49 protein-coding genes and 2 tRNA genes (2 of these 51 running past the window's edge) are annotated in these 57,671 nt (G+C 53.5%); 26 read left to right on the top strand and 25 right to left on the bottom strand.

What is annotated here, in order from left to right; all coding sequences use genetic code 11:
* The 5 genes from OHL19_RS11710 to OHL19_RS11690 all read right to left on the bottom strand — a co-directional run.
* On the bottom strand, positions 1-515 hold the 5' portion of the coding sequence (locus OHL19_RS11710; RefSeq protein ID WP_263357879.1) for a cupin domain-containing protein. It extends 70 nt beyond the left edge of the window; the window shows 515 of its 585 coding nt (coding positions 1-515); it begins with the start codon at positions 513-515; its stop codon lies off the left edge, out of view.
* Positions 516-629: 114 nt separating this feature from the next.
* The gene (locus OHL19_RS11705; protein ID WP_263357878.1) at positions 630-1,502 is read right to left on the bottom strand and encodes an alpha/beta fold hydrolase; all 873 of its coding nucleotides are present in this window, start codon (positions 1,500-1,502) and stop codon (positions 630-632) included.
* A 131-nt stretch (positions 1,503-1,633) separates the two neighbouring features.
* The gene (locus OHL19_RS11700; protein WP_263357877.1) at positions 1,634-2,710 is read right to left on the bottom strand and encodes an alpha/beta hydrolase; all 1,077 of its coding nucleotides are present in this window, start codon (positions 2,708-2,710) and stop codon (positions 1,634-1,636) included.
* 66 nt (positions 2,711-2,776) lie between these two features.
* Positions 2,777-3,577, bottom strand: a complete 801-nt coding sequence (locus tag OHL19_RS11695) for a helix-turn-helix domain-containing protein (RefSeq protein WP_263357876.1) — start codon at positions 3,575-3,577, stop codon at positions 2,777-2,779.
* Positions 3,578-3,754: 177 nt separating this feature from the next.
* Entirely contained in the window at positions 3,755-4,627 is an 873-nt protein-coding gene (locus OHL19_RS11690; protein WP_263357875.1) for a helix-turn-helix transcriptional regulator, read from the bottom strand.
* Positions 4,628-4,959: 332 nt separating this feature from the next.
* Between OHL19_RS11690 and OHL19_RS11685 the strand changes: the two genes are divergently transcribed.
* From OHL19_RS11685 to OHL19_RS23060, 5 genes are all read left to right on the top strand, one after another.
* Positions 4,960-5,559 (top strand): hypothetical protein, encoded by a 600-nt coding sequence (locus OHL19_RS11685; protein ID WP_263357874.1) that lies wholly within the window; start codon positions 4,960-4,962, stop codon positions 5,557-5,559.
* Complete coding sequence (locus OHL19_RS11680; protein WP_396126757.1) at positions 5,465-6,229, top strand: RHS repeat-associated core domain-containing protein; 765 nt, start codon at positions 5,465-5,467, stop codon at positions 6,227-6,229. The genes OHL19_RS11685 and OHL19_RS11680 overlap by 95 nt, the downstream gene beginning before the upstream one ends.
* Before the next feature lie 11 nt (positions 6,230-6,240).
* On the top strand, positions 6,241-6,729 hold the full coding sequence (locus tag OHL19_RS11675; RefSeq protein ID WP_263357872.1) for a hypothetical protein: 489 nt from the start codon (positions 6,241-6,243) through the stop codon (positions 6,727-6,729).
* A 368-nt stretch (positions 6,730-7,097) separates the two neighbouring features.
* Complete coding sequence (locus tag OHL19_RS11670; RefSeq protein WP_263357871.1) at positions 7,098-7,310, top strand: plasmid mobilization protein; 213 nt, start codon at positions 7,098-7,100, stop codon at positions 7,308-7,310.
* A gap of 137 nt (positions 7,311-7,447) precedes the next feature.
* Positions 7,448-7,714 carry an energy transducer TonB gene (locus tag OHL19_RS23060; RefSeq protein ID WP_396126756.1) on the top strand — a complete coding sequence of 89 codons (267 nt, stop codon included), beginning with the start codon at positions 7,448-7,450 and terminating at the stop codon, positions 7,712-7,714.
* Between the two features lie 203 nt (positions 7,715-7,917).
* Here OHL19_RS23060 and OHL19_RS11665 read toward each other — a convergent pair.
* Positions 7,918-8,009, bottom strand: a tRNA-Ser gene (locus tag OHL19_RS11665).
* 85 nt (positions 8,010-8,094) lie between these two features.
* Positions 8,095-9,612 carry a sialate O-acetylesterase gene (locus OHL19_RS11660; protein ID WP_263357870.1) on the bottom strand — a complete coding sequence of 506 codons (1,518 nt, stop codon included), beginning with the start codon at positions 9,610-9,612 and terminating at the stop codon, positions 8,095-8,097.
* A 500-nt stretch (positions 9,613-10,112) separates the two neighbouring features.
* On the opposite strand from OHL19_RS11660, the gene OHL19_RS11655 reads away from it, so the two are divergent.
* A complete protein-coding gene (locus OHL19_RS11655) occupies positions 10,113-11,123 on the top strand; it encodes a hypothetical protein (protein ID WP_263357869.1) in 1,011 nt (336 codons plus the stop codon).
* A gap of 47 nt (positions 11,124-11,170) precedes the next feature.
* Positions 11,171-11,617, top strand: coding sequence for a DUF6526 family protein (locus tag OHL19_RS11650; protein ID WP_263357868.1), 447 nt, complete (start codon positions 11,171-11,173; stop codon positions 11,615-11,617).
* An 83-nt stretch (positions 11,618-11,700) separates the two neighbouring features.
* Here the strand turns inward: OHL19_RS11650 and OHL19_RS11645 are convergent, their stop codons facing one another.
* On the bottom strand, positions 11,701-13,293 hold the full coding sequence (locus OHL19_RS11645) for an ABC-F family ATP-binding cassette domain-containing protein (RefSeq protein ID WP_263358371.1): 1,593 nt from the start codon (positions 13,291-13,293) through the stop codon (positions 11,701-11,703).
* A 170-nt stretch (positions 13,294-13,463) separates the two neighbouring features.
* Here OHL19_RS11645 and OHL19_RS11640 point away from each other — a divergent pair, with 170 nt between their 5' ends.
* Together OHL19_RS11640 and OHL19_RS11635 are read left to right on the top strand one after the other, a co-directional pair.
* Positions 13,464-13,802 carry a hypothetical protein gene (locus tag OHL19_RS11640; RefSeq protein ID WP_263357867.1) on the top strand — a complete coding sequence of 113 codons (339 nt, stop codon included), beginning with the start codon at positions 13,464-13,466 and terminating at the stop codon, positions 13,800-13,802.
* Positions 13,803-13,990: 188 nt separating this feature from the next.
* Positions 13,991-15,232, top strand: a complete 1,242-nt coding sequence (locus tag OHL19_RS11635; protein ID WP_263357866.1) for a hypothetical protein — start codon at positions 13,991-13,993, stop codon at positions 15,230-15,232.
* Positions 15,233-15,359: 127 nt separating this feature from the next.
* On the opposite strand, the gene OHL19_RS11630 is transcribed toward OHL19_RS11635, so the two are convergent.
* From OHL19_RS11630 to OHL19_RS11615, 4 genes are all read right to left on the bottom strand, one after another.
* On the bottom strand, positions 15,360-15,839 hold the full coding sequence (locus tag OHL19_RS11630) for a ferritin-like domain-containing protein (protein ID WP_263357865.1): 480 nt from the start codon (positions 15,837-15,839) through the stop codon (positions 15,360-15,362).
* Positions 15,840-15,993: 154 nt separating this feature from the next.
* Positions 15,994-16,872 carry an SGNH/GDSL hydrolase family protein gene (locus tag OHL19_RS11625; RefSeq protein ID WP_263357864.1) on the bottom strand — a complete coding sequence of 293 codons (879 nt, stop codon included), beginning with the start codon at positions 16,870-16,872 and terminating at the stop codon, positions 15,994-15,996.
* 205 nt (positions 16,873-17,077) lie between these two features.
* On the bottom strand, positions 17,078-18,985 hold the full coding sequence (feoB, locus tag OHL19_RS11620; protein WP_263357863.1) for a ferrous iron transport protein B: 1,908 nt from the start codon (positions 18,983-18,985) through the stop codon (positions 17,078-17,080).
* Positions 18,985-19,290: a FeoA family protein gene (locus OHL19_RS11615; protein WP_263357862.1), complete on the bottom strand. Its 306-nt coding sequence runs from the start codon at positions 19,288-19,290 to the stop codon at positions 18,985-18,987. Before OHL19_RS11615 ends, feoB begins: the two co-directional genes overlap by 1 nt.
* A gap of 459 nt (positions 19,291-19,749) precedes the next feature.
* Here OHL19_RS11615 and OHL19_RS11610 point away from each other — a divergent pair, with 459 nt between their 5' ends.
* Positions 19,750-20,049, top strand: a complete 300-nt coding sequence (locus OHL19_RS11610) for a hypothetical protein (RefSeq protein WP_263357861.1) — start codon at positions 19,750-19,752, stop codon at positions 20,047-20,049.
* A 52-nt stretch (positions 20,050-20,101) separates the two neighbouring features.
* Here the strand turns inward: OHL19_RS11610 and OHL19_RS11605 are convergent, their stop codons facing one another.
* Genes OHL19_RS11605 through OHL19_RS11570 form a run of 8 tightly spaced genes read right to left on the bottom strand, consistent with a single transcriptional unit; the run spans position 20,102 to position 28,067 of the window.
* On the bottom strand, positions 20,102-20,620 hold the full coding sequence (locus OHL19_RS11605; RefSeq protein ID WP_263357860.1) for a GNAT family N-acetyltransferase: 519 nt from the start codon (positions 20,618-20,620) through the stop codon (positions 20,102-20,104).
* Positions 20,607-22,025: an argininosuccinate lyase gene (gene argH / locus OHL19_RS11600; protein WP_263358370.1), complete on the bottom strand. Its 1,419-nt coding sequence runs from the start codon at positions 22,023-22,025 to the stop codon at positions 20,607-20,609. The genes OHL19_RS11605 and argH overlap by 14 nt, the downstream gene beginning before the upstream one ends.
* A 26-nt stretch (positions 22,026-22,051) precedes the next feature.
* Positions 22,052-23,413, bottom strand: coding sequence for an argininosuccinate synthase (gene argG / locus OHL19_RS11595; protein ID WP_263357859.1), 1,362 nt, complete (start codon positions 23,411-23,413; stop codon positions 22,052-22,054).
* A gap of 43 nt (positions 23,414-23,456) precedes the next feature.
* Positions 23,457-24,470, bottom strand: coding sequence for an ornithine carbamoyltransferase (argF, locus tag OHL19_RS11590; protein WP_263357858.1), 1,014 nt, complete (start codon positions 24,468-24,470; stop codon positions 23,457-23,459).
* Positions 24,463-25,722, bottom strand: a complete 1,260-nt coding sequence (locus OHL19_RS11585; protein WP_263357857.1) for an aspartate aminotransferase family protein — start codon at positions 25,720-25,722, stop codon at positions 24,463-24,465. Before OHL19_RS11585 ends, argF begins: the two co-directional genes overlap by 8 nt.
* A gap of 13 nt (positions 25,723-25,735) precedes the next feature.
* The gene (gene argB / locus OHL19_RS11580) at positions 25,736-26,518 is read right to left on the bottom strand and encodes an acetylglutamate kinase (RefSeq protein ID WP_263357856.1); all 783 of its coding nucleotides are present in this window, start codon (positions 26,516-26,518) and stop codon (positions 25,736-25,738) included.
* The gene (gene argC / locus OHL19_RS11575) at positions 26,515-27,594 is read right to left on the bottom strand and encodes an N-acetyl-gamma-glutamyl-phosphate reductase (RefSeq protein WP_263357855.1); all 1,080 of its coding nucleotides are present in this window, start codon (positions 27,592-27,594) and stop codon (positions 26,515-26,517) included. The genes argB and argC overlap by 4 nt, the downstream gene beginning before the upstream one ends.
* Positions 27,591-28,067 (bottom strand): arginine repressor, encoded by a 477-nt coding sequence (locus tag OHL19_RS11570; protein WP_263357854.1) that lies wholly within the window; start codon positions 28,065-28,067, stop codon positions 27,591-27,593. The genes argC and OHL19_RS11570 overlap by 4 nt, the downstream gene beginning before the upstream one ends.
* Positions 28,068-28,310: 243 nt before the next feature.
* On the opposite strand from OHL19_RS11570, the gene gltB reads away from it, so the two are divergent.
* Positions 28,311-32,801 carry a glutamate synthase large subunit gene (gene gltB, locus OHL19_RS11565; RefSeq protein ID WP_263357853.1) on the top strand — a complete coding sequence of 1,497 codons (4,491 nt, stop codon included), beginning with the start codon at positions 28,311-28,313 and terminating at the stop codon, positions 32,799-32,801.
* A gap of 354 nt (positions 32,802-33,155) precedes the next feature.
* Here gltB and OHL19_RS11560 read toward each other — a convergent pair whose 3' ends face one another.
* The 3 genes from OHL19_RS11560 to OHL19_RS11550 all read right to left on the bottom strand — a co-directional run bounded on the left by OHL19_RS11560 (position 33,156) and on the right by OHL19_RS11550 (position 35,830).
* Complete coding sequence (locus OHL19_RS11560) at positions 33,156-33,623, bottom strand: YdeI/OmpD-associated family protein (RefSeq protein WP_263357852.1); 468 nt, start codon at positions 33,621-33,623, stop codon at positions 33,156-33,158.
* Positions 33,624-33,722: 99 nt separating this feature from the next.
* Positions 33,723-34,232: a peptide-methionine (R)-S-oxide reductase MsrB gene (gene msrB / locus OHL19_RS11555; RefSeq protein WP_263358369.1), complete on the bottom strand. Its 510-nt coding sequence runs from the start codon at positions 34,230-34,232 to the stop codon at positions 33,723-33,725.
* Between the two features lie 323 nt (positions 34,233-34,555).
* Complete coding sequence (locus tag OHL19_RS11550; protein WP_263357851.1) at positions 34,556-35,830, bottom strand: MFS transporter; 1,275 nt, start codon at positions 35,828-35,830, stop codon at positions 34,556-34,558.
* Between the two features lie 120 nt (positions 35,831-35,950).
* Here OHL19_RS11550 and OHL19_RS11545 point away from each other — a divergent pair, with 120 nt between their 5' ends.
* Both OHL19_RS11545 and OHL19_RS11540 read left to right on the top strand, forming a co-directional pair.
* Complete coding sequence (locus OHL19_RS11545) at positions 35,951-36,370, top strand: MerC domain-containing protein (RefSeq protein WP_263357850.1); 420 nt, start codon at positions 35,951-35,953, stop codon at positions 36,368-36,370.
* A 163-nt stretch (positions 36,371-36,533) separates the two neighbouring features.
* Positions 36,534-38,435, top strand: a complete 1,902-nt coding sequence (locus OHL19_RS11540) for an AMP-dependent synthetase/ligase (protein WP_263357849.1) — start codon at positions 36,534-36,536, stop codon at positions 38,433-38,435.
* Here OHL19_RS11540 and OHL19_RS11535 read toward each other — a convergent pair.
* Together OHL19_RS11535 and OHL19_RS11530 are read right to left on the bottom strand one after the other, a co-directional pair.
* On the bottom strand, positions 38,371-39,021 hold the full coding sequence (locus tag OHL19_RS11535; protein WP_263357848.1) for a hypothetical protein: 651 nt from the start codon (positions 39,019-39,021) through the stop codon (positions 38,371-38,373). The genes OHL19_RS11540 and OHL19_RS11535 overlap by 65 nt on opposite strands.
* A gap of 137 nt (positions 39,022-39,158) precedes the next feature.
* A complete protein-coding gene (locus OHL19_RS11530) occupies positions 39,159-40,241 on the bottom strand; it encodes a hypothetical protein (protein ID WP_263357847.1) in 1,083 nt (360 codons plus the stop codon).
* A gap of 169 nt (positions 40,242-40,410) precedes the next feature.
* On the opposite strand from OHL19_RS11530, the gene OHL19_RS11525 reads away from it, so the two are divergent.
* From OHL19_RS11525 to metX, 13 genes are all read left to right on the top strand, one after another.
* Positions 40,411-41,553: a glycoside hydrolase family 172 protein gene (locus OHL19_RS11525; protein ID WP_263357846.1), complete on the top strand. Its 1,143-nt coding sequence runs from the start codon at positions 40,411-40,413 to the stop codon at positions 41,551-41,553.
* A gap of 297 nt (positions 41,554-41,850) precedes the next feature.
* Complete coding sequence (locus OHL19_RS11520) at positions 41,851-42,855, top strand: LacI family DNA-binding transcriptional regulator (protein WP_263357845.1); 1,005 nt, start codon at positions 41,851-41,853, stop codon at positions 42,853-42,855.
* A gap of 172 nt (positions 42,856-43,027) precedes the next feature.
* Positions 43,028-46,651, top strand: a complete 3,624-nt coding sequence (locus OHL19_RS11515; protein WP_263357844.1) for a TonB-dependent receptor — start codon at positions 43,028-43,030, stop codon at positions 46,649-46,651.
* A 104-nt stretch (positions 46,652-46,755) separates the two neighbouring features.
* The gene (locus OHL19_RS11510; protein ID WP_263357843.1) at positions 46,756-48,399 is read left to right on the top strand and encodes an alpha-L-arabinofuranosidase C-terminal domain-containing protein; all 1,644 of its coding nucleotides are present in this window, start codon (positions 46,756-46,758) and stop codon (positions 48,397-48,399) included.
* A 338-nt stretch (positions 48,400-48,737) separates the two neighbouring features.
* Positions 48,738-49,283, top strand: a complete 546-nt coding sequence (locus tag OHL19_RS11505; protein WP_263357842.1) for an RNA polymerase sigma factor — start codon at positions 48,738-48,740, stop codon at positions 49,281-49,283.
* Complete coding sequence (locus OHL19_RS11500) at positions 49,280-51,919, top strand: FecR domain-containing protein (RefSeq protein WP_263357841.1); 2,640 nt, start codon at positions 49,280-49,282, stop codon at positions 51,917-51,919. Before OHL19_RS11505 ends, OHL19_RS11500 begins: the two co-directional genes overlap by 4 nt.
* Position 51,920: 1 nt before the next feature.
* The gene (locus tag OHL19_RS11495; protein WP_263357840.1) at positions 51,921-52,862 is read left to right on the top strand and encodes an ABC transporter ATP-binding protein; all 942 of its coding nucleotides are present in this window, start codon (positions 51,921-51,923) and stop codon (positions 52,860-52,862) included.
* Positions 52,849-53,724: a hypothetical protein gene (locus OHL19_RS11490; protein ID WP_263357839.1), complete on the top strand. Its 876-nt coding sequence runs from the start codon at positions 52,849-52,851 to the stop codon at positions 53,722-53,724. The genes OHL19_RS11495 and OHL19_RS11490 overlap by 14 nt, the downstream gene beginning before the upstream one ends.
* Before the next feature lie 5 nt (positions 53,725-53,729).
* Entirely contained in the window at positions 53,730-54,671 is a 942-nt protein-coding gene (locus tag OHL19_RS11485; protein WP_263357838.1) for an ABC transporter ATP-binding protein, read from the top strand.
* Positions 54,668-55,534 (top strand): ABC transporter permease, encoded by an 867-nt coding sequence (locus OHL19_RS11480; RefSeq protein ID WP_263357837.1) that lies wholly within the window; start codon positions 54,668-54,670, stop codon positions 55,532-55,534. The genes OHL19_RS11485 and OHL19_RS11480 overlap by 4 nt, the downstream gene beginning before the upstream one ends.
* 134 nt (positions 55,535-55,668) lie before the next feature.
* Positions 55,669-55,756, top strand: a tRNA-Ser gene (locus tag OHL19_RS11475).
* A gap of 550 nt (positions 55,757-56,306) precedes the next feature.
* Entirely contained in the window at positions 56,307-57,638 is a 1,332-nt protein-coding gene (locus OHL19_RS11470) for a homocysteine synthase (RefSeq protein WP_263357836.1), read from the top strand.
* A gap of 5 nt (positions 57,639-57,643) precedes the next feature.
* Positions 57,644-57,671, top strand: the 5' portion of a protein-coding gene (gene metX / locus OHL19_RS11465; protein WP_263357835.1) for a homoserine O-acetyltransferase MetX. 1,148 nt of this gene lie beyond the right edge of the window; 28 of the gene's 1,176 nt are visible here — the first part of the coding sequence; its start codon is at positions 57,644-57,646; its stop codon lies beyond the right edge, outside the window.

The following is a 57,671-nucleotide window of genomic DNA, read 5'->3' as shown; positions in this document are numbered from 1 at the left end:
TCCTCTGGCGTCAGGATGGTCATGCCAAACTCCGCGCCTATACGGATCGCTCGCGAGGGATCATCCATCGCATAGGTAGTGGCCGCGCTCGGTAGCTCCAAACTCGTCGCGGGAGTACCCATCGTTTCAAAATAGCTATCGAGACCACCGGGCTGCGTGAGGATAAGCATCCGCAATTCATCCGTCAGCACATACCATGCGTGAGCCTGACCACGAGGGATGAAGAGACACTGGCCTGCACCTACATAAGATTTTTGTCCGGGGGCATACACTTCCACCTCGCCTTCGAGGATGTAGAGCAACTCTTCCTGCTCAAGGTGGATGTGTGGAGGCGGCTCATGACCAGGTTGGGAGCGATACTCAAGCAGGCAAAGTCTACCGCCGCTTTCTTTTGAGGAGACGAGTACGGACATCAGGCTCCCCATGTAGAACAGGGTGTTCTCCAGTTGAGCACCTCTTGCGAATGGAGCGGTAGCCCTTGTAACTTCATCTTCTATTCGATCGTCGTTATACATTTCAGTTTTGCTTGTCGAACTTTCCTGCTCTGAGAGCGGTTGAGGCCGGCATGAGCGGTCTGACTGTTCATGCCGGCTGTTCGTTGCCACGTGCAACATCGCATAACGATGCGCTTAGCTTCGTGCCGCCTTGAAGAAGTCGCGTAAAGCACCAGCAGTGAAGGCGGGGTTCTCATCGCTGATCCAGTGGCCTGCCTTTGGAATGATTGCGCTCGTGAGATTGCTCGCGACATCTTTCCAGGCAGCTTGCGTGAAGGATGCGAGAGATGCTTCGCCTCCCAAGGCGAGAGTCGGCATCTCAAGCGGCTTCTCGTGAAAGACTGCGTTGTCCTTCGAATCCTTCCACACCGTTGCGTAGTGCTCAATGCAGGCGCGTAAGCCGCCGGGCTTGGATAGAGTCTGCGCATAGGCTTCGAAGTGCTCAGGACTCATGTAGCTGTTGCCGGAGTATGCGATGTGATGAAACCACCACGAGAGCATCTGGCGTTCGCGGCCCGAGAAGAGAAACTCCGCGACGGTAGGGATAGTGAATAATCCCAAATGCCAATTCGAATCGATCGTCCATTCGGGATTTGGATTCATGTGCTGTTCGTACCCGAAGCCAGGGAGAGCGTACTCGATGAAAGACAGGCGTTCCACCATCTCGCGGTTGTCGCGGGCGAACGAGGCAACGGTCTGAGCACCTAGATCGAAGCCGACTACGTGGGCACGCTTGATCCCGAGGTGATCCAGAAGAGCCTTCAGATCATTTCCTCGCGTGGTCCCATCGTAGGCCGACGCAGTAATCGTCGACATGCCCATGCCTCGTTGGTCATAAGCGATAACATCGAAGTCTTTTGCCAAGGCTGGTGCGATGTGATGCCACATAAGCGAATGCATGGGACATCCATGCACGAGGACTAGAGGATGGCCGCTACCGGCCCTGCGGTAGAAGAGGCTGACCTCACCCGCGGGAATTCGCCCGCAATCCCAATCTTCGAAACGCATCTTGAATCTCCTTTTCGCCGCTTTATTCAGGCCGACGTTGTTGTGTATCTTTCTCTGTTGTCGCGCTGCGCATCGCGAAGATTACGACACGCAGCGCTTCATCCATAGGATTGCCAAGCTAAGAAACTCTGTTACTGCGCCAGGTGCTCACGAATTCCATCGCTGGCTTGCTGAATTGCAGCCTTTACTTCAGGCACATTCCTGATTCCATTCAGGAGAACGAAGTCATGGATGACACCGTTGTAACGAACAGCAGTAACTTCAACGCCGGCCTCTTTGAGCTTCCGTGCATAGGCCTCTCCTTCATCGCGCAAAGGATCGTTCTCTGCGGTGATCACGAGAGCTGGAGGGAGACCGCTCAGTTGGTCAGTGCTGGCACGGAGCGGTGAAACATAGGGGTTGTCACGCGTCTTCTCGTCAGGAACATAGAGATCCCATCCATACTTCATGAAGTCGCGAGCCAGAAAACGCCCCTGACCAAACTCATGATAGGAATCGGTGTCGACACTGGCATCTGTCGCAGGAATGAGAAGCACTTGATATGCGATCTTCGGTCCCTGGCGATCTTTCGCCATGAGCGTGAGTGCCGCGGACATGTTTCCTCCAACCGAATTCCCAACAACGGCAATACGTCGTCCGTCTGCTCCAAACTCTGAGGCATGGATCGAAGACCACTTCAATGCGGCATACGATTCGTTTAACTGAGTCGGGAATTTAGCTTGGGGAAGCGGAGTGTATTCCACGAAGACTCCGACTTGGCCCGATCCAACGACCAGATCTCGGAGTAGACGCTTGTGGTTGTCAAAATTGCCGACGATCCATACTCCCCCATGAACGAAGAACAGTACACCCGGCTTGGCTACTGTACGCTTCGGAGTCATGATGTAGAGCTTTACGCTTTGACCATCCTGGGTGATGGTCTTCTGGGTTATCGTCACCCCAGACATGTCGACTGGAAACTTATTCTGAAGGGCTGTGATTATGTCTTGCGGTTGCGGCTGAGGCAGAGTCCAGATCGGGGTTGAGTCCTTATTGATCTCTTTGAGAAAGGATCGAACCTGTGGGTCAATGTGGGGATCAATCGAAGGATCTGTGACCTGCGAAGAAGCCGCGGAAGACTGAGCTGCCTGGGAGAAAGCTGGGTTACTCATACAACCGGAGGCGCTGACGATGAAAATAAGTGCGAGAACGATATATTTGCGTGCCATAAACCGAGGCTATCGCCAGCACCGCCCGATGCGCTTTCACAAAGCTCGCGCGCTTACAGGAAACTCTCACATCTTGTTTCTATATTCACTCGGCGCAATGCCATATCGCTGACGAAAGACATGCGAGAGGTGCGCGTGGCTTGCGAACCCACTCTCCTGAGCGATCTCCGCGAGAGATATATTACGTTTCCGCATTAGAGACTTTGCGCGCTCCAGGCGTAACCGCATGATGTATTGATGAGGCGTGTGACCGGTGGCTCCGCGGAACGCGCGGAAGAAATGACTTTGGCTATGTCCAGCCTCTGCAGCCAAAGTTGCGACGTCGAAGTCCGTTGCTGGATTTACTTCAATAGATTCGAGCACCCGTCGTATTGCTTTGGTGTCATATGTTCCACTGCTATCTTTCTTGTCAGAAACAGGCGCTCCACTCAGTAAGGAGAGGCGTACAGCGAGGGCATGGACAAGATGTTCAGAATAGAGTCTGCCGGACAATCCACCCGACCGAGCTTCAGTCTGTAGAAGACCTAACAGTTGACTTAGAGAGGGGTCGAAGAATTCAGGCTGATTGCGCGTGAGAAGCCTGTCCACAATCATAGGACGCCCAGGATATTCGTCTCGAATTTCCTCTTCAATTTGTGAAAGAAACCCACGATTGAGAGCGCAGAGCAAGAAGATGGACTTGCTCAACGGACGAACCTTTGGGACGACTCCGGGTCGGTATAGCGTCAGTGTCCCTGGTTTCTTCCGATAACTCACGAATCTTCTTTGGGGATTTAGATACTCCCCATGCGCGGGTGAGTTACCTTGCCATAACATCAAGACAAACGAATCAATCTCAATTTCAGGTAATTCCCCTGGGTTTGCCACGTGCTTCTCCAGAGCCATGCCAGGTACTATAAAACGCGGACTCGCGAATCTCGTTGCGGAGCTACCGCGTAGAAATCGCTGTATAGTCGATTCCTGCCTATCATTTGACAAACTGTTTCTCCACTCTTCTCGCCACCTAACATAGCCTTATCCAGTGCGGTTTTAGAACCTAAACACTCAGTTGCCAGCGCGAGAATCGTTATGCTTCTGGCCGCGGATATCCGATGGCAGATATCCGAATCGAGATCGGAAGCGCGCGGCGAAACGAGAGGCCGAGTCATATCCCACAGCAGACGCTATCGAGAGCACGGGATTATCCGTGTTCTGCAAGAGGTTCAGAGCGTAGGTCATCCTTATGTCGTGCAGTAACTCCCGAAATGTAAGACCTTCCGCTGCAAGACGTCTGCGTAGAGTTGCTGAACTGGTTCCGACCTGCTTCGCTATCTCCTCTATCGTCCATTCCTGTCCAGGATTGCTTAGCATCTTCATGCGTAGCCGACTGCCGATGGTATCTGTAGTCGGAGAGGAAAAGAACACCCCCAGCTCCTGAAGCCACACGAGTACCTCGCGAAAGCGATGATCTGCTACAGAAGACGGTATTTTTTCTGCATCAAGAAGAGTCTCGAATGCGGCACTGCAGCTGAGTATGAATTCAGGCGACAGACGGGGCAGATATGTGACGCTGGATGGAGGAGAGAGAACGCCCGCTTCCTTCGCGAATGCATTCACAATCTCCGCGCTCCATGAGATCCAGCGTGCAGCGTACTCTCCGCTCGGGCCTGGCATATTTGTTATTTCTACTGTCTGCCCGCAGTTCATCGCGATTGCGTCTCCAGCCCTTGCGATGCAGGAACCATCTTTCCATCTGAGGTGTTTCTGACCTTGGTCGACAAGGACAAGTGCAGGCAGATCAACCGTAACGCGATGCGCAGGGAGCTGCGCTCGCTGGATCACGCCCCCTGCTGCACCTACGCCCTCACGCATGAAGATGGCTCTTACATCCGGTTGCTCACGAAGGTAGTTCGCAGCCACATCGCCTAGTGCTTTCATAGAATCACCTTTGTCGAATGTTCCCTAAAGTAAGAATCTATCTATTAATCAGCGCTTGTCGCGCCCAAATCTGTCAATCTTTGTGCTGAATAGCTCATAGAACCACAAACGCGACCTTGAGTACATCAGTCACAGTTGGCAATACACCGAAGCCGCAAAGTGAGAACGCAGCTGTTACGAAACCCTCAGCGCCCCAGCTACAGAACCTTCGAACGGGTCAGCATTTCCTATAATTGGGCAGAATATAAACTCCACAACCAGCTATAAGCAACGGCTCAGGCGCTAGGAAAGGATCCTCAATACGGCATATCAGGGATGAAACCAGTGACGGCGTGAATAACTATCTATACGATGCAGAAGGACGCATCTGTGCGGTGTCGAGTGCACCGGTGGTTGGTCTGACAACCTATACTGGGTATGTCTACAATGCCGAGGGACAGCGGGTGGGCAAAGGCAGCATTTCGAGCATGAGTTGCGATGTGAGCATGAACGGTTTCCGGCCAATTAGCGACTACGTGATCGGTCCGAGTGGGGAGCAGTTGACAGAACTGGACACCACCAGCGGCAGCATGGCCTGGGCACACACCAATGTCTTCGCGGCAGGCCAGTTGATTGCCACCTATGATCCCGATGAAGTTCACTTCCATCTTTCTGATCCCCTGGGTACACGTCGTGTTCAGACTGACTATGCAGGCGTACTGGAACAAACCTGCTCCAGCCTGCCCTTCGGCGATGGCCTGTCCTGCACTGGCTCTATCCAGGCCCCCACCGAACATCACTTCACCGGCAAAGAACGCGACTCCGAATCAGGTAACGACTACTTCGGTGCCAGGTACGATGGGACGGTTCCTCAGCCCGGACAAATTCTTCTTTCAGAAAGAAATGTTGGAGGACCCGCAGCGGTTCAATCTGTATGCCTATGTCCGCAATAACCCCCTGGCGATGGTTGATCCTAGCGGAGAGGCTATTCAGCTTTCAAATGATGCAGATGAAAGGGCTGCTCAAATGAAAGCGTTGTGCGGTGTTGTCGGGAGCCAGGGGTGTTCATATCTCTACGCGAACGGTGTCACGACTACAGACAAGTCCGGAAACCAGCAAACCAACTATTACGTCGGGATTTTATCGGGTGGTCCATCGGGAAACGGTCCCGCATTCTCCGATCTCAATGGGCCAGCTTCGGCGGTTGCTGGTATCGTGGGCGACTCTAGGGTTGCACAATTGAGCCTCGTTGCTCCTGGAACTGTCGTAGGTAATCCCGGAGATCAAGCCACGATTGGACGAGCTCCTTCCAATACGCCGGGAGCAACGTTCCAGTCTTCCGATGGGCAATGGCACATAGATTTGCTCGACCCAAGGCAATCAAGCCCCGGTGTGATGCCTGGAGCATATATGTCGGATGGGCTGGCGCACTACTTAACAATGGGAGAGGTCACGGGTCACGAGCTTGGACATCTTCAATTTGAATGGTCGGGAAAAATGTCTCAAGCCTTCCAAAACTTGATGAATCTGCAGCAAGGCGGCAGCAATGCTAGTGCGTTGAAGCTAGAGAATCAAGTGCGGCAGTTGAAAGACCCATCTGCTCCCACTCGAACACAGCACTGAGGCAGTCGATCATGAGACCACTAATTACCATGCTCTTTAGTCTCGTACTTCTGATGCTGTCGGGGATGGTCGGCTGCCGTACTCCGGCCACGCCCCGGGAGAAGTTCGACTATTTGTTCGCAGATTACAAACTGCTCCGATCAGGGGCGATTCCGAGCAACACGGACTGGAGAATTAGGGCGGCGAACGGAGATTTTTCTGATATATCAGGTCTCTCGCCCAGTTCGCTGGCGCAGTTTTCCGGGGGTACTGTATATGTTTTTGAAAAACAGTCCTCGTCAAATGAGCAAACGGAAGGTCTGAAAAAGCTACCCTCCCGGCTAAAAACGGTAGGTGCTTCGCTTGGAAAGCACCCAACATCAGACAGGGACCTGCTGTGGACATACTTAGGTGGGCCACTGTTTTCGATAGAGTTCAAACTCGATGGGCACGATGGCGTTATGTTCAACTTCATCCACGCTGATCCCAAAGAGGAGGGTCTAGTAGTCGTCTATCGATAGTAACTAATGGGCGTTGTGCTCTAACCGCAGGCCGACCCTCTGGGGCGGCCTTGCTGCGTCTGTAGGCTTCCTCGCCTTCATGCCGCTAAGAGCAAAAGAGCGCGCTGCCTGCGGCATCGGGATGAGGATGACACACCACCCCGGAACGGTGCTGTAGAGGAACCGAAAGTTACCGAAGGGGAACTTGCTGAAAACAGGCAACTAATGGAAAAACTGGGCTGAAAGCGTTACCCTAGAGTCGAGCGCACGTTGCTGATGGGGAACCCGTTGAGTCTCAATCCCTTAGCCCGCGTCCGGCCCCCTGCTGTCCTTCCCGGCGACGCATGGGCATCGCGCGTCCTCTTCCTAAAATCCCTATCCGGCGGTGCTTGCTGAAGCCGCCCTTACGCACAAAATCAGTCGGCACCAAAGTCAGCGAGGCGGAGTTCGCGCTGCTGGAGGAGCGTGCGCGTGGGGCCGGGTTGCGCCTGGCCGAGTGGGTTCGTGAGGCGTTGCTGTCCGCGCCTGTGGAACCTGGCATGGGTTCGGGCGTGGACCGGAAAACTCCGGGGTCGCTTTGGACAGGTAGCGTATCGAGATAAAGATCAAAAGAAATTCTGGTCTTCGCTGATAATCTATTGTCTCTTTGGTACCGGATTTATCCTGTTCTACCTGTACAAAATCCACGCGTTTTCAAAGTGAGCTGCGCCTGCGCTGCGGTTGTCAGATTGCAGCTGGTGTGGCGACAGCATTGCTAAAGACGAAAATCGATCCCACTTATCCTGTCAACGCGCTGGAGCACAATGTCTCTGGTTCGGTGACTCTCCGCGCGAATATTGGTAAAGATGGTCATATAGCGGCACTCGAGATCATTAGTGGACCTGCCGAACTACATCAAGCCGCACTAAATGCTGTCAGACAATGGACGTATCAGCCCTATCAGTTGAACGGCAGTCCGGTTGAAGTCGAGACCACTATTAGTGTCCCCTTCGAAGTACATCGATAGAGATTCGCTTGAAGCTGTTCCTCACCGTTAACTACGACATAATCGGCGCGAATCCGCCCATTGCGGCTGTACACAACAGGACAGTACCGGGGACCGGAATTGGTTTGGATGAGCTTAGTAAAGCTGACTTTCATAGGGAAAGTCTAGCAAAGTGGTATTTGTCTTGGTATTACGTGTCTCTAAGTTGTTGATTATAAAGGTCGTGGCGGAGAGGGAGGGATTCGAACCCCCGGTACCCTTTCGAGTACGGCTGATTTCGAGTCAGCTGCATTCAACCGGGCTCTGCCACCTCTCCGTCCTGTTGCAAGGCAGATGACTCTATTGAGTTTAACACCGGGACTGCATCCCGGCCAACTCTCTCGAAACCAGCCGCAAATCTACTACTTTTCTGATGAAAATGGCGATGCGGGAAGCCCCTCACGGTTAAACAGATGGCACTCCGGATTGTTCTCCCAGCCATACCGAGCCGCTACAGGTGTTGCTACCGAAGGATTGGTCAATACCACTGTACTGCCCTCAATACGCGCCTCTGCTGCTGCAAAGACTCCATCCGCACCGGCTACCTCAAACCCGGTCAGCGTTCCGCCTTCGGCCTTCAAACCCTCAGCATGATCAAACCATACCCTCAGGTTTTCATTCTCCTGGGTAACTTGGCGAAACGCCGGACCTGAATACTCCAGTGCCGTTTCTCCATAAGTAATTGCCCGCGCAGTCAGGGCCAGGCGATGCCCAACTGTCACCTTATCTGTGGGATGTACATCCGTAGGATTACCCACATCGATCGTTACCGCCATACCTGTGTTGCGCAATTCCAGCGTCCTTCGCTGCGCTTCGCGAATCGGCGCCCACACCTCAAGAGGAGTCGACTTAAAGTTCGCTATCTGCACGTACAGAAAAGGGAAGTCGCCGATCTGCCATTGATTGCGCCAATCTTCAATCAGCGTACGAAACAGCCGCTCATAGAGCGGAGCACGTTCCAGAGCGCTATTGCTTTCTCCCTGGTACCAGATCACTCCGCGGATCGGGAACGCCGTCAGCGGCGCAATCATTCCGTTGTACAGCATGGCTGGTCCCCACATATTAAACAGGGGATGCCATGGAAACTGGGGAGCCGCCTTGCCTGCGGCCTTGGCTGCATCAACCAGTTGCTGGCGATATTTCTCACGCAACAGCGCGGTCGGCTCACGCTCTGCCATGTGGCCTCGTGCCGTAAATACAGGAGCCAATCCAGGGTCCGCGCCCAACGCGGTCAGACTCGTCCATGCATCCGCTACCGTGCCACCCCAGGTTGAATCGATAACGCCCACCGGTACATGTTCGCGTGCCTCGATCTCTCGTGCGAAATACCATGCAACAGCAGAAAAGTTCTTCGCTGTATCAGGAGTAGAAGCAGCCCACGTTCTCCCGTTGCCGGCAGGATCTTCATTCACATCTGTCTGGGGATATTCCGCCGCATTCCTGCTAACAATCATCAGCCTGATCTGCGAATTCTCGGCCTTCGGCAAATCGGTCGCCGCAGTAGCCGCTTTTCGCATCTCAAACTCCATATTCGATTGCCCGCTGGCTACCCAGACGTCGCCCACCAGCACGTCGGATAGTGTTACGGTGTTCGTGCCCTTGACCATCAGTTCAAATGGACCGCCCGCCGCTCCAGGCGAAAGGTAAATGCTCCACTGGCCTAGTTCGTCGGCCTTCGTCGCCCGGGAATCACCCCGAAAACTCACCGAAACAGTTTCACCCGGCTCTGCCCAGCCCCATACATGCACGGGTAGATCACGCTGCACAACCATGTGACTTGCAAGAATTTTTGGAAGCCTGACCTCTGCCTTCATCAGGGAACCGGATACCATCAACGCCAGCACAGAAAGCCTCAGCAGGCCAGAAATTCGTGAAGTCACATCCACCTCATTTGTCTAAGTTGGTTCAATTCATTCGCAAGCATTTACAGTAAAGTAGAAGCTTCGTTTCATCCTGAGAAGTAAAACTAGCACGTCCCCATGTGCAATCGCCAGAGGCGATAGTCACCAGGTTCAAGACTGGGACCAAGGCTTTCTTTAACTGCCGGATCTATGCACTCCTGACGCGCGTTTTTAATTTGGAGTCTCAGACTCATGAAAACTTTTCTTACCGGCGAGTGTTTTTATTCCCAGCAGTTAGTGGGGCGGAGCCGTTCGTAAGGCCTGCACCTGCATCTCAGAGCAACCTATGCCGCCGCAATTTGCATCGGTTTAAGTAGACCCATTGCAAGCCTGGTATTGCGAACCTGGTATTTGCGAGCTTAATACTACGGGACTGTTTCCGCGCCTTTTTTTGAAACGTACCTATAGCTTCGGAGAGAGAATTGCAGCTTTTGTCGCACAAACGATTAACCTTGTTCGGAATTATTGCAGCATGCATATTGCTGGCACCAGGTCGCCTTTTTTCGCAGGCAGCGATTCTCATTGAAGAACCTTACGGAGTCTTCGGGGAGTTGAATCCGACAGGTCATGCTGCCTTCTATTTCGAACATATCTGTGCCGAGACGCCCACCCATCTTCGCCATTGTCTGCCCGGCGAACCAGGCATCGTGCTCAGCAGGTACAAAGGCATTGCCGGATATGATTGGATCGCTATCCCGCTTGTTCCCTATCTGTATGCGGTTGAAGATCCCGCCCTTGTTCCCACTCACGTCGATCAGGATACCGTCGATCGTTTGCGCGATCACTACCGCGAACTTCGTCTCGCCGACCTGGGCGATAATCTGCCCAAGGGTAATTTCATCAATGGCGGTTGGACCGAAATGGTAGGTGTCTCCTACGATCGCCGCATGTACGCCTTTCGTTTTGACACAACGATTGTGCAGGATAATGCACTCATCGCTTATCTAAATGCCTCGCCCAACCACTCGCACTTCAACATTCTCTTTAATAATTGCGCTGACTTTGATCGATTGATTCTCAACTTCTACTTCCCACATAAATTCGGACGCACACTCCTGCCCGATGCGGGCATTACTACGCCCAAACATCTCGCATACAGCCTGCAAAAATATGCTGCCAAACATCCCGAAACGGATCTCGCTGTCTTCGCCATTCCGCAGGTTCCTGGCTATAGGCGCAACAGCAATTCGACGGACGGCGTTGCGGAATCGCTGATCAAAAGAGGCTATTTTCTCCCCATCATCGTTCTCAATCCATATGTAGCAGGCGGCATTCTTGCGGACTACCTTATCCGCGGCCGGTACCCGATTATTCCCAGGGACACCGTGGTTTTACAGCCAACCGATCTACAGCCAATGACCGAGATGCTGGATCCAGTATTGACAGAGTCCATGCCGCAAAACGAGAATCTTCTTAAGCCCCTACCGTCTGCGCAGGCAATAGATGCTCTGAAAAACCCTCTGCCACCTAGTCCTGCGGCGCAGAATTAAATAACACCCACGATCTACACCTGCCCGTTCAGGAGACCAATATCTTTATGAGTGATACCAGGCAACAAAATCTTAAGAATCATGCTGCGTTCGACCCGCTAATTCACATAGTTGCGGCTGTTGCGTTGCTGCTTTTCATCGGTCTGTCCGTTGCCGCCGTAGTGCAGAATATCCACGGCAATTTGATCGTTCCGTTTTCTCTCATAGCGCTCTCAATTCTGTTATTCGTTCTATTGGTCAGAACGCGCTCTTATCCACTCAAGGTGCAGGATCGTATCATTCGCCTGGAAGAAAAGTTACGGCTTACAACAATCCTCTCCGATCCGCTGAAGAAGCGCATTCCAGAGCTGACGGAAGATCAACTTATCGGTCTTCGCTTCGCCTCTGACGATGAACTTCCCGCACTCGTTTTGACCACCCTCGATCACAAATTGACCCGCAAGCAGATCAAAGAACGCATCCAGAGCTGGCGCCCTGACACTTTCCGCGTCTGAAGCTTAAATCTCATACATCGCAAATCAAAACACCCAGACAAGTAAAACTCGTCTGGGTGTTTTCTCGTTCCGAATTCCAATTTCTATTTCTTCAACCACTCTTCGTAAGGCCCCTTGTGGTCTTCAATCAATCCATGTTCAAAGTTCCAAAGCCGAGTCCCAACTTCTTCTAGCAAATCCTGATCATGCGTGACGAGAAAAACTGTTCCCTCATACCGCTGTAGAGCGATATTCAGTGCATTGATCGATTCCAGATCGAGATGGTTTGTAGGTTCGTCGAGAATCAGAATATTCGGCTTCAGCAGCATCAATCGGCAGAACAGCAACCGCGCCGTCTCTCCGCCCGAAAGAGCCTTCGTTGGCTTCAGACCCTCTTCGCCGCTAAACAGCATCTGCCCCAGCAGTCCGCGAATCTCCTCGCGCGTCACCTTCGGATCCCACTGATGCAGCCAGTCGGAAACCGTCATGCCATGCGCGATCACGCCCGAAACGTCCTGCGGAAAATACCCGATCTGTGCCTCGTGGCCCCACTTCACTTCGCCTGCGTCCAATACGAATTCCTTGTCCGCAAACTCAGGAATGCCGGCCAGGATCGACTTCAGCATCGTCGTTTTGCCTACGCCGTTACGACCCATCAGGCAGACTTTTTCGCCCCGCATTACGGCGCCACTGAAGCCCTTGATTACAACTTCAGCGCCATACGATTTAGCGATGCCTTCAAACTCCAGCGTGTGCTTGCCGCTTGGCCTGAGCTGATCAAACTTGATAAAAGGACGCTGAATATTCGATCGTGAAAGCTCCGCCGACTGCAGCCGCTCCACTTCCTTCTTACGGCTGGCTACCTGCGTCGATCGAGTACCTGCGGCAAACCGAGCGATAAAGTCGTTGAGCTGGGCGACCTTCTTCTCCCGCTGCTCATTTTGAGCCTCAAGCTGAGAGCGAATCTGCGTCTTTGCCACCACCATATCGTCGTATCCGCCGGTGTAGGTGATGATCGTCTGATAGTCGATATCCGCAGTGTGCGTCGTAACACCGTTCAGGAAGTGACGATCATGCGAAATCGTAATCACCGTTCCCTGAAATCCCAGCAAAAACTCCCTCAACCAGTGAATAGATTCAAGATCGAGATGGTTCGTGGGCTCGTCCAGCATCAGCGCATCCGGCTTGCCAAACAGTGCCTGCGCCAGCAGTACGCGCACCTTCTGGCCGCCCTGGATCTCGCTCATTTTGCGTTCATGCAGTTCATCGGGAATATCCAGCCCTTGCAGCAGCACGGCAGCATCGCTCTCGGCGGTGTAGCCATCCTCGTCGCCGACCACGCCCTCAAGCTCGCCCAGACGCATGCCATCTTCGTCCGTCAGCTCTGCCTTTTCGTAGATACGGTCCCGCTCTTCCAGAGCAGCCCATAGCGGAGCATTACCCATGATCACCGTGTCGATCACGCGATAAGCGTCAAAGGCAAACTGATCCTGGCGCAGAATGCCGAGCTTGCGTGGCCGAACGACTGAGCCTTTCTGCGGCTCCAGTTCTCCCGTCAAAATCTTCATAAACGTAGATTTACCCGCACCATTCGGTCCGGTAAGTCCATACCGTCGCCCCGGGGTAAAGGTAACGCTCACGTCCTCAAACAGCACCTTGGAGCCATAACGCATCGTCACATTGCTGACACTGATCATCGGTAAAATAAGTCCATTCTGCTTGTCGCGAATACCCACACTGCGGCCATACCTCAGTGGGCAAACTGCGTAAAATTTGTCGCAAGATCGGGGCTGGCACAAAGCTGAACGCCCCAGAGAATTCCGCACTTATAGTTTCTCACATTTCCTGCTGGCTCTATAATCAGTACATGCTGCGCCGCATCACTGCCGCGATCATCCTCTTCGCCCTGGCGATCCTGATCCAGCCCTGTGCCCCGGCAGCCGCTCGTAGCATCCAGGCGCAACATCAATGCTGCGCCCCATCCGCGACCCTCTCCGGGCAGGATTGCTGCAGCAACGCCGCTCCAAACCCGGCGAATGCTCCCGACTCAGATCAACAGGGCCAGCAGGGTCAGCAGTTCGCGCACGCAATCGCTCCCGGCATCGCCATCGCGCCGGTCCTGGCCTCAAATCCCGCGCTCTTCACCGCGGCTACGAGAACCCAGAATCCTCCCGTACGTCCCCCAGCCACCATCCTTAGAACCTGATCCTCCGAACACGCTAGTTGTCCTGGCCATGCCCCGCGCATTGGCCTCCGCGTGTTTCTAAAGCTGTTTTTTAGAACTGCTCACTGAGCAGGAGGATCCCTATGTACCGCCCCTTATTGTCTTTATTCTTTATTGCCCTCATATCTCCATACCTTCACGCACAAATGAACATGTCTCAGGATTCGAAGATGTCCATGCAGATGCCAGGTCAGAACGACAAGAGCATGGATACAAATATGGAAATGAATATGGGTGGCCCCACCGCAACCCTCTCCGAAAACATCCTGCGCCACACCGCCTCCGGCACCGATGTTGAGCCCAACTCGACTACACCGCCCATGTTCATGGAGATGCATCGCAACTGGATGCTCATGCTCCACGGCCAGGCATCGATAGTCGAACAGCAGCAGACAGGCCCACGTGGAAGCGACAAGCTTTTCTCCGTCAACTGGTTGATGCCCATGGCCCAGCGCGACTTCGGCAAGGGAGAACTCACGCTGCGAGCTATGCTGAGTCTCGAACCAGCCACCATCTCCGGTCGCTTCTACCCTGAGCTCTTCCAGCAAGGCGAAACCGCTTTCGGCAAGCCCATTGTCGACGGCCAGCATCCTCACAATCTCTTCATGGAGCTTGCTGCACTCTATGACTACAAACTCAGCTCGCAAACCCTGCTCAATCTCTACCTCGCTCCCGTAGGCGATCCTGCGCTTGGCCCAGTGGCTTTCCCGCACAGAGCCTCCGCCGGAGACAATCCACTTGCCCCACTCGGCCACCACCTCGAAGACTCCACCCATATCGCCTGGGAAGTTGTCACCACCGGCGTCACCATCCACATGCTCCATCTCGAAGGCTCAGCTTTTCATGGTCGCGAACCGGATGAAAACCGCTGGCATATCGAAGTCGGCGGCTTTGATTCCTGGTCAGGCCGTATGACCGTCACTCCTACCCGGGACTGGAGCGCCCAGTATTCAATCGGCCATCTCCACTCTCCCGAACAGCTCCACCCCGAGGAAGACGTTCTTCGCCAGACTGCTTCCATTGCCTATCATCACGCCTGGCAGGCAGCTACCTTCGACGGTCTGGCCCTCTGGGGACGCAATCACACCGTCGGTACACCCACCAACTGGAATGGCTATCTGCTCGAAGGTCAGGCGCTCGTCCAGAACCATCACGCCATCTGGACCCGAATCGAAAATGTAGACCGCACCACGGATCTTCTCGGCGCGTCGGCACCTGCGGAAGAAACAGTGATAGGCCGCGTCCAGGCCTATACCGGCGGCTACGCCTACAGAATCCATCACGGCTCCTGGGGCACAGCCGATCTCGGCGCACAAGGCACCTTCTACGACACTCCCACGGCGCTGCGCCAACTCTACGGAGACCACCCCGTTGGAGTAGCGGCAGTTCTCAAGTTCCAATTAGGCAAATAACCAGATCCAGAAAAAGAAGTCCAGAAATAGGGAATAGGGGGAGCAGGGAAGCCCTGGTTATAAAATTCTGATAAGTAAAGTCTGCGCGGCACCCCTTCAAATGAAGCGGTGCCGCGCACGGATACTGCTAAGCGCCGCCCTCAAAAACATGCGGCACATCGATGCCCAGAGCAGTCGCTAGATCATGCTGATGCTCCTGCTCCTGTGCGATGATCGTGCGCAATTGGTCTGCCAGAGCATAATGCCCAATCGCCTCTGCCTGCTTCACGCGTTGGCGATAGTTCTTGATGGTCTCTGTCTCATTGTCCAGGTCGAATCGCAGCATCTCCTCTGCTTTCTTCGATAACTTCACAGGCTTTGGGGTAGCTGTAGGAGAACCGCCTAGATAATCGATCTGGTCCGCAATGATCAGCGCATGCTGTAACTCTTCATGCGCATGTTTCTTCAACTCTGCGGCGATATTCATCCATTGAGCGCCAGTGAGCACACTGCTGTAGACCGTATAAGCAATAATGGCCTGATATTCGCGGGCCAGATCGCCATTGAGTGCGTCGATAAGCTCTTGTACGGCTTTCTTTGTGCCACTGTTCTCTTTAGTCTTTGCCATGTGTTCAACCCTTTCTCTGTTTGCTAACTATCCAGCCAGCAATCATAGACTTGGATGCAACCGTACGGCTCTGCGTTGGTTGATCTCAAACGCAGAATTAAGGCCGTAATTCCAACCTGGCATTGCCCGCTCCGGCATTGATAGTAACAATCACTTATTTCTGTTGAGACAATACTGTCTCCAGAGATACTGCAAATAGATCGTGACCAAATACGGTGGGATGATGAGTGTCCCAGAACAATGTGTGATCCGGGTCGGCGCATATCACAGTGGTTAAACAGGGATCTGTGATATCCGTAAATCCGTAATGTGTCGGATCTGTCTTTACCGATTCCAACAGGCTGTAAACGTCGAGGCGAAGAATAGATATCCCTTCGAGTGCGTCCTCCAATGCCAGCAAGTCATTTAAGTATTTGTTCGCCGCAACAACCGCTGCATGGTCAAACGTAGCATTTGCTTGTCCCGCTGGCAGTAACCCCACATCAAACAAATTGGGTACGACAAAATGCTTTGCTCCTGCGCGTCTCAGCAGTAATTCACTTTCGGCAAGAGCAGTAGCGACTTTGAATCCAAGCGTGACCGGTGATCCCCCTGTCGCGCCCAGAATGTCATTTCCGCCACCTTCAATAATGTAGAGCGCCTTTGGATCGGCCTTGCCGCCATGCTGGCTCAGGTAGAGCTCCACCTGTTGCGGAACACTGGGAATCGTCCCCCCTGAAATCGATTGTGGAGCAGTAGCAAATGCCCCTCCGAAGGCATAATCCGTACCTCCTGCAAGGGATGGCTTCATCGGCAGACCAAGTCCGCCCGCCACATGTTCGATCCAGATAGGACCATTGGAAAAACGACCGTTATAGTAGGGTGCGGCAGGCTCCGCACCTGCAGTTGCGAGAAAGATATTACCTACATCGCAATAACTATCTCCAAATACATAAATGGCGTCATAAGTTGCGGTTGTTGTTGTAGCCGACATCACACTGGGTGCCAGGCCAATGGAAACGAAAATCGTCAGAATCCACACAGCTTTGCGCATAGGATCTCTCCATCCTCCTTTGCACTGAATCAGCAGGTTTTCAGCGTGCGATGGATCCTAGAGACAAAGCATATTTCTGTCAATGTATTTCTTCGGAAACTATCTCGACCTGAATCGAGATAGCTGGCCAATAAAGCGCAAGTTATATAGTCTCTGCGCAAGTGCAGCTTCTAGTTACGAGCATAAGCGTTGGAATGATATAGATTTAGCCCCAAATCGCAGTAACCAGGCGGTTCGCAATAAACGCCGCTCCGTACGCCAGCGCCAGCATATAGATAAACTGCACCGCCGGCCACTTCCAGCTATTCGTCTCGCGCCTCACAACAGCAATCGTAGAAGTGCATTGCAGCGCAAACGCAAAAAACACCATCAGCGCCACAGCCCCGCCAATCGGCAAGTCATGATGCAATGCCGTCTGCAAACTCAGTGACTGTGTCTCCGGATCAGCTCCATAGAGCGTTCCCATCGTTCCCACCATCACCTCGCGCGCCATCACGCTCGTCAGCAGCCCAATCCCTATCTTCCAATTGAACCCCAGAGGCGCAATCGCTGGTTCAATGAAATGCCCAAGCCGACCAACCACACTCTCGCCGAGCTCCGGAGCATGTCCATGGTGAACCGGCACATTTGCCAGCACCCAAAGCCCCAGCGTCACGCACAAAATCACTGTGCCCGCCTGCTTCAGAAATACACTGCCACGATCCGCAAGGCGCATACCCAACGAGCGCCATGTAGGCATTCGATACTGAGGCAGCTCCAGAATGAACGGTGTTTCACTGGTCTTCAGAATCGAACTCTTCAACAGCCGTGCTGTCACCAGCGCTGCAATAAATCCGATGGCATAGAGGCTCAACATCACAATCGTCTTCAGAGATATCAGGCCGCCCACAAATGCCACATTCGGAATGAACGCCGCAATAAACAACAAGTACACCGGCAACCGCGCCGAACAAGTCATGAATGGTGTAACAAGAATTGTCGCCAGCCGGTCGCGTTTGTTCTCAATCGTCCGCGTAGCCATGATCGCCGGCACCGCGCACGCATAGGCTGAGAGCAACGGAATAAATGCCTTGCCATTCAGCCCAATACTGCGCATCACGCGATCCGCGATAAGTGCAGCTCTGGCCAGGTAGCCAGTGTCTTCCAGAATTCCGATAAACAAAAACAACAGCAAAATCTGCGGCAAAAACACGATCACCGAAGTGACGCCATTCCATGCGCCATCCAACACCAGGGAACGGATCCATCCCGCGGGCAAATATCCCGTCACATATTTGCCAAAATGAGCCAGCACATCCTGTAATCCATTGCTTAGCGGAAGCCCAACAGAAAACACGACCTGGAAGACCGCAAACACCACCACCAGAAACAGCAGAGGCCCCCAGAAAGGATGCAGCAGAACCCCATCCACCTTCTTCGTAGCCTTGGCCGAAAGCGGAGCGCGATATCCCGTCCGTGAGCTTACCTGCGCCGCCCAGCGATGCGTGCTCATCGCGTTGCCCAATACAGGAAGCATCAACTGCTGCTGCTCACTTCCGCTTCGTCCCCTGTTTCCCTGTCGATTCAGAAATAGCTGAACCGCCTCAAGCCCTGTCCCTTTAGCGGCACTCACCAGCGCTACCGGAGTCTGCAACTCCTTCGCCAGCGCCAGGGGATCAGCGATCCCGCCTCGTGCCTCCATCAGGTCGCTCATGTTCAGCAACACCATCGTCGGCAGTCCCAACGCCAGCACAGGTGCTGCCAGCATCAACTGCCGTGTCAGATGAAGAGAATCCAGCACCAATAACACCGCATCCGGCTTTGGAGTCCCGGGCATACGCCCCTGCAATACCTCAACCGAAACTCGCGCATCTTCTGAATAAGCATCCAGCGAATAAATTCCCGGCAGATCAATCAGCGTCAGGTCATCTCGACCGATACCTGCCATGCGCCCCATACGCTGTTCAACGGTCACGCCTGGATAATTCGCCACTTTTTGGCGCAACCCGGTAAGCCGATTGAAGAGCGTAGATTTTCCCGAATTTGGCGGCCCGATCAGAGCAATCGTATGTAAGCCATCTATACCCGTTCGTACCGGTGGTTCAAACGCCTCAGGCGCGCAGCAGCTATCCATTAAAGTGCCTCAACCAATTCCGTTATATGAGATTCAGCCACCGCGATAATGGACGTATTTGCTGGCTTAGGGTCCGAGGAAGGAGACTTCATACGAATCGACCGCGCTGTCTCGCGTCTCAGCGCAATCTCAATGCCATCAACGGAATAAACCGTCGGATCGCCAATCGGCGCGCGATGCAGCACTTTCACCCAGGCATCCGGTACAAAACCCATATACATCAGGTGATTCTGCACGCCCGGCGGCAAATCCATCTCTGCCAGCACTCCGCTTTCGCCTACCTCGAGATCGCTCAGTACACGCACCTGCGGCACTCCCAGCTTTACATCCGTACATCAGAAGGGGAACGATCCCTGACCGAAGTCGGCGAACTGCGACCGGATTGGTCGTACTTAAGTATACGACCGATTCAGTCTGCGTTGCAATGTGTGGGGTTGCGACGTATCTCTATCTGCAATACATCCGACGTTTTGCTCGCCAGGCTCTGGATAAATATCTACGTTGTTGGTCGCTGAAATGAATACTATGCTCTGCCAGCGGTTAAAGTACTCCCTCGAACTTGGAGGCCACCTACAACTTGTTTGTGATCGACGAACGCTCTATTGTCTGAGAAAAATCGTTTGATTCAAGCATTTCTTCTATCGGTGTATTCTTCACAGCGGCTGATTGCGTGGCTTTTCATCGAGAAAAGCCGCACTTTGCGAATCCCGGCCAGTCTACTGCAATAGTCCATTGCAATAGGGGAAATGCTCTAAATTGCATATATGGACATCAAGGCCTTTGAGACGACTCTCGTTCAAAGCGAACCACCCGCATACCTCTCCACTCCTCTCAAGTCCCTCTGGTGGGATGCAAAAGGGAACTGGGCTAAGGCCCACGCTCTGGTCGACGAACTGGAAACATCGGAGGGCATGGCCGTCCACGCCTATCTCCATCGCAAAGAGGGTGAACAGTGGAACGCCGACTACTGGTATAAACGAGCAGGCAAAAACTATTACCGAAGCGCACTCGAAGCAGAATGGGCTGCATTGGTAGCTGGATTATCTCTGGATACCAATGCCTGAGATGTTCGCAACAGTGTTCAACAATGCGTAAGCCGCTAACTTGCTAAAAGCATTACCCCAGTTGAACCAGTTCTCGCGCAACTTCTTTAGGCCCCAGGATCGACATTCGCGGAATCTTCCCGCGCACCATCGCCACCTCATCGCAACGATGCAGGCGAGGGCAGTTCTGGCAATCTTTGAAGACCTTGTCCGGCAGATCGGCCTTGTCTTCCACCACCCGAAATCCATACTTGAAAAAGAAATCGGGAATGCGTGTAAACAGGCAAACCGATTGGATTCCGTGATCTTCGGCCTCGTCGATCAGGGCCTTCAAAACACGCCCACCCGCACCCTTGCCCTTGGCTCCGGGCGACATCACAATCGACCGCACCTCAGCCAGGTGCGGTCCATACAAATGCAGTGCACCGCAGCCCAGGAACACGCCTGTATCGGACTCAGCCACGGTGAAATCGCGAATGTTCTCGCAGATCTCCGCGAACTGCCGCTTCAGCAGCGTTCCATCGCCACTCATACTATTCACCAGCTCGAACACATTTGTTGCGTCGGGAAGGCGCGCCTTACGCACCAACATGAACAGCCTCCCCGGCGAAAGAATCTCGCAACGAATGAATGCGTTTTTCCGCAGCAATCAGCGCCTCATGCACTCTTGCCCGCGCCGTTCCGCCTACAACATCATGGCAGTCCAGCGTAGCTTCAAGCGTAATGGCATCATAAAAGTCAGGACCAAACTCCTCGCCAAATTCGCGAAGCTCTTCGATAGTAAGTCCGCCTAACTCTACCTGCTTGTCGATCGCAAATCGCACCGCGTTCCCAATCTTTTCATGCGCCTTGCGGAACGGAACTCCCTTGTGAACAAGGTAAGTAGCCGCCGCCATCGCATTTAAAAAGCCATCTTCCGCTGCATCCTTCATCCGCTCGTAGCGGAACTCCAGCGCCGCAGTAAACTTTGCCAGCAGCCCAATCATCTGCGCCGTGCCGCGCACTGCAAACGTAGGCTCCTGCGTCTCCTGCATGTCTTTATTGTAAGACAGAGGCAAACCCTTCAACTGCAACGTAACCGCCGCCGCCGCCCCATGAATCCGCCCAACTTTGGCGCGCACAAGCTCAGTCAGATCAGGATTCTTCTTCTGCGGCATCGCACTCGATCCCGTAGAAAAAGCCTCCGGCAACTGCACAAATCCAAACTCTGCAGTGGCAAACAAAGTAATCTCTTCCGCGAACCGACTAGCGTGCAGCCCAACAAAAGTCAGCGCCTGCAGATACTCCAGCACAAAGTCGCGATCGCTCGTAGCATCCATGCTGTTCGCTGTAGGAGCCGTAAATCCAAGCTCCTTCGCCGCAATGCTTCGATCCAACGCGAGCGTAGCCCCGGCAACCGCACCCGAGCCCAACGGACAGTAATTCAATCGCGTCGCACAATCCTGCAACCGCGAAATATCGCGCAGCAACATCTGCGCATACGCCATCAACCAGTGCGCAATAAGCACCGGCTCAGCCCGCTGCAAATGCGTATAGCTGGGCATCACGCGGTCGCCAACAGACTTTGCTTTTTCAACCAACGCCAGTGCCCAATCCGAAAGGGAACTGACCGTGATCTCAATCTGCCTACGAACATACAATCGCAGATTGGTAGCGATCTGTTCATTGCGGCTGCGCCCCGTATGCAGCTTAAGCGCCAGCGGACCAAGCTTCTCCGTCAGAGACAGCTCAACGTAATGATGAATATCCTCCGCACTTGCGTGGTCGCGCACCTGCGCGGCACCAGCCTCAGACGCATGCTCTACAGCAATCGCACCCAGTGCCGAACGCAGTTCCGCCAACTCCGCAGTAGTCACAATCCCCGCAGCGCCCAGCGTCGAAGCATGTGCCTTGCTTGCAGCTACTTCCTCTTGCAGCAGCTGCCAGTCAAACACGATTGACCGTTGCCAGCTTTCAAACTCAGCATCCAGCGGCTCGCGAAAACGCCCCGACCACATCTTCGTAGACTGTTCTTCCTTGGACGTCACTTTGCGGATACCTCCGACGATTCTGTCCCTTTACCACTATTGAGCTGGGGCATTTCGCTGCCTCTGCTGAGCGTGAGAAGACCGGCCCTGGCATAGGTAAGCAGCTTCTCGCGTGTGTCAGCAATGTCGAGGTTGCGCATGGTGAGTTGTCCGATGCGATCACGCGGAGAGAAGGCCGATTCCGTCTTCTCCATGCTGAGACGCTCAGGATGAAAGGTAAGGTTGGGAGACTCGGTATTCAGGATCGAGTAGTCGTTGCCACGGCGCAACTCGACCGTGACCTCACCTGTGATCGGCTTGGCAACCCAGCGCTGGGCGGATTCGCGAAGCATGATCGCCTGGGAGTCAAACCAGCGTCCCTGGTACAAGAGACGGCCCAGCCTGCGGCCATTCTCGCGGTACTGTTCGATGGTGTCCTCGTTATGGATGCCGGTGATCAGGCGCTCATAAGCGATGAAGAGCAGTGCCAGCCCCGGAGCCTCATATATGCCACGTGACTTGGCTTCAATGATGCGGTTCTCGATCTGGTCGGACATACCCAGCCCGTGACGGCCGCCGATGAGATTGGCTTCGAGAAGCAGGGCCACTGGATCGTCGAATTGCTGGCCATTCAGAGCGACAGGGAAGCCCTCTTCAAAGCGAATCGTGACTTCTTCGCGCCGCACCTGTACGTCGTCGCGCCACGACGCCACGCCCATGATGGGAACAACGATCTGGATGGACGAGGAAAGATGCTCCAGGTCTTTCGCTTCATGGGTTGCACCAAGGATGTTGGAGTCCGTGGAATAAGCCTTCTCAGCCGACATCTTATAAGCGAAGCCCGAGCGCTGCATGAACGCGGACATTTCAGCGCGGCCGCCTAATTCATCAATGAAAGTGGCATCAAGCCAGGGCTTGTAGACCTGGAGATTCGGATTGACCAGCAGGCCATAGCGGTAGAACCGCTCAATGTCATTGCCTTTAAAAGTGGAGCCGTCGCCCCAGATGTTGACATCATCTTCCTTCATGGCGCTCACCAGCATAGTGCCGGTGACTGCGCGGCCAAGAGGGGTAGTGTTGAAATAGTGGACCCCAGCCGTAGTGATGTGGAAAGCTCCTGCCTGGAGCGCTCCGATACCCTCACGAACGAGCGGTCCACGGCAGTCGATCAGTCGAGCCTTTTCGGCGCCATACTCAAGAGCAGCGCGCGGAATTGCCTCGTAGTCGGTTTCATCAGGCTGGCCAAGATTGGCTGTGTAGGCATAAGGGAGGGCGCCCTTCTGCTTCATCCAATGGAGCGCAGCGGAAGTGTCGAGCCCACCGGAGAAGGCAATGCCGACCTTCTGGCCGACGGGTAGAGATTCAAGAATTACGGACATGCGTAAAAAACCTCAGAAAGACGAAATAGTTCGAGGAACAGGGTTAATAGGAAAGGCCGCCGAGCAACAACAAGAGCAGCGCCTTCTGAGCATGCATCCGATTCTCCGCCTGGTCGAACACAATCGACTGCGAACTATCCAGCACTGCATCCGTAACCTCGGCATTGCGCCGTGCCGGCAGGCAGTGCATGAACACGGCATGACTGGCAGCCCTCGCCATCAAAGCCTCATTCACCTGGAACGGCCGGAAGATCGGTGCGCGCTTCGTCGACTCATGCTCAAAGCCCATGCTCACGCATACATCCGTGTAAACGGCATCGGCTCCTTCAACGCCTGCCTGCGGATCCTGCGTCAGCTTGATCTCGCAGCCATTCGCCTCTGCTCGCTCACGTGCCAGGGTAACAATCTCGATGTCCGGCGAATATCCACGCGGCGTCGCTACGGTCACATTCGCGCCTAGCTGCGCCCCCGTCAGCATCAGCGAATGACAAACATTATTGCCATCACCAACGTAAGTGAAGTTCAATCCACGCGAATAACCAAAGTGCTCTTCAAGTGTCATGAAGTCAGCCAGAGCCTGACACGGATGCTCAAAGTCCGATAGCGCATTCACCACGGGCACGCGCGAGTTCGCAGCCATCTCGGTGATTGTGTCATGCGCATAAGTTCGTAGCACAATCGCATCCACCCAGCGTTCGACATTCTTAGCCACATCTGCAATCGACTCGCGTTCCCCCAGCGGCGAATTCGTCTGATCGAAGAAGATTGCATTGCCGCCCATCTGGCTGAATCCCGACTCAAAGCTAAGCCGCGTACGCAGGCTCGCTTTTTCAAACATCAGCACCATCTGCTTCGCATCCAGCGCATAGCGATACTCACGCGGATTACGCTTCACATCATGCCCCAGCTTCAAAATGGCGCGAACTTCACCAGCCGATAAATCGCTGATAGAGCAAAGATCCTCGCCCGCAAGCCGAGCCGCCGCAGCAAGTACATCTTCGTCCCGCTGTATAGAAGTAGCCGTAATCTGTCGCTCAACAATTGCTTTACTAGCCATGAACCTGGCCTCCTGCCTGGCTTACGCCGCCCACGGCGTGAGCTGCTTCGTACTCAGTGAATATCTCGTCCAACGCAACAATCGCGTGGTCCACATGTTCCTTTTCAAGAATGTAAGGCGGCAGGAAACGCAACGCAGTTTCGCTCGTGCAATTGATTACGATGTGCCGCTTCAACATCTCTTTCACCACGTATGCGCCCAGGTGAGCAGACTCGACTTCCGCCGCCAGCATCAGGCCTTTGCCCCTGACATCGACAATCAAGTCATGCCGTTTCGCGAGCGCATGCAGCGATTCCCTGAAGTAGTTGCCCACCTCGACGATATGCTCCAGCAAACCCTCGCTCTCAATCGCATCAATCACAGCAATCGACACAGCACAGGCCAGAGGCCCACCACCGAATGTCGTGCCGTGCATCCCCGGATGAATTGCTCGGGCAACTTCCTCCGTGCACAGTACAGCGCCCAACGGAATTCCAGCAGCCAAAGGTTTCGCCAGTGTAGTAATATCCGGCAAAATCCCATAATGCTGGTAACCGCACCACTTGCCCGTGCGCCCCAATCCAGCTTGAATCTCATCCACGACCAACAATGCGCCAGTCGATTGAGTTAACTCACGGGCCGCATTGAAAAACTCCTGTGTGAGCGGACGAATGCCACCCTCACCCTGAATCGACTCAACAAGAACCGCGCAAACCTCGTTTGAAAACTTGGCGCGCAAATCAGAGACATCATTGAATCGCACAAACTCCACACCGGGAACCACCGGGCCAAACGGCTCACGATACTTAGCCTTCGCAGTCGTTGAGACAGACCCAAAAGTCCGTCCATGAAAACTTTGCTCAAGCGCGAGAAATTTCGTTCCGATGTTCCTGCCCTCGGCGCGTAATAAGCCAGCATGAGCCCGCGACAATTTCAGAGCTGCTTCCCACGCCTCTGTCCCCGAATTCGCAAAGAAAACGCGATCCAATCCCATACGATCGACGAGCCGTTGTGCCAGCGCAGCCTGCCCCTCATGGAAAAACAAATTTGAAGTGTGAATCAGCGCACGACTCTGCGTGGCAATCGCCTCTTCAATCGCAGGATGCCGATATCCCAACGCATTTACCCCAATCCCACTCAACAGATCGAGATAGCGATCACCCTTCTCGTCAATCAGGTATACGCTCTCGCCGCGCTCAAATAGCAGCGGGTTCCGTTCATAGGTTGATAGCAACAGGCGCGACTCAGCCGCGCGTACAGCGTCCAGTTTCATCGTCATATCCCTTCTAAGCAACCATTACTTCGGTACCTTGCGCAACCCTTGAAGTGCAAAGATCTGGTAAAACGTTCGCAGCCTCAGCCGGCAAAATCCGCACGCGCTTCACTCCGTGCAACAACGCTTCGCGGCAGGCGCTCAACTTCGGCAACATTCCACCTGAAATCACAGCACTTTTCGCCATCTCCGCGATCTGGTCGATGCTCAACCACCGCATCACTTCACCATTCGCTCCGCGCACTCCTGGAACATCCGTCAAGAAGACTAACGCATCTGCATGACAGGTAGTCGCGCAAGCCGCCGCCATCTCATCGGCATTCACGTTGTAATACTCACCATCGAATCCCAAAGCCATCGAAGAAATCACAGGCACGCCGTTCAACTGCCAGACCGCTTCGATCCATCGCGGATCACTCGCCGCAATTTCCCCAACAAAACCAAGATCAGGAACGGTGCGCTTCTTTCGCGCGCGAAACAAAAGTCCATCGCCACCCGAGAGGCCAACCGCAGGCTGCCCCACGGAACCAAATGCAGCCACCAGCCCCTTATTGACACGGCCCGCAAGAACCATCAACGCCACATCGCGCGTCTCTGCATCCGTCACGCGCAGGCCGTTGATGAATTCACTTTTCTTTCCAAGTTGTGCAAGGGTCTTCGTCAATTGAATGCCGCCGCCATGCACCACGGCCACCTGGTTACCATCTTTCACCAGATCGGCAATCGCTCGTACACATCCAGCCAGCAGTGTTGGAGTTTCCAGGCCCGCTCCACCCAGCTTGATCACATATTTCATTCCAGCCCCTCCGCCTCACCCCAACCTTGCATTACATTCAAATTCTGCACAGCCTGTCCCGCTGCGCCCTTGAGCAAGTTATCCAGGCAACTCACGACAATCGCGCGATGCCCATCCTTAGCAACATTGAATCCAATATCTGCATAATTCGTTCGCACCGAATACTGAATCTGCGGCAGCGTCGTCCCAAACAGCCTCACCATCGGACTGCCTTTATAAAACTCCCGATAGCAAGCCTCTACCGAAGCACTCGTCTGCGCAGTCTTGAATCGCACATAAATCGTAGAAAGAATCCCTCGCGGAATCGGCAGTAAATGCGGCGTGAATGTTATATCCTCCGCGCCGACTCCTAACTGCTCCACTAACTCGCCTGTATGCCGATGCGTAAACAGCCCATAAGCTGACAGGTTATCCGCTGCATACATATAGTGTGTCTTCGCTACCGGAGCCTTACCCGATCCACTAACACCGCTTTTCGCGTCTGCAATAATCCCATGCTCCACATCGACCAGCCCCGCTGCCAACAAAGGCTTCAAGGCCAGGATCACCGAAGTTGCATAGCACCCTGGATTCGCCACCAGGCTTGCGGTGCGAATGCGATCCCGATGTAGCTCGGGCATTCCATACACGGCCTGCGCCTGCATCGTCAGCGCATCCACTGAGCCTTCATCTTCAAATCCATACACGGCACGATTGGAACTCTCTTCCAGCCGCCACGCGCCGCTTAAATCAATCACGCGGAAGCCGCGCTTTCGCGCTGCTGGCACAGACTCGCGAGACATCTCATGCGGAGTAGCGAGAAACACCACATCCACACCCAGATCCTCAAGCAAGTCCCATGAAAATGGCTGCACTCGCAGCGAACCAGTTCCATGGCTATCCACAAGCTGAGGATGAATCTCCCCCAATGGAACACCGCCCCGAGCCTGGTCTCGTTCATCGACGCGCCCTGCAAACACCGGCACATTCCCGGCAAGCCGAGGATGCCGCACCAGCAGCCGCGCCAACTCTGCGCCTGCATAACCCGTAACTCCAACGACGGCCGTTTTTATCGTAGCCTTATTTGATTCGCTCATGATTCCAGCATCTTTCTCAGTTTCGCCTGTACATCTGCGGCCCGTCGTAAATCAGGGCAGATCACCAGCACCGTATCGTCCCCGGCAAGCGTTCCCACGACTTCAGGCCATTGCTCATAATCGAGCGCCGCGGCGACCGGCTGCGCTCCACCCATCACTGTACCAATCACCACCTGATTCATCGCCTGCCTGCTGCGCATGCCAAACGTCTCAATTACATCGACAACGCTTGGCGGACGATGATCGTCATCTTCCGCAACAGCTTCATTTGAATCATGCCCATTGCCGTTTCCGTTCGGTAGACCGTATCCGCCAGCGCCCTTGAATAGCTGTAACTCCTGCAGATCGCGCGAAAGCGTAGCCTGGGTCACTGCAAAGCCACGTCGCCGCAACTTGCGCCGCAACTCGTCCTGGCTTTGGATCAGAGAACTGCCCACCAGTTCCCGTATCGCATTGTGACGTTCCAGCTTCATTTCGCCCCGAATTCTCCAGCATACTTCTTACAGCAAATCGAAAGCGCGGCCCCATGATGAGGACCGCGCTTGCATAAATATACGACAGTTTGTATAAATATGCAAAACGGTTCATCATTTCTTAACAGGCCTTTTGAGCGAACCCTCCCCAGGAATTCCCGTAAAAGTGTCTGCACCGATTTCGCTTTCTCAATTTGTCCCGTCAACGTTGGATTCTGAATTCAAGAGGTCGTATAGTTACATATGGATCGCCTCCGTCTTAATACCGACATTTCTCTCCAGCAGGCCGCTTCCGCGCGGTCGCTCGCGTCCTTCCCAAATCTGCTCGACCCTCGTTTCGACCAGGATTCCTGTGGTGTAGGTTTTGTTGCCAACGTTTCGGGCGAGCCCTCGCACGAAATCCTGCAGCATGCCCTCACCGCGCTCGCCCGCCTCGAACACCGCGGCGCGGTAGCAGCGGACGGCAAATCCAGCGACGGAGTCGGTGTTATGACTGCTATTCCGCGGGATATTCTGCTGCTGCCGCTCGGTATTGAGCTCGACCGCAAAAGGCCCCTCGGCGTCGCAGTCGTCTTCCTGGAGGGCGAATCTCTAGCATCGCGTGATGAGCTTGAAGCGGCCTTTGTCGCTCAGCAGATTGCCGTGCTTGCCTGGCGCCCTGTCCCGATATGTCCGCAGATTCTCGGTTCCATCGCCGCCTCTACGCTGCCCAATATCTGGCACGTCCTTGTCACCTCGGACGAAGATGCCGACCTCACTGATTTCGATCGTCGCCTCTACCTCGCGCGCAAGCAGTTCGAGCGCTCAGCGCTGCCCGGCTACGTTGCATCGATCTCGTCGTCCACTATCATCTATAAGGCTTTATGCGCCGGACGTCTGTTGCCGCAGTTTTATCCGGATCTTGAAAACCCCGAGTTCAAGACGCCCTTCACCGTTTTTCATCAGCGCTACGCCACCAACGTTCTCCCTAGTTGGGACCGTGCCCAGCCATGCCGCACGCTCGCCCACAACGGCGAAATCAACACCATCTGGGGCAATCGCTCCCGTATGGACGCGCGTGCCGCGACCCTTCCGCTCGACCTGCATCCCGTTCTCACCGAAGGCGGTTCCGACTCCACCTCGCTCGATGAAGTCGTCGAACTTCTCTCGCAAAATGGTCGCACCGTCGCCGAATCGCTGCGTATGCTCGTCCCGCCGGCCAACCACGGCAACACCTCTTCCTTTCTCCAGTACAGCGGAGATTGCGTTGAGCCCTGGGACGGCCCCGCTGCCCTGGCCTTTGCCGACGGCCGCCAGGTCGGAGCCATCCTCGACCGCAACGGTCTTCGTCCCTGTCGCTTTGCCATTGATGAAGATGGTCTCGTAGTCGCGGGTTCTGAAGCGGGTCTCGTCGATATGGACCCTGAAAAAATCACCCACTCAGGGCGCCTCGGCCCCGGCCAGATGATTCTCGTCGATCTCGAAACACACGAGTTTCTTGAAAACGAAGAACTGCTCGCCCGTTTCGATAAGAACAGCAACTACAAAGACCTCGTGCAGAGCGATGCGCCCCTAGTCGCCGCAGAAAATCCAAGCGATCTTCTGGATGCCGTCGAACTCAATCACCTTCAACATCGTTTCGGCTACACGCGCGAAGAAGTGCGCATGATGCTCGCGCCTATGGCCGCCGAGGGCAAAGAAGCCATCTGGTCCATGGGAGACGACACTCCTGTCGCTCCGCTGGCCCGTTCGCCTCGCCCTGTATATTCGTTTTTCCGCCAGCGCTTCGCCCAGGTAACCAATCCTCCTATCGATCCGTTGCGCGAAGCAGTCGTTTTGCAAATGCATACTCGCCTGGGCCCCTGGCCGCATATTTTCGAGCCACGCGAGCCACTTCCCGGTCTCTCGCTTTCTTCGCCATTGCTTTCGTTGGCCGAGATGTATGCGCTGAAGCATCAGCAGCATTCTCTCGCGAATGAACTGCCGCTTGAGATCCTCGATTGTGTCTTTTCGCCGGAGGGCACGCTCGAAGCATCATTGGATGCACTCCTCCATCGTGCCGTAGAACTTATCGGCGAAGGCAAGAAAGTTCTTGTCCTCTCTGATCGCGCTGCTTCCGAATCCGCATTGCCCATCCCTATGGCGATGGCTCTTGGCGCCGTTCACATCGGCCTCATTCGCGCTGGTATCCGCACTGAAGTTGGGTTAGCCGTCGAAGCCGGTGATTGCCGCGATATTCATCACGTCGCCCTCCTCCTCGGCATGGGCGCAGGAACTATCTGTCCCTGGCTGGCCCTTGAAACTGCACGAGCCCTGACGCCTGAAAACGGGGAAGCAAACATGCTCCACGCCTTGGAACTCGGCCTCGCCAAGGTCATGTCCAAGATGGGTATCAGCGTCGTCGATAGCTATCGCGGAGCTCATCTCTTCGATGCTCTCGGCCTCTCCGACGAAGTCATCGACAAATGCTTCTTCGGCACTCCATCCCCACTCTCCGGTATAGGTTTTGCCGAAGTAGAAAAATCAGTTCGCCAATCCTGGCGATCGGCAGTGCCTGCTCCGGAACCAGCCAACGCAAGCGACGATGACAACGGCACGCTCGTAACTCCAACCGCCATCGCACCCACCACCAAAGATCTTCCAGACTACGGTTTCGTCCGTTTCCGCAAAGCGGAGGAAGCAGAACCTCACGCCTGGCAACCTCAGACAGTTCGTGCGCTCCAGGCAGCGATGGGTTCAACGAAGCAGGGAGCAGCGCTCGCGCTGACGCCCTGGTCTGCTTTCGCGACGCAGGCTACCGATACCCAGCCCGCAGCCATTCGCGATTTGCTGGAGATTCGTCCCGCCGGTCCCGAGTTCTCGCTGGAAGAAGTCGAAGCTCCCGGCAGCCTTGTCAAGAACTTCATCGCCTCGGCCATGTCCTTTGGTTCGCTCTCACCTGAGGCTCACCAGACCATTACGCAGGCCATGAACCTGCTTGGCGCCCGCTCCAACACCGGCGAAGGCGGCGAAGACCCCGCAGTGTATGCCGACATCGACGGAGCACCATCGCTGCTCAACAACAAGATCAAGCAGGTAGCCAGCGGTCGCTTTGGCGTCACCGCGGAATACCTGATTCACGCCGAAGAAATCGAGATCAAAGTTGCCCAGGGCGCCAAGCCCGGCGAAGGCGGCCAGCTCCCCGGCTACAAGGTCACGGAGCTTATCGCTCGCCTGCGCCACGCGCAGCCCGGCATGCAGCTCATCTCGCCACCGCCGCATCACGACATCTACTCCATCGAAGATCTCGCTCAACTCATCTACGACCTCAAGCGCGTCAATCCCCGCGCTACCATAGGCGTCAAGCTGGTCTCTGAATGGGGAGTCGGAACTGTAGCGGCAGGCGTCGCCAAAGCCTACGCGGACTACATCGTTATCGCCGGACATACTGGAGGTACTGGTGCATCCTCACTCTCAAGCATCAAGTACGCAGGCGATCCCTGGGAACTTGGTCTTGCCGAGGCCCAGCAGGTTCTCATCCACAACGGTCTGCGCGGTCGTGTCCGTCTGCGTACGGATGGCGGTCTGCGCACGGCACGCGACATCCTGATCGCCGCCCTGCTCGGTGCGGATGAGTTCGCATTCGGCACCTCCGTCCTCGTAGCTCTTGGCTGCGATATGGCACGTCAGTGCCATCTCAACACCTGCCCGACTGGCATCGCAACCCAGAAGCCCGAGTTGCGCGCCAAGTTCCGCGGCAAGCCGGAGCACGTCGTTCGCATGTTCGACGAACTCGCCCACGAACTCCAGCAGTTGCTCGCCTCGCTCGGCCTGCCCTCGCTGGCTGCCGCAACCGGTCGTACCGATCTGCTCGAACAGGTTCGTTTTGAAGGCGGACTCAACCTCGCACCCATCCTCGGTGCAGCCACGCTGGCCCAGAGCGGCGCGCCTATCCGCTGGCAGGGCGGGCGCAACGACCGTCCCGAAGAACATCCAGCCATTGATGATGCATGGGTAGAGCCCGCGTTCGCGGCCTACAAATCCAATCAGCCGTTCTCGCTTTCCACGCATATCACCAACGAAAACCGCACATTAGGCGCGCGTCTCGCTGGTGAGATAGCCAAGTTCAAAACCAACAACCCAACGGCTTCCGGCTCAGCTTTGCACTTCGATCTAAAGGGAGTTGCCGGTCAGTCCTTCGGAGCCTTCGCGGTTGCGGGCATGACACTCAAGCTGCAAGGTATCGCCAATGACTTCGTTGGCAAAGGCCTCTGCGGTGGCGAACTCATCCTCAAAGGCGAGGGTCGAGCAGCCCGCGAAAGTACCAGGCACGTAATCCTCGGCAACGTCGCGCTCTATGGTGCCACCTCCGGCGAACTCTATGCCGCAGGCCGCGCAGGCGAACGCTTCGCCGTCCGCAACTCCGGCGCACTCGCAATTGTAGAAGGCTGTGGCGATCACGGCTGCGAATACATGACCGGCGGCCTCGTTGTAATTCTCGGCGACACCGGCATCAACTTCGGAGCAGGAATGACGGGTGGATTGGCGTGGGTTTACGACGACAAAGCTGCATTTATAGAGAAAAACTACTACCATCCCGAGTTTTTGCTTGCGGAGAAATACGATGAGTTGGACTATACTGCGCAGCACTCAATCCGTGAGTTAGTCGAACTGCATTCCACAAAAACGGCCAGTTCCTGCGCCAATGTTTTGCTGACCCAATGGGACAAATTGGCCAAAAACTTGATCCGCCTGACACCGAAAACACAGGTCTGACAGCTTTCAGAATGTTCCACGTAGAGCAATTCTCACGATCGACAATCGTCGAAAATGAGAGATGTTCCACGTGGAACATCTTGTCTTAGAAATTCTATTATTTTCAGTATTTTAGATATTCATATAATCTGCAAATTATAAGAGGAGTTATACATCACGGAAGTAACTTCATCTCGATTTTTAGTTATAAACATAAGTCATACTCATCCTGTGTTTGATATGCCTTCAGAATGATTATCCGCGCGGCGAACTGCCTGAGAAGACTCAGAAGGGAAGGTTCGGGTTTCTTACACAGGAATTCGGCTGATTGTCCCGCAAGTAGGTTCGGGAATTTAGTTCAATCTTATGGATGAATTAACGGTCGCGGCGTTGCTTTGCGTGGAGCATTTCGATTGTTTTATCGACTCGCGCAGTCTTTGTCTCAGGCTTTTTGGCGCTCACGATCCAATCTACATATTCCTTTTTGTGTGAGTAGGCAAGGGAATCGAAGAAGCTGGCTGCTTCCTTGTTTTTCTTCAAGGACTTTTGCAATTCCTCAGGGACATCTACCGTTCGCTCAGCCTTATCAATGGCCATCGTGACCTGAACCAACTCACCTGCTTTGGTATTGGCCGCCGCAAGTAATTCCTTGTTGATATTCATGTAATGCGTACCGTCGCCTACGGGCATGACGGAGTTGCGAAAGCTGATGTCGTTAAGCGTGCCTGTAACCGGGACGCGGGCTTTGCTGCCAAAGACTTTCACCACGTCAAAGGGGATGATCAGGTGAGTCCAGGCACCGTTAGGGCCTTTGGCGACGAGGCGGGTTGTGAACTTTTCCATTGCGGATACTCTCACGAAAATGAGTATCTCTTACTCTTGCAGATTTGAGTAGATGTAAAAAGAGATATGTATATGGATAAATCTCTAACGGTGGAGTGATTACGCTTTTACAAACCGCATCGAAGCCGAGTTCATGCAGTAGCGCAGACCCGTGGGCTGCGGTCCATCGTTGAAGACGTGGCCCAGATGCCCTTCGCATCGTATGCACTTGACCTCTGTGCGCTCCATGCCGAGTGAATCATCCACTACCTCGGTAATATTTTCCTTCGCAATCGGCGCCCAGAAACTTGGCCAGCCTGTGCCGGAATCGAACTTTGTCTGCGAACTAAACAGCGCCGTATTACAACAGACGCAGCGAAAGATGCCTGCATTATGTTCTTTGAGGCTGACGCCTGAGTAGGGCATCTCTGTATCCGCCTGGCGGGCGATGTCATAGGAGTTTCTACCCAATTGCTGGAGCCACTCTTTATCCGTTTTCACAATCTTTGCAACAGTCTCTTTGGAGAGATTCTTGCCGTCATTACTGAAGTTGACGATGGTGACTTCGTCAGGAGTGCCATGAGTCGTATCGCTCGCCTCGACGCCGGAAGTCTTTCGCAGCAAAAGCATAGACACACATGCTGCAAGCGTTGCGCTGGCCACAAAGGCTCGCCGCGTCGTCTTCTTTGCCCGGTCATCCTGAGTGATATCTGAATTGAATATGATGGATCCCTCAACTTTTGACTCGTCATTCCAGACTCGCCATTCATCCGACGCGAATACACGGAAGAAAGTTACAGCCTACAACGAAACGAACGGCCACACTGCCAGTGCGGCCGTTCTCTGCTCGTAGCGCAGGTTGCTATGGTTGTGACTGCTGTGCCCTCCGAAGCAAAACTGGCGGATGCGAATGAAAGCAGTGAAAGCGATGCAAACAGCCAGGCCAAATCAAACTATTTGCTGGTTTTGGGTTCCATGAAAAATTTGCCGATCAGGGTGAAGAGAACCAATACCACGGCACAGAGCGCAAATACTGTACGTACACTGGTGGCCTGAGCTAAAGCGCCGGAGACAAGCAAGCCGAGAATTTGCGCCGAAAAGATAACGGACATCATGGTACTGCCGACGCGGCCCATCAACTCTGGCGGCGTTTCCTGCTGCATAAGAGTCTGTGCAGGAATGATGATTCCAGCTACGGAAAAACCAATGATGAAGTCTCCAAACAAGGTGCTCCATACGGCAGTTACGGCAAAGAGTAAAACTAATCCAGCGGCGATTCCGAGCAGGCCGGAGTAGACGAGAATAGTGTTCTTGATCTTTGTGCCGAAGGTGTTGAGCAGGTTGATGCCGCAAAGAATTCCAGCGCCGATCAGGCCCGATGCCCAGGCGTAGATCGTATTTCCGGCGTGGATTGAATCACGAACATACACGGCGATCAGCGGGCCAAAGCAGCCCATGATGAACATTCCCGCAGCCAGTGCGAGGATGACGAAGAGCAGGCCAGCGTGGTGAAGAATAAACGACAAGCCTTGTTGCATGTCATGCCAGATTTTGGCGACTGCACCTTTGTCCTCAGTAGCCGTGTGCTGATGGACAGCAGGCGAACGCTTGATCGTGACAGATGCGATAAAGCATGCCGAAGCAAAGAAGCTGGCGGCATCGACAATATAGCAGGCACGCCAGCCAAGCATTCCTACAAGGACGCCTGCAGCAGCGGGGCCGATGATACGCATGATGAACATGACCTGCTGCATGAGCGCGTTAGAAGAGCGCAGGCCGTGGAAGGGAACAGCTTCTCGGATCACAACGCCCTGTGCTGGACCGAAGAAGCTGGAGACGACGCTGATGGCTGCGAGAATGACGTAGAAGTGCCAGATCTGCGTGGAGACGAGCAGGAGCAGGCAGAGTAATCCACGTATGACGTCACTGGAGATAAGCGTGCGCTTCAGAGGCCAGCGATCGACAAAAACTCCGGCAAGAATGCCGAGGATGGCGATCGGCACTTGATACGCAATGTTGACGCCGGTGACTTGCTGAGCGGTTGCGTGGAGTTTGTACGTGAGCAGGCCAATGACGGCAAAGAGTGCTACGAAGTCTCCCAGATTAGAGACGATCTGCGCATACCAGAGGCGGCGCATAGTCGTGATGCGCAGAACTTCACGCATCGACAACGCTGCTCGCGGAGTGGCCGCGCCAGGTGCTTCGGATTGTGTAGCAGATGTGCTCATTGCGTTATGGACCTTATCTTAATTGCGATTGCAGGGAATAGAACGAAGAATCATGGGCCAATGGTTCCCGGGTACAACAATTTTGTCATTCGTTCATGCGCATGTTGGTAAAATTTGAACATGTGCGCATCATCACGGGCAGTAGTTATTGGGAGTTCAGTGTCCTGGGCAGACAGGCTGGGAATATGGGCTTCAGGGTTGTGTGTAGTTCATTGCATTTTGACGCCCGTACTGCTTTCATTTTCAGTCGTGCTGGCTCACCTGCTTCCTTCGGAAGAGAGAGTACACAGGACGCTCGCCTTGACGGTAGCCATGCTTGGAGCGATTGCTCTGCTCCGGGGCTTTCGCAAGCATCGCAGAGCGAGAGTGTTGCTGCTCATGGCTGCGGGTCTGGGTTGCATCTTTGCGGCGGCCTGGTGGGGCGATTTGCTGCCATCGCATTGGGCGGAGGTCGCGATTACTTTCCTGGGCAGTTCGCTGATGATTACTGCGCATCGAATGAATCATACGTTCTGTAAGCAATGCGTCTGCGCGGACTGACACCTTATTTCTGCTTCGACATCTTTGAGTGGATAGTACCGTAGAAGCTAACGCTGCGGGAGTGCGATAGCATTCCGCGGGCGCTCCCATGCTCCGCGCTGATACACTTGCACGTTAGCGCCCGTGGATCGGCGCAAAGTGGATAGGCCCGGAGATGTGTTCTATGAACCAGATGAATGTGGATGCGAACGGCAAGTTGGCGGCGACGACCCCACTGGCGCGCGCCGGCAAGTTCAGCAGTGAGGGAAATGCGCTGCAGACGGTGAACGATCTGTTTCTGCGCGTAGCGGGAACGAATCGTTCCCGCATGTTGCTTTGGCAGGACGATGGCGGCGAGTGGCAGGGCATCTCTTCGGGTGAGATTTATCAGCGGGTGCGGGCGCTGGCAAAGACCTTTCTTGAATGGGGAATTGGACGTGGCGACCGCATTGCCATCCTGAGCGAAAATCGCTGGGAATGGGCGATTACAGATTTTGCCACGCTGGCGATTGGCGCCGTAGACGTGCCGATTTATCCCACGCTGACCTCGGAACAGATTGGCGAGCTGCTGCGTGACTCCGCGAGTCGTGTCGTTGTGGTTTCCACGCGTGCGCAGTATGACAAGGTTGCGGCCGCCGTGCTAACGAATGCGGATGGATTGTCGCTTGAGCATGTGGTGATGATGGACTCCGCGAACACTCCGGCGGATGCAGTGAGTTTTGCAGCGCTGATGCGCGCGGCGGAAGGCAAGTCCGGCGGACTGGGTTCCGCTGATACGGACGCGGAGTTTGATGCGCTGGTGCGATCGACCAGGGCTTCAGATCTGGCGACGCTGATCTACACTTCCGGCACGACGGGCGAGCCGAAGGGCGTGATGTTGACGCATGGAAATATCGCTTCAAACACATGCTTTGCGACAAAGGAATTCGGGTTCACTCCGGAAGATGGATGCATCTCGTTTTTGCCGCTATCACACATAACGGCGCGCGCACTGGACTACGCGATGTTTTTCTACGGCGCGCAGATTGCATATTGTCCACAGTTCGATAAGCTGCCCGCGACAATGAAGCAGGTGCGGCCCACGGTGTTTGTGGGAGTGCCTCGGGTGTACGAAAAGATTCGGCAGGGCGTGGAGCAGAAGTCAGCAGCGTCGAAGATGAAGGCTCGCATTCTGGCCTGGGCGGTGGGTGTTGGAGCCAGGCATCAGGGAGACGTGCTTGATGGAAAAACTCCAGGCTCTCTGACATGGAAGATTGCGAACAAGCTGGTCTACAGCAAGATTGGCGAGGCATTTGGCGGACGCGTGCATACGTTTATCTCAGGCGGAGCGCCGTTGGGAATCGATACGGGAAACTGGTTTGCTTCGGTGGGGATTTCAGTGCTTGAGGGCTATGGGTTGACGGAGACCTCGCCGGTGATCGCAATCAATACTCCGGTTTCGCATCGTATGGGTTCCGTCGGCAAGCCGCTACCGAATGTTGAGTGCAAGCTGGCGGCGGATGATGAATTGCTAGTGCGTGGGCCCGGAATCTTTCAGGGCTATTGGCAGAAGCTCGTGGCTACGAATGAGTGCTTCGATACCGAGCAATGGTTTATGACCGGGGATATCGCGAAGATTGATGGCGACGGGTTTCTCTACATTACTGATCGCAAGAAAGAACTGCTGAAGACATCGGGCGGTAAGCTGGTGGCTCCGCAACCAATCGAGAGCAAGCTGAAGACTAACCTGCTGATTGGTCAGGCTGCGCTGGTCGGCGACAGGCACAAGTTTGTATGTGTACTGATTTCACCAAACTTTGCAGCTCTGGAAGCATGGGCGCAGACCGAAGGAATTCCGGCGCAGACACGGCGCGAACTGGTAGCGGATGCGCGTGTAATCGCGCTCTACAAAGACATCGTGGATCGTGTAAATGGGACGTTGGCCAACTTTGAAACGATGAAGCGCTTCCGCGTGGTGGCCGACGAGTGGGCTTTGGATTCGGGAGAGCTTACGCCTTCAATGAAATTGAAGCGGCGAGTGATTACGGAGCGATACGCGGGGTTGATCGCGGACCTTTACGCCGACGAGGCCACCGCACGCGCCTGATCGGTTTGGATACATTGTGGCGGAGCATCCCGCCCTTGAGCCAGAGCTTCTGCAGCGATTGGAAAAAGGGCGCGCCCCAGGCTCCAATCATGAGCAGGGAGCCGAAGAGAATGACTGCATCGATGCTGAGGCGGCCGCCGGTCTTGACCCAGTAAACGTCGGGGTCAAGATTAAGCCAAAGGGCGAACTCGTCCAGGGTGAGCGCTGCGCCGATTCCATAACTGATGGACATGATGCGACTCAGCAATATCGAGATCGGTGAGTGTGCGCGGCCCAGATCGAGCAGCCAGCCGTAGCCAACAAAGAGCAGAATCAGGATGCCCCAAACCAGATGATGAATATGCTTGCCGCCCATCATCACCCATTTGAAGGGACCATCCCCCCGAACGACGAAAGAGACCAGCACACGAACCGAAAGAAAGGTAAAGAAAAAGGCGACCGACGCGAGAAAGACACGACGGCGTGGACGATCAGGAATAGATGTCCGAACCAGATACCCAAGCCGCGTAAGCTGCATAACGACAAGCAGCAGGGCTGCTATCAGCAGAACGAACACCAGCAGGATTACGGTTCCGGTTTGCGGCATATCATTACATTCAACACTATTCCTTTAGAATCAGCAAGTTAAGATTTTCTAAAGGCAGCTTTTTCGCTAACAGTGCCCTAAGTCACAGAATCCTATCGAGCTTGGCGTTGTTGTATGGCCCTCATTTTAGGCGAGGCTCACTCCAAGTGAGCCTCAGGCCCAAGATCGGTGAGAGCAGGCTTCCAGGCAAAGGGCTCATTCTGACTAACGCCAAAGATGAATGTTTGCCCAGGGCTGAATTGTTCGCGCAATTCAAAATTTTCAAACGTTGTTCCGCCTGGAATTTCATTCTTCGATTGCCAGTACGTGTGGCGGCCATTCACCCTTACTCGTAAATTAGGCGCGATGTCTTTTGCGGGGATAGTCCAATACTGTGTGATTCTCGGACCGGCGTAATACCAGTTCGCCTTTGCATCTGGATTCCGTGATTGGGACGGAGTTCGCTCACTGGATGTGCAAAGAGCGATCGGATTACCCTGACTGTCGCGCAGCATCTCCTGCAACGGATAGGTATCCTTCTCCGCAAAATCATAACCCGCGTACGGATCGTACAGTTTCCGGCTGTCGACAACACGATTTTTCAACCATAGCAGTCGCAGCCGCTCGTATGCTCCCATGGTTGCGGTAAACACAACCTCATCGAGTGGCTTGCTGTCGCTGTAGGGGTATGCAGCAAAGCGCACTTCGTCAGGGTGATCGCTTCGGATCGATAGCAGCAGATAAACATGAGCTCCATTTTGCGTGAAGCGCTCAATCTCAACCCGTACTGAGAGAATCTCTACGTCGTGGCCGTCCTCATGTTTTGTCTCTATAGTTCCACTTACGTTTTGGACCTGTTGTGATGCCGCCATATCGGCCGAGCTGCTCGCCGAGACCCACAAGCGCGCCCCATTCATTCCGTGATCCAGTTTGCTCTTTTCAAGCTCGCTGAAACCCATACGGTCTCCTCGCAGCTTCTTGCCTTTTGTTGCTGGCTCAACGGCGACAAAATTCAGTAGGTTCGCCTCGCCGGTGCTGCGGTCGATTGTACCGATGCGGATCAAGCCGCGAGGCCCAGGCATCCCTCCAGGGGAGGGAAGGCCAAAGACAATGCCATCTTTGCGGCCCCAGATCAACGGGTCGCCGGCTTTTGCTGGACGTACCCAGTCCGAACTCTGCGCGAAGATAGAAGGCGCAAAAAGGGCAGTCAAGAGGATGAGTAAATGCAGTCGTAGTTTCATTCGTCTTCCGATTCGAGCTGACAGGATTCCCGTAAGGCGTATACAGGGGCGGTCTCGATGCCCCATCGTACATTAAGTATTGAAACGTTTAAAGCGTGAGAGTAGACTTCTCCAAAGTTTAGATGGACATGGAGAAGGAATGTGTAATTTGAGGATTCTTTGCAGACGTATGTTTACACTCACGACGCTGGTGTTGGGTCTGCTGACCGCGACAGGTATTTCGTCCGCCCAGAGTGGAGCAGATGGAACAGGTGGAATAATGGCCGGGCTGATAACTCCGCATGCATACGTGCAAAAGCGGGTGTCGAGTTATGACCGTACCGGGGCGAATGCCGATGCGATCCACATAGCCGCCGGGGCAACAGCCACTATTCTGGATGAATCTGGACCGGGCATCATTACGCATATCTGGTTCACCATCGCCTCACCTGAAGACCTCCATCTCAAAAAACTTGTACTCCGCATGTATTGGGACGATGAATCCTCCCCAAGCGTGGAAGCTCCTATCGGAGATTTTTTCGGCCTTGGTCTAGGCCAGTATTTTCTCTATGAGTCCGCGCCCTTGTCCGTCGCACCCGACAAGGCCTTGAACGCTTTCTTCCAGATGCCTTTCCGGAAGAAAGCCCGTATCACGGTAACGAATCAAGGGCAGGAGGATGTTGACTCCTTTTACTACAACATCGACTATCGCGCTTACTCTCAACCATTGCCGTCTGACACCCTGTATTTTCATGCAGAGTACCGACAGGCTACTCCGGCAAAAGGTTGGACAACGGACTGGAAGAGTAATGGCGATCCCCTCGTCAACGACAAGAAAAACCTCAATGGCGATGGCAACTACGTCTGGATGGAAGCGACAGGCCGCGGTCACTTTGTAGGCGTGACGATGTCCGTGCTGCAGAATCAGGATGGTTGGTGGGGCGAAGGCGATGATATGTTCTTCGTCGATGGAGAAAAGACGCCGTCTATCAATGGAACAGGTACAGAAGACTACTTTCTGGGAGCCTGGGACTTTGGCAGCCATCCATTTTCGTATGCGAGTTTCGGCGCGCCCGTCAAAGGGGAAGAGTTAGCTGGTAGTCGCTCATCAGTGTACAGATTCCATCTGGACTCACCCATTCCATTCACCAGGTCATTCAAAGCGACCATTGAACACGGCCATGCAAATGCCCGCTCAGACAATATGTTTTCAGTAGCGTACTGGTATCAAACGGAGCCCCATGCAGCGTTTCCCCCATTGCCCTCAGTGGAAGAGAGAATACCTCGAATCTATCCAGTCGGCGGCCCAGGCAATGCCGGAAAGAACCCGTAGCCATGCGCGCGCAGGCCAATCAAGCAACCTATGCTTGATTGGCTTGTTGGGAGGGTCATTTGATCGATTTAACCTATTTTGATCATTTTTATGATTTCCTCTTGCTTTTTTAAACGTTTAATAATAAAACGTCTGTAACGGTAAATCGGCATTCTAATCGCTTCAAACGGCACGGTCTTACGGTAGACGTTTTTGTATCGCAATGAAATCGCCGTTGGTAATTTCCTTTGCAGGAGTAAATCCCGCGTGAGGGAAGCACAGTACGTTTCAACTTTAATTGTCTTGGATATCTGAACTATGCCCACGATCGTAGACGTAGCGAAACGCGCTGGTGTATCGATCGCCACGGTGTCGAATGTTATTCGAAGTACAGCACGGGTAAGTACTACACTCCGTGAACGAGTAGAAGCTGCAATCGAAGAACTGCAATATCATCCCAATGAAATCGCACGAAGCCTTAAGGTCAGGCAAACATGCATGATTGCGATGGTGCAGCCAGACATCACAAACCCGTTTTTCCCGGAGATCATCCGAGGAGCGGAGGACAAAGCATTTGAATGTGGTTATCTGCTGCTGACCGCCAATACCGACGAGCAAATCGCCAGGGAGCAAGAGGTCTTCTCTACGCTGCGCTCCAGGCGCGTGGATGGGATTCTACTGGCGCCAGCATCAGGTACAAATTCGGTTCACATTCAGAGTGCTATTGAGGCAGGAATAGCCGTTGTCTGCGTAGACCGCGCGGTTCCTTCGGTTAAGACCGACGCGGTATTGCTGAACAATGCACGAGGCAGCTTCGAATGCCTGCAGCACATGATTCAAGCAGGGTACAAAAGCATTGCGATTATCACAGGTGATTTGAAGTTACAAACAGCCAAAGAGCGGCTCCAGGGTTATAAGCGTGCTTTGCGAGCAGCGGGTCTTGAAATTCGAGACGATTTGATTGTCGAAGGAGATTTTCGCCAGGAATCGGGCTATCGGTTAGCGAAGGAGTTGCTGCAGAGGACTACTCGCCCTTCCGCCATCTTTGTATGCAATGGAGTCATGACTCTGGGCGTCTTGAAAGCTTTTGAAGAGCTCCGTGTACGTTGCCCCGCCGATATTGGCTTGGCAACGTTTGATGACTTTATGGAAGAGATGGCCTTTCATCCACATTTGACAACCGTCGTTCAGCCAAGTTATGAGATAGGTAAACGCGCGGCAACCATGCTTATCGACAGAGTTGAGGGGAAACTGACGGGTGAGCCTTTGACCGTGCGTATCTCACCAGCCCTGATCCAACGAGAGACAACCAAGCGCCCATAGATCAGGTTGTGAGCGCCAGGAAAGTGTTTTTTACGATCCTGAAAAGTTGGGTTTTTAAACGTTTCAAAAATGTTGTAGTATTTTTGCGTCGCTGGTAAGTAAGAGCGTCGTTCGAACGCACATACCCGTGAGCACATCAAATTTCAACACTGTATTGCCAGGAGAGCCAGCTATGCGATTCAAGTCCGCCCTATTCGCGCTATTAATCGCGAGTATATTCTGTTGCCAATTACCACTGCTTGCCCAAGTCAACGGGTCCATCACCGGAACTGTACGAGATAGTTCGGATGCAGTGGTGCCCAGAGCCAAAGTAGTCGTCTCCAACAGTGAACACGGTATCCGCCGCGAAACCATAACCAATGCAGCAGGCGATTACCTGGTGCAGGCACTTGGTGAAGGCACTTACGTCGTGACCGTCACTGCTCCCAACTTTGAAAAATATGTGGCCTCGAACATTGTGATTCGTGTCGGACAGAACGCACGTATCGATGCCAAATTAGTAGTAGGTAGTCAGACCGAAGAAGTGTCGGTGGAGGGATCCTCCGCGGGCACCATTGAGACCCAGAGTTCTGAACTCTCGACAACAATCACAGCAAAACAAATTACACAATTGGAATTGAATGGACGGTCGTTTGTTCAATTGGTTGAGCTTTCCCCGGGCGTCAGTAATCAGACTGGCCAATCCGAAGGACAAACTGGGCCCGGTGGCAGTGTCTCTTACTCAATCAATGGTGGACGTACTGAGTACAACAACTGGGAAGTTGATGGCGGCGATGTCATGGACTCAGGCAGCATGTCTAACCTCAATGTCTTCCCGAATGTGGATGCTCTGGATCAGGTACAAGTCTTTACCTCCAGCTATGACGCCCAATATGGCCGTAGCGGTTCAGGCGCTATCGAGGCGGTTACAAAATCAGGTACGAATCACTTGCATGGCGAAGTGTTTGAATTCCTTCGCAACCAATTCTTCAATGCGGCTAATTACTTCAATCCTGCTGGCGAGCCTATTCAAGCCTATAAAAAGCACGATTTCGGTGGTACGATCGGTGGCCCAGTCTACATCCCTCATGTCTACAACGGACATGATAAAACTTTCTTCTTCTATTCGGAAGAGCTTCGCAGGGAGAACGTCCCGGGTTTTTACAACACTCCTATTCCGACCGCAGCGGAAAGGGCAGGCGATTACAACGGTACGCTTTGTCCTACCGCAGGAACACCATTCATTAGAACTCCGACGCTCTATCCCGACTGCCCTGCATACTCCACAGACCCAGCAACGGGCAACCTTGTAGGTTTTCCTGGCAATAATGTGGCTCCTTACATCGATACAACCAATGCAAATATCTTCCTGAATCTCATTCCGCTGCCGAACACGACGTTTAATGGGTTGCCATACTTCCAGATGGCAGCCGGCGCACCCTACACTTCCCATGAAGAGCTTTTCAAGATTGATCATCAGATCAATTCAAAGCTGCATGCCTCCTTCCGCTATATTCATGATTCGACAGATCAGGTTTACTTAACATCGACTCCATGGGCTATATCGAACCTGCCTGGCATTCCAGGGCATGAGCTTGGACCAGGCATATCGATGGTGTTCAATCTGAACTGGACCCCCTCTAATACGTTGACCAATGAGTTCATGGTTGGCTATGGAGCTAACCATCTCTCTATCACCAACACCACAAATGCTGGTAACCTTCCTCCTGGCCTGACCATGACCGGCCTTTTCAATAACAACTTCGGGGGCAAGATTCCGTCCTTCAGTATTGGCGGCGGAGAAAGCTTCGGATCTCTGGTTCAGGATGCAGGACCGGTCCCGTTCTACAACTCAAACCCGACCTATACTTATAGGGACACCGTAACCAAGCTACTTCACAGCCACAACCTCAAATTCGGCTTCTACTTCACCGCAAATCAGAAGAACGAAGACGCAGAACTCAACACGCAGGGCATCTTAAGCTTCAATGGAAATGGTGGAAGTTTCTATACCGCACCCCAAACGAATGGTGGTCCTCCTAGTACAGGCAATTCCTTCGCGGATTTCCTGGTCGGCGATATCGCAAATTACACACAATCGAATCAAGAACCGAAGTACCACTTCAAGTTCAAAATCTTCGAACCTTTCATTCAGGATGACTGGCACGTCAACAAGAAGCTGACGCTCAATCTTGGTTTGCGCATGAGTCTGTTTGGTTTGTATACGGAGAAGAACAATCTTGCTTATAACTTTGACCCTTCAGCCTTCAACCCAGCCAATATGCCGACCGTAGATCCGGACAATGGCAATCTCGATTTCGGTCCAGGACAAAGCATCAATAATCTCAGCGGTATAGTTCAGTGCGGCGTCGGTACTGTGCCCAAGGGTTGCATGAAAGGTCACTTATTCAACCCTGCGCCACGCGTCGGCTTTGCCTATGATCCCTTTGGCAATGGCAAGACGGCGATTCGCGCCGCCTATGGCATTTTCTACGAGCACACCAACGGCAACGAAGCCAATGCGGAATCGCTTGAAAATCAGCCACCGCTCGTTCAAACCCCGATCCAGTTCTACATTCAGGGTTATAAAAATATCGGTGGTGGTGGCGAGTACTTCCCGCTAGAGGTAAATTCCATCCCCACAGATAAAGTCCGATGGCCGTACATGCAGCAATATCATCTCGACATCCAACGGGAAATATTGAAAGACACTATTGTGACTGTTTCCTATGTGGGCAGCAAGGGAACACATCTCACACTTCAAAATGATCTCAACCAACTTCATGATCTTAACCAGGCTACAAACCCCTATCCCGCAGGTATTCCAATCACTAACCAAGATTGCGGAATGGCAGCCAATGGTGGTCCGGTTTATAACTCGGCAGGAAACCTTGTTGCAGGCGATGCACTCCTCCACTTAAATGTAGCCTGCGGCAATGTAAATGTAGATCAGTACCGGCAGAATTTCCCTGGTTGGGATACCATCACAGGAATTGGTCAGGGGGCCAGTTCTAATTACAATGCGCTCCAGGTTTCTGGACGTCGCACTGCAGCAAATCTGGAGTTGACCTTGGCCTATACTTATAGCCACGCCATCGACAACGCTTCTGACCGGTACGATGGGAACTTTGTGGATACCTATAACCTCAAAGCTAATCGTGCTAGTTCTAACCTTGATCAACGGCAGATTCTTAATTTCAGCTACATCTACACTCTGCCATTGCTGCAACAGTACAATCGGGCGACCAGACTTATCCTTGGCGGTTGGCAATGGTCTGGTATCACTTCGTTTCAGACAGGAAAGCCTTTTAGCATTGTGAACGGGTATTACTACGATAATGCTGGCGTAGCCAATGGAAATGGGACAGGATCTTATGTCGATTTTGCTCCTGGTGTAAGTAAACATCATGTCACTGGACCGAAAAGACAGGCGGGTGTTTATGGCCCATTGCTCTTTAACCCTGCTGCCTACAACGAACCCACAGGGTTGACATTCGGAAACTCAGGACGTAACTCACTCTTCGGACCAAAGACTACCAACTTTGACATGGGTGTTTTCAAGCATTTTGCCATTGGGAAAAAGGTGACAACCGAGTTTCGCGCAGAAGCATTCAACGTTTTCAATCATGCGCAATTCACCGGCGTAAATAACTCACCAGGCTGCTTTGGCCAAAACGGCAACAACGCCAATAGCGCAGGCAATACTGAATGCGTGAATGGAGAACCTGACCAAGGTATTGTTGCCTCTAACTTCCTTCACCCAAGCGCAGCATATGCTCCCCGCATCCTTCAGTTTGCTTTGAAGGTGATTTTCTAAATCTCACGCTGAATCCAACTCCCCACGCTGCCATATCGCTAATCGCATATGATAGCGTGGGGAATTTTGCTGACGGGAATAGATCGAGAAAAGCAGGAGTTAACTTGCAAAGAAGAGGGTTTCTCAAAGCTGGCGGCGCGGCTGGTTTAGTCACATTGGTCGGGCATCGTCTGGGCATGGCGGCTCCAGCCTCTGACTCGCATATTGAAGTGCTTATCGAAGAGCCGGTAGCTACAATCTCTCCTAATATCTACGGTCACTTCATCGAACATATCGGCGGAGTCATCTACGACGGAGTGTGGGTAGGGAAAAACTCCACCATCCCTAACATTCAAGGCGTTCGCAAATCGCTCGTCGACAAACTTCATGAAATTCATGCGCCTATGGTCCGCTGGCCAGGAGGCTGTTTCGCCGACAGCTATGATTGGCGAGACGGTGTCGGTTCGGACCGGCCTAATCGCACTAACTTCTGGGTTGATGAATTTGAACCTTCGCGACTGACCAGCAACGCTGTTCAAATCTACGATAGCAACGCCTTCGGAACGGATGAGTTCCTTCGATTCTGCAAGCTGGCAAATACGCAGCCATATTTGGCAGCCAACGTCCGCAGCCTGTCTGCGCTTGAATTTGATCGCTGGGTTGAATACTGCAATTCGCCTGCAGGAAGCACGACCCTTGCGGATCACAGAGCGAAGAATGGCTCTGTAGAGCCTTACAATGTGAAGCTCTGGGGAATTGGGAATGAGAGTTGGGGCTGCGGAGGCAACTTTACTCCGCAGGATTACGCCTCGGAGTTCCGTCGTTACACAGCCTGGGTGCCTCAGTACGGGCTTCCACTTGAATACATCGCATCTGGCCCATCGGGCAACGATCTGGTCTGGACAAGAGGCTTTTTTGAGAAGGCATTTTCCATGGGCGACCACAAGATTGCAGGTTGGTCGATCCACTACTATGCCTGGAATCTCAGCCGCGGAAAATCGACAGATTGGGTTGAGGCGAAGGGCGACTCTTTGCATTTCGATATCGCCGATTGGTATGAAGTGTTCAAACAAGGCTACATGATTGAAAAGATCATCCAGGATCAATGGGCCGCCATCGGGGAATATGATGAAGAACACAAAATCAAGTTGGTCATCGACGAATATGGTCCCTGGTATAAGAAGGGAACTGAGGTATCTCAGGATTCCATCCTAAGTCAGCAAGTTACAATTCGCGACGCTCTGTTTACGGCCTTCACCCTCGATATCTTCAACCGCCATGCGGATAAGGTCTCAACGGCCGCATGCGCACAGCTAATCAACTGCATCAACGCACTTTTCCTTGCTCATGAAGATAAGTTCGTTGTTACCCCAAACTTTCATGTATTCGATATGTACTCGGCTCACCAGGGAGGCCAGTCCCTGCGTACCGAATTCTCATCACCGTCTGCAAAGTACACGAGCGATGGCCAGCCATCGACCTTTTGGGGATTGAATGGATCGGCTTCGTTGAAAGGCAAATCTCTGACATTGACAGTGGTCAATGCCGATGCATCGTCCTCGCGCGAAACTGAAATCGTGCTTCGAGGAGCCAACGTGTCTTCGGTCGCGGGCAGAGTACTTTCCGCAACCGATATTCACGCACACAATTCATTTGAACAATCGATGGTCGCCGGACCTGTTGCGACGTCTGTTAAACAGAGTGGCGATACGCTGCACTTTACATTTCCGCCAGCCTCAGTAACCGCTCTTACTATTAGTCTCGCCTGATATCTATCGTTTGATTTAAGAAAGAGTGGCTGGGCAATCATTCAAACCAGCCACTCTGCGTGCCACATTAATCGAGGTAAGAGCTCCAGCATCGTTCTATAGATCCGCACCTCATCGATCGGCAATTTAGAGCAGCGCGGCTGCCTGCGAATCACCCTCATTGTTCTCAAGCCATCCACGAGATATAACTATGCTGACTTTCCGCCTGTAGAGATCAATTGCGGCTCTTTGCTGCTTGTTCTGAACATTCCGGGCTTTTCTTTCGTAATTATTTCAAGCTGGATTAATAATTATCCGGTTACAGCGTCATCTCTATGAACAGTCAAAAAGGTGAACAAATGGCCGTCGGCAGCGCAATCATGCCGTTAACAGAAAACCGGGAACAGCTCTCGGAGTTATTTCGAGAACATCACCGGCGCGTTCTCACGGCTGCCTATCGAATCACGGGCAGTATGGCCGACGCGGAGGATGTAGCTCAGGTCGTGTTCCTGCGCATGATTGGCGGTAACGGACCACCTGTTGCGAATGCGGGCAGTTATCTTTATCGAGCGGCTATCAACGGGGCGCTGGATCTGCTCCGTCGGCGAAAGACAGCGGCAGCGGAACCGCTGGAAGAAGCAGCAGGAATAGCCACTGCAGGTCGTGGCAGTTCGCCCGAAGCTGAAGCATCAAGCAGGGAACTCGGCGATTGGCTCAGGCTGGCAATTGGCGAGTTGTCTCCCAAGGCAGCCGAAATGTTCACCTTGAGATATGTAGAAGAGTTGGGCAATCGTGAGATCGCACAGCTGATGGGAACCTCGCAGGCAGTAGTCGCTGTGACGCTTCATCAAACCCGATCCAGATTGAAGAAACGACTCATGCAATTGGAACAGGAGAGACTATGAATCACGATGAGATGCTGCTGAGAACTGCCGTACGTACACTGCAAGCCGACGCGCCCGAGGATGCAATGATATCCGCTTCCGCAAAGCGAGTGGCGGAGCGCCTGGGTATCGAAGCAGGAAGCGAATTTGCCATGGACGCCATCGAGAACTGCGATGACGTGCAGCATCTGCTTGCCTCTTATCGCGCAGGAACTCTATCTAACGCGCGCTCTGTTTTGATTGATGCACATTTGCGCGACTGTGGGGCCTGCTTCCGTCGTTTCCGAAGCGAGTCAGGAACGGGAGCAGTCGATTGGTCTATTCCCGCAGCCGCTCGTTCTTCTGTTTGGCGTCCTCGCAAACTTGGTCGCGCATTCGGTTGGGCATTGGCTCCCACGCTGGCGCTTCTAGCCGCATCCTTCTTTGTCTACAAAGCATACTGGCAGGTTCCACCGGGAGTTCGCGCCGAAGTACTGTCGACCGATGGTTCCGTCTATCGCATCTCAGACTCGGGCGATGGTCGCCTTACACCCGGCGATAGACTTGGCGAAGGGGAACACCTGCGCACCAGCAGTGGAGCGCATGCCGTTCTTCGTCTCACCGATGGATCAACGGTCGAGATCAACGAACGAAGTGCTCTGGGAGTCGGCGCGAGAGGGCATAACATGACCGTCTCGCTCGATAGTGGAGCAGTCATCGTACAAGCATCCAAGCGTGATTCCGGCCATTTATATGTGAAGACTCCAGACTGCCGCGTGGCTGTTACAGGTACTGTATTCTCTGTTGATTCCGGTATTAAAGGCTCGCGAGTTGCAGTATTGCAAGGAGCCGTTCACGTTAACCATGCGGGACTGGATACGCTGGTGCATGCCGGCGATCAAATGACAACAAGCGATAGTCTGAACACTGCTCCTGTAGCGCAGCAAATCGCCTGGAGTCATGATCGTGATAAGTATCTCCCGCTGCTTGCGCAATTCTCCGCACTGCAACGCCAGATTGAACAGATCCCGTTTCCTCAATCCAGATACAGCAGTGACTTGCTGACACGTGTTCCCGCGGATACATTGCTGTACGTCAGCATTCCCAACCTGGGTGATTTTATGAACCAGGCAAATAAGATCTTCCACGATCAATTGCAGCAAAGTCCCGCACTTCAACAGTGGTGGGGTCACGCGAATAATCACAATACTGCTGATCTCGACGCGCTTGTCGACAAGCTCTATCAGATGAGCCAATATCTCGGCGATGAGATCGTCGTAGTTGGAGTGATGCAGGCCGATACACCGAGTTTCGCTATAGTTGCCGATCTTCACCGGAGCGGTTTAGATGATTTTCTGCGAAATCAGTTTTCTGCCTCGGCATCGAACCCTGGCCTAGTCGTACTTGACGAAGCTTCTCTGGCGGCTACTCCTGTCTCATCGAAGACATCGTTAGGAAAGACGCAGGTTGGCGAGTACGCTCTCATCCGACAGCACGAGGCGATCTTCTCAAATAGCATCGCAACATTGAAGCAGATGAATGCGCAATTGAATGCAGGGGCAAGCGGCTTTGCGACAGGTGAATTTGGACAGCAGATCACAGCCGCCTACACTCGCGGTGCAGGAGTCATCCTGGCCGCGGATCTGCATCAGATGATAGGCGACAAACTTACGGTGCTGTCTACTCACGCAAATGGTCCAGCGATTGCCAGCAAGAGTGGAATTGAGGATGTGCGATATCTGATTGCAGAGCATCGCGAAACAAATGGCCTGCCTGAAAACCACTTGAATTTACAGTTCTCCGGAGCACGTCAGCGTGTGGCCTCATGGCTCGCTGCACCAGCTCCCATTGGTTCGCTTGACTTTGTAACACCGAATGCAGCGATTGCAGTAGCCTTGCTTTCAAAGGACCCCAAGGCCATTGCAGATGACATCATGACCATGACTGAATCCGAGGAGGGAGGGCAGAGCAAAGATTGGAATGAGGCTGAGGCCAAACTTCAAATCAACTTCCGCGATGATTTGGCCGCGAACCTCGGCGGTGATTTCCTCCTGTCGCTTGATGGACCAGTTTTGCCAACTCCCTCGTGGAAGGCTGTCATCGAAGTTCATGACTCAGCAAAGTTGGAGAAAACGCTTGAGCAATTAACTCAAGCTATTCGCAACCAGGCTCAGGGTAAAAATGCCCATGCCATTACCATTGAATCCAGTCAGATCGACGCACAACGTTTCTACTCCGTGCATGATCTGACATCCGGCAGCACCATCGCGCAATATACCTTTACGGATGGTTACATGATCGTTGCGCCAAATCGCGCATTGCTTATAGAGGCAATACGCACGCATACAACTGGAAATTCGCTGGCTCGCTCGACAGCGTTCAAGGCTTTGCTTCCAAAAGACGACAACGAGAATTACTCAGCAGTTGCCTATCAGAACCTGAGCCCGGTATTGACGCCTCTTCTCTCTCAAGTGAGTGGCGAATCAGCAGAAGCAATCCAGAAGCTGGCTGCAGATGCTCGCCCTACTGCAATCTGCGCCTGGGGCAAAGACAGCGGCATCGAAGCGGCCAGCGATAGTCATCTCTTTGGGTTTGATTTTCTGACACTCGAAGCTTTAATCAATCCAGGGAAAAACAAGCTTGGGAACAAGCACGCTGATCTTAGCGTAAGAGAGTGATATGGGCATCATTGATCTCGATGGGTTAGAGGTTCGTCTCGGGAACCGCACCGTGTTGAACGGGCTGACAGGGGAGTTGCAGGGGCGCGCCATAGGTCTGCTTGGCCCCAATGGCGCTGGAAAATCCACGTTGATCAACACGCTGCTCGGCTTTTATCGTCCATCGAAAGGCGCTGCCCGTGTCTTTGGTTTAGACGCACATCGAGACCGGGCGCAGATACGTGGAGGAATCGGCTATATGCCTGAGAATGATTCCTTCATCGGCAACATGAGCGGCGTTCGATTCGTTCGCTACATGGCTGAGCTCGCGGGTTTGCCTGCTGGCGAGGCGCTGGAGCGTGCACACGAAGCACTCTTCTATGTAGGCCTGGGCGAGGTTCGCTATCGCAAAGTGAACTCTTATTCGCTCGGGATGAAGCAACTCATCAAACTTGCACAGGCGCTTGCGCATGGCCCCAGGCTGCTTATCTTGGATGAGCCAACCAACGGCCTCGATCCCATGGCCCGGCAGCGCATGATTCAACTCATCCAGGAGATTCGCAAAGAAGGAAGCGTTCGCCTGCTCATCTCATCTCATCTGTTGCGAGATATTGATGAGACCTGTGATGAGGTTCTCATTCTCAAGAGTGGTCGCGTTGCCGCTCTCTGCAATATAGAAGAAGAGCGCCGCTCTAACCGCAGCTTCATGGAGCTTGAAACAGTTGGTGCAACCGAGCAATTCTCTGTGAGTATTCGCGGTCTCGGTTGCGAATGCGCCTCCTTTCCCGGAGGCCGTATTAAGCTCGTCATTCCCGATCAGGTTGAGGTTCGAGATCTATACGTCATTGCATCCGAACAAGGAGTGCAGATTCGTCGTATGAACCAGCGGCGCGACTCCCTTGAAGATATCTTTCTCAGAGCGATGGACAACGAGTCAGGGCGGCCTACACATGTCAGTCTATAAACTGAATTACCGCGCATATACGGGCAAAGTTACCCCAATGTGGGCACGTATCCTCGTGCTTGTGCGCTATGGTTATGCAGAAGCCTGGTCATCCAAAATCACGGTGGGGATAGCTATACTAAGCCTGTTGCCATGCATCGTTTTTTTGTTTGGAATCTATATTTCAAACAACCCGATGGCGAGATTGATGTTAGGCAATCAATCTCCGCGCGGATTAACGATCGATGCAGAATTTTTCCTTATCGTGCTGCAAATAGAATCCTGGTTTGCGCTGGTGATGACCGCCTGGGTAGCACCGCGGCTCATAACATTTGACCTTGCAGATAACGCACTGCCTATCCTGCTCAGTCATCCAATATCGCGATTCGGCTATGTCTTCGGTAAATTCATCTCATTGTTTGTCATACTCTCCATGACCACCTGGATTCCTGGCCTTATGCTCTTTGCATATCAAGGCTATTCCTCGCCTCTACCCTGGGCTCTCGCAAATCTCCGCATCGCAGTCGGTCTCTGGGCAGGCGCCGTGATCTGGACTGCGTTCCTTTCTATTCTCGGTCTGGCACTATCCTCATGGGTTAAGTGGAGAGCCGTTGCAACCGGCATCATCTTTGCAGCGGTCTTTGTACCGGCAGGTGTAGGAGCCATCGTAAGCGCGGTGCTACGGACGAGATGGGGCTTTCTGCTTAACATCCCCTTCATGATGTCCGTACTTTGGCAACGGCTATTGGGAGCGCCGGAATTCGCCAAACAAAAAATATCGTTGCCAACAACAGCAATCGCCATCATGCTCATGCTGATTTGTCTCATCTGCGTAGCCATGCTGAACGCGCGTATCCGAGCTCGTGAAGTGGTGAGAGGATGAGTGCGATGACCGACAGAATTATTTTCAACGATGTATCGAAATTCTACGGCGATGTTCTCGGCGTCAATCGAATCTCGCTTTCCATCCCGCCAGGAATCACAACTCTCGTAGGCCCCAACGGTTCAGGGAAGACAACGCTGATGAACCTCATGACAGGACTGGTCCAGCCATCCAACGGACACATCTCCGTTATGGGTCTTTCTCCCGGCAATGCAACTGAGTTCTTTCGTAACGTTGGCTATTGCACACAGTTCGACTACTTCCCACGCGGAATCACCGGATGGGAGTTCGTCTTTGACAGCCTGATGCTTCACGGTATGGACAAGATGGATGCCTTCCGCCTCACCATGGAAGCTCTCGAACGCGTGCAGCTCGGCGATGCTGCAGGGCGAAGAATTGCAGGCTACAGCAAAGGTATGCGGCAGAAGATTCGCCTCGCTCAGGCCATAGCCCATCATCCGCGAGTACTTGTCCTGGATGAACCACTCAATGGACTCGATCCGATGGCTCGCGCCGAATCGATAGCGCTTTTTGAAGAGCTAGGCAGACAAGGCATGCATCTGTTGATCTCCAGTCATATTCTCGATGAAGTCGATCGAATCTCTGACCGCGTCGTTCTCATTACCGGCGGATATCTTATCGCTGAAGGCAATATTCATCAGGTTAGGCAGGAAGTACGCGAGAAGCCCATGCAGGTTCTTATTCGCTGCAATCACCCCGAGCTATTGGCGTCGAAGATGTTCGCCATCAATCATTGCGTTGAAGCCAGATTGCATGCAGATGGAGCAGGCGTATTTCTTCGCACCGGAGATATCGATCAGTTCTATTCCATGCTCAACGGAATCGCAGCGGAAGGACTCGTGAAAATCGACGCAGTCGCTCCAGCCGATGACGATGCCAATGCCATCTATCAATATCTGATCGGCTCAGATGGGAGTGCATCATGACGCCACAAACAACAGCCAGCTTTCGAGAACAACTTGCGCAACAGCCGTGGGGACTATGGTGGTTACAAGGCCGACGACTGACCTCTATCGAAGTAAGAAGAAATCTTTTTTCATGGAAGGCAAGCTGGATTTACTTCCTTGCTTTCATTCCCACCTTTATCATCCTGATTCATTTGGTTGCAGACAAGCATCTTCAGTACATGTTGAGTGAGGATACGAACATACTCGCCGGCATCGTGCAGTTCTACTACATTCGCCTCGGAGTCTTTTTCGGCTGCCTCGGCATCTTTTCACGGCTGATTCGCGGAGAGATGATCGAACGCAGCCTCCACTTCTATCTCCTGGCTCCGGTGCGACGAGAAATCCTTCTCTTATCCAAATTTGTAGCCGGATCGATTAGCGCGTTGCTCCTGTTCGGTACTGCAATCACTCTTGATTTCTCTTTGATGTATGCGGGCTTCGGCGCTGCCGGCCGCGATTACATCTTCAACGGCCCAGGCCTCGGACAGTTCGAGGCGTATCTCGCAATTATCGTCCTCGCCTGCCTCGGATATGGCGCGGTATTCCTTCTCCTAAGCATGATGTTCAGAAATCCCACTCCCGCTGCGATGCTCGTTCTCGGTTGGGAAGCAATCAATCCCATCCTGCCATCGCTGCTTCAAAAAATAAGCGTCGCATCCTACCTCCGTCACCTGATGCCGGTGAGCGTCGCCGCAAACGGAATCTTTGCTCTTCTAACTGTTCAGACCGAACCCGTATCCGCCTGGGCTGCAGTTTTGGGCCTGCTCCTGTTAATCGCGGCAGTGCTGCTCTATTCTTGCTATCGCATCCGAACTCTCGAGATTCGCTACACCACCGAATAGCCAGGTAGCGCTTGAGCACACGCTTCGTTCTTTTGAAGGCGCCCAAGCCACTCTGTTGGGAGGGAGCCGACGCCTGCAGGCTCTCCGTTCACAGGGGAGTTTCTGTTACACTTGCCAATGTAGATTGAATTGTTGGAGAGATGGCCGAGTGGCTGAAGGCGCACGCTTGGAAAGCGTGTTTACCGCAAGGTAACGTGGGTTCGAATCCCACTCTCTCCGCCAGCGCTATTCTTAAATAGCTCAAATTAAGTAGTTGCTCGATTTAAAAGGCATTTACCTACCGCCTGATTAATCCCCTCAGTCCATACACTCCACCTAATCCTCGCAATTCCCCACCGTTAGCCATCGACAAAATAGATCTGAAGATACAGACAGAATAGGGTTCCTCATCGTAGTTAGCTCTGGAGGGCTAATACCGACGAACCTGGCTTCATTTTGCTTATGCCGCCGAAATACTGTACGCTTTTGAGTAGCACACTGGGCAGCAAAGCTGCTTAATCTTGTGTAACCCTTTAATTGTCATCTGTTTATATGATAATTAAAGAGAATTATTGAGTTGAATGTCGATCCAGATACAGGCCGTTGCTACCATTGTCCTCATGTGCGTGAGCATGTGTATGTGTCGTGTGCCCGTGCCGGTGGTTCTGGATAAGCGAATGCGATAGACGCAGACACTTTTCAGCAAAAGCGGCCCGGGTCCTGTCGAGGATTCGGGCCGCTTTATTTTTGCACTTGTTTGAAGATCAGAAAATTAAAACCAGAGGAGATTGTCATGTCGGAATCTGAAGTACCGAAGTATCAGTTAGCTACGCTTGCTGTTCATGCTGGACAGGTGCCTGATCCCGCTACCGGGTCGCGGGCTGTGCCGATTTATCAGACGACTTCTTATGTCTTCAACGATGCAGACCACGCAGGCCGACTGTTTGGGCTGAAGGAGTTTGGAAATATCTACACGCGGATCATGAATCCGACGACGGATGTGTTTGAGAAGCGGGTGGCCGCGCTTGAGGGTGGTGTGGCCGGATTGGCTACAGCGAGCGGGCAGGCAGCAGAGACGCTGGTGCTGACTACCTTGGCGTCAGCCGGGGACGAGATTATTTCGACTACTTCGCTGTACGGCGGGACTTATAACTTGTTTCATTACACGCTGCCGCGGCTGGGAATTACCGTGCGGTTTGTGGATGCGGATGACTTCGACGGGTTGAAGGCTGCTATTAATTCCAAGACGCGAGCGATCTATACGGAAAGTCTGGGAAATCCCAAGCTGGATGTAGTCGACCTGGAGGCGCTGGCCAGCATTGCGCATGAGAACGGACTGCCGCTGGTGGTGGACAATACAACGCCTTCGCCTGCACTGATCAGGCCGATAGAGTGGGGCGCGGACATTGTCGTGAATTCCGCCACGAAGTTTCTGGGCGGTCATGGAACCACGATTGGCGGCGTAATTGTGGATGCCGGTCGTTTTGACTGGGCCGCTTCTGGAAGGTTTAGCGAATTTACTGAGCCTGATCCTTCCTATCATGGGCTTTCTTACACCGAGGCTTTTGGACCGCTGGCGTTTATTTTGAAGGCGCGGGTGCAGGGACTGCGGGATACAGGCGCGGCGCTTTCGCCATTCAATGCGTTTTTGCTGTTGCAGGGAATTGAAACGCTGCACCTGCGACTGGAGCGGCACTCTACCAATGCGCTGGCTGTAGCCAGCCATCTGGAGGCGCATCCGGCGGTAGCCTGGGTGAATTATCCGGGGCTGGAGAGCAGCAAGTTCTATACGCGTGCGCAGAAGTATCTGCCTGCCGGACAGGGCGCGCTGGTGACGTTTGGTTTGAAGGGCGGCTTTGACGCCGGAAAGACGCTGATTAATTCGCTGAAGCTCTTTTCGCTCTTGGCGAATATCGGCGATGTAAAGTCGCTGGTGATTCACCCGGCATCGACCACGCATCAGCAGTTGACGGTAGAAGAGCAGGGGACGACAGGCGTGAGCCCGGACCTGGTGCGGTTGTCGGTGGGGATCGAGGATATTCGCGATATTCTCGCTGACCTCGACCGGGCGATTGCCACTGCCACGGCCGCCGGGGACAAGAGCGGGGTGCTTGTCGCACAATGAGCTTGATGACCGAGCCAGAGATCGTGCGCAAAT

The sequence above is a fragment of the Acidicapsa ligni genome (genome assembly GCF_025685655.1).
In the GTDB taxonomy this organism is placed as follows: Bacteria; Acidobacteriota; Terriglobia; order Terriglobales; family Acidobacteriaceae; genus Acidicapsa; species Acidicapsa ligni.
Note: the sequence above shows the minus strand (reverse complement) of the source record. Positions and strands in the feature narration are given on the sequence as shown.

Bases quoted from the DNA above. Each gene is read 5' to 3' on its own strand.
- OHL19_RS11705 (WP_263357878.1), bottom strand. From the start codon at position 1,502: ATGCGTTTCGAAGATTGGGATTGCGGGCGAATTCCCGCGGGTGAGGTC.
- OHL19_RS11700 (WP_263357877.1), bottom strand. From the start codon at position 2,710: ATGGCACGCAAATATATCGTTCTCGCACTTATTTTCATCGTCAGCGCC.
- OHL19_RS11690 (WP_263357875.1), bottom strand. From the start codon at position 4,627: ATGAAAGCACTAGGCGATGTGGCTGCGAACTACCTTCGTGAGCAACCG.
- OHL19_RS11680 (WP_396126757.1), top strand. From the start codon at position 5,465: ATGGGACGGTTCCTCAGCCCGGACAAATTCTTCTTTCAGAAAGAAATG.
- OHL19_RS11675 (WP_263357872.1), top strand. From the start codon at position 6,241: ATGAGACCACTAATTACCATGCTCTTTAGTCTCGTACTTCTGATGCTG.
- OHL19_RS11650 (WP_263357868.1), top strand. From the start codon at position 11,171: ATGAGTGATACCAGGCAACAAAATCTTAAGAATCATGCTGCGTTCGAC.
- OHL19_RS11645 (WP_263358371.1), bottom strand. From the start codon at position 13,293: ATGATCAGTGTCAGCAATGTGACGATGCGTTATGGCTCCAAGGTGCTG.
- OHL19_RS11640 (WP_263357867.1), top strand. From the start codon at position 13,464: ATGCTGCGCCGCATCACTGCCGCGATCATCCTCTTCGCCCTGGCGATC.
- OHL19_RS11635 (WP_263357866.1), top strand. From the start codon at position 13,991: ATGTCCATGCAGATGCCAGGTCAGAACGACAAGAGCATGGATACAAAT.
- OHL19_RS11630 (WP_263357865.1), bottom strand. From the start codon at position 15,839: ATGGCAAAGACTAAAGAGAACAGTGGCACAAAGAAAGCCGTACAAGAG.
- OHL19_RS11625 (WP_263357864.1), bottom strand. From the start codon at position 16,872: ATGCGCAAAGCTGTGTGGATTCTGACGATTTTCGTTTCCATTGGCCTG.
- feoB (WP_263357863.1), bottom strand. From the start codon at position 18,985: ATGGATAGCTGCTGCGCGCCTGAGGCGTTTGAACCACCGGTACGAACG.
- OHL19_RS11610 (WP_263357861.1), top strand. From the start codon at position 19,750: ATGGACATCAAGGCCTTTGAGACGACTCTCGTTCAAAGCGAACCACCC.
- OHL19_RS11605 (WP_263357860.1), bottom strand. From the start codon at position 20,620: ATGTTGGTGCGTAAGGCGCGCCTTCCCGACGCAACAAATGTGTTCGAG.
- argH (WP_263358370.1), bottom strand. From the start codon at position 22,025: ATGTGGTCGGGGCGTTTTCGCGAGCCGCTGGATGCTGAGTTTGAAAGC.
- argG (WP_263357859.1), bottom strand. From the start codon at position 23,413: ATGTCCGTAATTCTTGAATCTCTACCCGTCGGCCAGAAGGTCGGCATT.
- argF (WP_263357858.1), bottom strand. From the start codon at position 24,470: ATGGCTAGTAAAGCAATTGTTGAGCGACAGATTACGGCTACTTCTATA.
- OHL19_RS11585 (WP_263357857.1), bottom strand. From the start codon at position 25,722: ATGAAACTGGACGCTGTACGCGCGGCTGAGTCGCGCCTGTTGCTATCA.
- argB (WP_263357856.1), bottom strand. From the start codon at position 26,518: ATGAAATATGTGATCAAGCTGGGTGGAGCGGGCCTGGAAACTCCAACA.
- argC (WP_263357855.1), bottom strand. From the start codon at position 27,594: ATGAGCGAATCAAATAAGGCTACGATAAAAACGGCCGTCGTTGGAGTT.
- OHL19_RS11570 (WP_263357854.1), bottom strand. From the start codon at position 28,067: ATGAAGCTGGAACGTCACAATGCGATACGGGAACTGGTGGGCAGTTCT.
- gltB (WP_263357853.1), top strand. From the start codon at position 28,311: ATGGATCGCCTCCGTCTTAATACCGACATTTCTCTCCAGCAGGCCGCT.
- OHL19_RS11560 (WP_263357852.1), bottom strand. From the start codon at position 33,623: ATGGAAAAGTTCACAACCCGCCTCGTCGCCAAAGGCCCTAACGGTGCC.
- msrB (WP_263358369.1), bottom strand. From the start codon at position 34,232: ATGCTTTTGCTGCGAAAGACTTCCGGCGTCGAGGCGAGCGATACGACT.
- OHL19_RS11550 (WP_263357851.1), bottom strand. From the start codon at position 35,830: ATGAGCACATCTGCTACACAATCCGAAGCACCTGGCGCGGCCACTCCG.
- OHL19_RS11545 (WP_263357850.1), top strand. From the start codon at position 35,951: ATGTGCGCATCATCACGGGCAGTAGTTATTGGGAGTTCAGTGTCCTGG.
- OHL19_RS11540 (WP_263357849.1), top strand. From the start codon at position 36,534: ATGAACCAGATGAATGTGGATGCGAACGGCAAGTTGGCGGCGACGACC.
- OHL19_RS11535 (WP_263357848.1), bottom strand. From the start codon at position 39,021: ATGCCGCAAACCGGAACCGTAATCCTGCTGGTGTTCGTTCTGCTGATA.
- OHL19_RS11530 (WP_263357847.1), bottom strand. From the start codon at position 40,241: ATGAAACTACGACTGCATTTACTCATCCTCTTGACTGCCCTTTTTGCG.
- OHL19_RS11525 (WP_263357846.1), top strand. From the start codon at position 40,411: ATGTTTACACTCACGACGCTGGTGTTGGGTCTGCTGACCGCGACAGGT.
- OHL19_RS11520 (WP_263357845.1), top strand. From the start codon at position 41,851: ATGCCCACGATCGTAGACGTAGCGAAACGCGCTGGTGTATCGATCGCC.
- OHL19_RS11515 (WP_263357844.1), top strand. From the start codon at position 43,028: ATGCGATTCAAGTCCGCCCTATTCGCGCTATTAATCGCGAGTATATTC.
- OHL19_RS11505 (WP_263357842.1), top strand. From the start codon at position 48,738: ATGGCCGTCGGCAGCGCAATCATGCCGTTAACAGAAAACCGGGAACAG.
- OHL19_RS11500 (WP_263357841.1), top strand. From the start codon at position 49,280: ATGAATCACGATGAGATGCTGCTGAGAACTGCCGTACGTACACTGCAA.
- OHL19_RS11495 (WP_263357840.1), top strand. From the start codon at position 51,921: ATGGGCATCATTGATCTCGATGGGTTAGAGGTTCGTCTCGGGAACCGC.
- OHL19_RS11490 (WP_263357839.1), top strand. From the start codon at position 52,849: ATGTCAGTCTATAAACTGAATTACCGCGCATATACGGGCAAAGTTACC.
- OHL19_RS11485 (WP_263357838.1), top strand. From the start codon at position 53,730: ATGACCGACAGAATTATTTTCAACGATGTATCGAAATTCTACGGCGAT.
- OHL19_RS11480 (WP_263357837.1), top strand. From the start codon at position 54,668: ATGACGCCACAAACAACAGCCAGCTTTCGAGAACAACTTGCGCAACAG.
- OHL19_RS11470 (WP_263357836.1), top strand. From the start codon at position 56,307: ATGTCGGAATCTGAAGTACCGAAGTATCAGTTAGCTACGCTTGCTGTT.